This window comes from Burkholderia sp. AU33545 (assembly GCF_020419685.1).
GTDB lineage: Bacteria > Pseudomonadota > Gammaproteobacteria > Burkholderiales > Burkholderiaceae > Burkholderia > Burkholderia diffusa.
Genome location: NZ_JAIZRQ010000008.1, coordinates 286855 through 343699 on the forward strand (window position 1 = coordinate 286855; position 56845 = coordinate 343699).

At 65.2% G+C, this 56845-nt stretch carries 50 protein-coding genes and 2 pseudogenes (2 of these 52 running past the window's edge); 25 read left to right on the forward strand and 27 right to left on the reverse strand.

The window, feature by feature from the left end:
* From treS to LGM71_RS26435, 3 genes are all read right to left on the reverse strand, one after another.
* Nucleotides 1-1327: the beginning of a maltose alpha-D-glucosyltransferase gene (gene treS / locus LGM71_RS26425; protein ID WP_124901666.1), read on the reverse strand. It extends 2084 nt beyond the left edge of the window; 1327 of the gene's 3411 nt are visible here — the first part of the coding sequence; its start codon is at nucleotides 1325-1327; its stop codon lies beyond the left edge, outside the window.
* The gene (locus LGM71_RS26430) at nucleotides 1327-4719 is read right to left on the reverse strand and encodes an alpha-1,4-glucan--maltose-1-phosphate maltosyltransferase (RefSeq protein ID WP_226117388.1); all 3393 of its coding nucleotides are present in this window, start codon (nucleotides 4717-4719) and stop codon (nucleotides 1327-1329) included. The genes treS and LGM71_RS26430 overlap by 1 nt, the downstream gene beginning before the upstream one ends.
* A gap of 181 nt (nucleotides 4720-4900) precedes the next feature.
* Nucleotides 4901-5389, reverse strand: a complete 489-nt coding sequence (locus LGM71_RS26435; protein ID WP_059602449.1) for a phage protein NinX family protein — start codon at nucleotides 5387-5389, stop codon at nucleotides 4901-4903.
* A gap of 168 nt (nucleotides 5390-5557) precedes the next feature.
* On the opposite strand from LGM71_RS26435, the gene LGM71_RS26440 reads away from it, so the two are divergent.
* Nucleotides 5558-5800, forward strand: coding sequence for a DUF6566 family protein (locus LGM71_RS26440; RefSeq protein WP_151049235.1), 243 nt, complete (start codon nucleotides 5558-5560; stop codon nucleotides 5798-5800).
* Between the two features lie 103 nt (nucleotides 5801-5903).
* On the opposite strand, the gene LGM71_RS26445 is transcribed toward LGM71_RS26440, so the two are convergent.
* Nucleotides 5904-6578, reverse strand: a complete 675-nt coding sequence (locus LGM71_RS26445; protein ID WP_044843419.1) for an HAD family hydrolase — start codon at nucleotides 6576-6578, stop codon at nucleotides 5904-5906.
* Nucleotides 6579-6780: 202 nt separating this feature from the next.
* Here LGM71_RS26445 and LGM71_RS26450 point away from each other — a divergent pair, with 202 nt between their 5' ends.
* Nucleotides 6781-7965: a sugar transporter gene (locus tag LGM71_RS26450; RefSeq protein WP_124901591.1), complete on the forward strand. Its 1185-nt coding sequence runs from the start codon at nucleotides 6781-6783 to the stop codon at nucleotides 7963-7965.
* Nucleotides 7966-8208: 243 nt separating this feature from the next.
* On the opposite strand, the gene LGM71_RS26455 is transcribed toward LGM71_RS26450, so the two are convergent.
* Nucleotides 8209-8481 carry a hypothetical protein gene (locus LGM71_RS26455; RefSeq protein ID WP_226117389.1) on the reverse strand — a complete coding sequence of 91 codons (273 nt, stop codon included), beginning with the start codon at nucleotides 8479-8481 and terminating at the stop codon, nucleotides 8209-8211.
* A 25-nt stretch (nucleotides 8482-8506) separates the two neighbouring features.
* Between LGM71_RS26455 and LGM71_RS26460 the strand changes: the two genes are divergently transcribed.
* The 8 genes from LGM71_RS26460 to LGM71_RS26495 all read left to right on the forward strand — a co-directional run bounded on the left by LGM71_RS26460 (nucleotide 8507) and on the right by LGM71_RS26495 (nucleotide 15318).
* A complete protein-coding gene (locus LGM71_RS26460) occupies nucleotides 8507-9643 on the forward strand; it encodes a muconate/chloromuconate family cycloisomerase (RefSeq protein WP_226117390.1) in 1137 nt (378 codons plus the stop codon).
* A 65-nt stretch (nucleotides 9644-9708) separates the two neighbouring features.
* Nucleotides 9709-9999 carry a muconolactone Delta-isomerase gene (gene catC / locus LGM71_RS26465; RefSeq protein WP_059602461.1) on the forward strand — a complete coding sequence of 97 codons (291 nt, stop codon included), beginning with the start codon at nucleotides 9709-9711 and terminating at the stop codon, nucleotides 9997-9999.
* Nucleotides 10000-10072: 73 nt separating this feature from the next.
* On the forward strand, nucleotides 10073-11008 hold the full coding sequence (gene catA / locus LGM71_RS26470) for a catechol 1,2-dioxygenase (protein ID WP_226117391.1): 936 nt from the start codon (nucleotides 10073-10075) through the stop codon (nucleotides 11006-11008).
* Between the two features lie 116 nt (nucleotides 11009-11124).
* Nucleotides 11125-12483, forward strand: coding sequence for a Rieske 2Fe-2S domain-containing protein (locus tag LGM71_RS26475; protein WP_226117392.1), 1359 nt, complete (start codon nucleotides 11125-11127; stop codon nucleotides 12481-12483).
* Nucleotides 12480-12968: a benzoate 1,2-dioxygenase small subunit gene (benB, locus tag LGM71_RS26480; RefSeq protein ID WP_059602469.1), complete on the forward strand. Its 489-nt coding sequence runs from the start codon at nucleotides 12480-12482 to the stop codon at nucleotides 12966-12968. The genes LGM71_RS26475 and benB overlap by 4 nt, the downstream gene beginning before the upstream one ends.
* 39 nt (nucleotides 12969-13007) lie before the next feature.
* The gene (gene benC, locus LGM71_RS26485) at nucleotides 13008-14030 is read left to right on the forward strand and encodes a benzoate 1,2-dioxygenase electron transfer component BenC (protein WP_226117394.1); all 1023 of its coding nucleotides are present in this window, start codon (nucleotides 13008-13010) and stop codon (nucleotides 14028-14030) included.
* Nucleotides 14027-14803: a benzoate diol dehydrogenase BenD gene (gene benD / locus LGM71_RS26490; RefSeq protein ID WP_226117396.1), complete on the forward strand. Its 777-nt coding sequence runs from the start codon at nucleotides 14027-14029 to the stop codon at nucleotides 14801-14803. The genes benC and benD overlap by 4 nt, the downstream gene beginning before the upstream one ends.
* A gap of 116 nt (nucleotides 14804-14919) precedes the next feature.
* The gene (locus tag LGM71_RS26495; RefSeq protein WP_059602885.1) at nucleotides 14920-15318 is read left to right on the forward strand and encodes a RidA family protein; all 399 of its coding nucleotides are present in this window, start codon (nucleotides 14920-14922) and stop codon (nucleotides 15316-15318) included.
* 73 nt (nucleotides 15319-15391) lie between these two features.
* Here the strand turns inward: LGM71_RS26495 and LGM71_RS26500 are convergent.
* The 4 genes and pseudogenes from LGM71_RS26500 to LGM71_RS26515 all read right to left on the reverse strand — a co-directional run.
* A pseudogene (locus LGM71_RS26500) lies at nucleotides 15392-15601 on the reverse strand (hypothetical protein); the annotation flags it as partial.
* Nucleotides 15602-15925: 324 nt separating this feature from the next.
* Nucleotides 15926-16480, reverse strand: coding sequence for a GNAT family N-acetyltransferase (locus LGM71_RS26505; RefSeq protein ID WP_226117397.1), 555 nt, complete (start codon nucleotides 16478-16480; stop codon nucleotides 15926-15928).
* Between the two features lie 197 nt (nucleotides 16481-16677).
* Nucleotides 16678-16899, reverse strand: coding sequence for a hypothetical protein (locus LGM71_RS26510; RefSeq protein WP_059602484.1), 222 nt, complete (start codon nucleotides 16897-16899; stop codon nucleotides 16678-16680).
* Between the two features lie 65 nt (nucleotides 16900-16964).
* Nucleotides 16965-17228, reverse strand: a complete 264-nt coding sequence (locus tag LGM71_RS26515) for an HPr family phosphocarrier protein (RefSeq protein ID WP_185715837.1) — start codon at nucleotides 17226-17228, stop codon at nucleotides 16965-16967.
* Nucleotides 17229-17595: 367 nt separating this feature from the next.
* On the opposite strand from LGM71_RS26515, the gene LGM71_RS26520 reads away from it, so the two are divergent.
* Together LGM71_RS26520 and LGM71_RS26525 are read left to right on the forward strand one after the other, a co-directional pair.
* Complete coding sequence (locus tag LGM71_RS26520; protein WP_006752903.1) at nucleotides 17596-17940, forward strand: zinc ribbon domain-containing protein YjdM; 345 nt, start codon at nucleotides 17596-17598, stop codon at nucleotides 17938-17940.
* A 46-nt stretch (nucleotides 17941-17986) separates the two neighbouring features.
* A complete protein-coding gene (locus LGM71_RS26525) occupies nucleotides 17987-18823 on the forward strand; it encodes a spermidine synthase (RefSeq protein ID WP_151049254.1) in 837 nt (278 codons plus the stop codon).
* 23 nt (nucleotides 18824-18846) lie between these two features.
* Here the strand turns inward: LGM71_RS26525 and LGM71_RS26530 are convergent, their stop codons facing one another.
* Entirely contained in the window at nucleotides 18847-19044 is a 198-nt protein-coding gene (locus tag LGM71_RS26530; RefSeq protein ID WP_059602491.1) for a ribbon-helix-helix protein, CopG family, read from the reverse strand.
* Nucleotides 19045-19393: 349 nt separating this feature from the next.
* On the opposite strand from LGM71_RS26530, the gene LGM71_RS26535 reads away from it, so the two are divergent.
* Both LGM71_RS26535 and LGM71_RS26540 read left to right on the forward strand, forming a co-directional pair.
* Entirely contained in the window at nucleotides 19394-19744 is a 351-nt protein-coding gene (locus LGM71_RS26535) for a hypothetical protein (RefSeq protein WP_059602495.1), read from the forward strand.
* Nucleotides 19741-19953 (forward strand): DUF2909 domain-containing protein, encoded by a 213-nt coding sequence (locus LGM71_RS26540; protein ID WP_059511443.1) that lies wholly within the window; start codon nucleotides 19741-19743, stop codon nucleotides 19951-19953. Before LGM71_RS26535 ends, LGM71_RS26540 begins: the two co-directional genes overlap by 4 nt.
* A gap of 78 nt (nucleotides 19954-20031) precedes the next feature.
* Here LGM71_RS26540 and LGM71_RS26545 read toward each other — a convergent pair whose 3' ends face one another.
* From LGM71_RS26545 to hyfB, 6 genes are read right to left on the reverse strand one after another with little or no spacing between them, the layout of a single operon-like run.
* The gene (locus LGM71_RS26545; RefSeq protein ID WP_124625389.1) at nucleotides 20032-20541 is read right to left on the reverse strand and encodes an NADH-quinone oxidoreductase subunit B family protein; all 510 of its coding nucleotides are present in this window, start codon (nucleotides 20539-20541) and stop codon (nucleotides 20032-20034) included.
* Nucleotides 20541-22103, reverse strand: a complete 1563-nt coding sequence (locus LGM71_RS26550) for an NADH-quinone oxidoreductase subunit C (protein ID WP_226117398.1) — start codon at nucleotides 22101-22103, stop codon at nucleotides 20541-20543. The genes LGM71_RS26545 and LGM71_RS26550 overlap by 1 nt, the downstream gene beginning before the upstream one ends.
* A 3-nt stretch (nucleotides 22104-22106) precedes the next feature.
* Nucleotides 22107-23570 (reverse strand): hydrogenase 4 subunit F, encoded by a 1464-nt coding sequence (locus tag LGM71_RS26555; protein WP_226117399.1) that lies wholly within the window; start codon nucleotides 23568-23570, stop codon nucleotides 22107-22109.
* Complete coding sequence (locus tag LGM71_RS26560) at nucleotides 23563-24222, reverse strand: hypothetical protein (protein ID WP_059602509.1); 660 nt, start codon at nucleotides 24220-24222, stop codon at nucleotides 23563-23565. Before LGM71_RS26560 ends, LGM71_RS26555 begins: the two co-directional genes overlap by 8 nt.
* Nucleotides 24223-25173 carry a respiratory chain complex I subunit 1 family protein gene (locus LGM71_RS26565; RefSeq protein ID WP_226117404.1) on the reverse strand — a complete coding sequence of 317 codons (951 nt, stop codon included), beginning with the start codon at nucleotides 25171-25173 and terminating at the stop codon, nucleotides 24223-24225. It abuts the gene before it with no gap.
* On the reverse strand, nucleotides 25167-27173 hold the full coding sequence (hyfB, locus tag LGM71_RS26570) for a hydrogenase 4 subunit B (RefSeq protein WP_226117406.1): 2007 nt from the start codon (nucleotides 27171-27173) through the stop codon (nucleotides 25167-25169). Before hyfB ends, LGM71_RS26565 begins: the two co-directional genes overlap by 7 nt.
* A gap of 247 nt (nucleotides 27174-27420) precedes the next feature.
* On the opposite strand from hyfB, the gene LGM71_RS26575 reads away from it, so the two are divergent.
* On the forward strand, nucleotides 27421-28188 hold the full coding sequence (locus LGM71_RS26575) for a YoaK family protein (RefSeq protein WP_124625614.1): 768 nt from the start codon (nucleotides 27421-27423) through the stop codon (nucleotides 28186-28188).
* Between the two features lie 108 nt (nucleotides 28189-28296).
* Nucleotides 28297-28494 (forward strand): ribbon-helix-helix protein, CopG family, encoded by a 198-nt coding sequence (locus LGM71_RS26580; RefSeq protein WP_069228003.1) that lies wholly within the window; start codon nucleotides 28297-28299, stop codon nucleotides 28492-28494.
* Nucleotides 28495-28507: 13 nt separating this feature from the next.
* On the opposite strand, the gene LGM71_RS26585 is transcribed toward LGM71_RS26580, so the two are convergent.
* Nucleotides 28508-29344 (reverse strand): spermidine synthase, encoded by an 837-nt coding sequence (locus tag LGM71_RS26585; RefSeq protein WP_226117408.1) that lies wholly within the window; start codon nucleotides 29342-29344, stop codon nucleotides 28508-28510.
* A gap of 94 nt (nucleotides 29345-29438) precedes the next feature.
* Nucleotides 29439-29810: an alkylphosphonate utilization protein gene (locus LGM71_RS26590; protein WP_226117511.1), complete on the reverse strand. Its 372-nt coding sequence runs from the start codon at nucleotides 29808-29810 to the stop codon at nucleotides 29439-29441.
* A gap of 206 nt (nucleotides 29811-30016) precedes the next feature.
* On the opposite strand from LGM71_RS26590, the gene LGM71_RS26595 reads away from it, so the two are divergent.
* The 4 genes from LGM71_RS26595 to LGM71_RS26610 all read left to right on the forward strand — a co-directional run bounded on the left by LGM71_RS26595 (nucleotide 30017) and on the right by LGM71_RS26610 (nucleotide 32146).
* Nucleotides 30017-30463, forward strand: a complete 447-nt coding sequence (locus tag LGM71_RS26595; RefSeq protein ID WP_151049268.1) for a hypothetical protein — start codon at nucleotides 30017-30019, stop codon at nucleotides 30461-30463.
* A gap of 289 nt (nucleotides 30464-30752) precedes the next feature.
* Nucleotides 30753-30974: a hypothetical protein gene (locus LGM71_RS26600; protein ID WP_082728952.1), complete on the forward strand. Its 222-nt coding sequence runs from the start codon at nucleotides 30753-30755 to the stop codon at nucleotides 30972-30974.
* Between the two features lie 173 nt (nucleotides 30975-31147).
* Nucleotides 31148-31627, forward strand: a complete 480-nt coding sequence (locus LGM71_RS26605) for a hypothetical protein (RefSeq protein ID WP_226117411.1) — start codon at nucleotides 31148-31150, stop codon at nucleotides 31625-31627.
* A 96-nt stretch (nucleotides 31628-31723) separates the two neighbouring features.
* Nucleotides 31724-32146, forward strand: coding sequence for an ACT domain-containing protein (locus tag LGM71_RS26610; protein WP_226117412.1), 423 nt, complete (start codon nucleotides 31724-31726; stop codon nucleotides 32144-32146).
* A 510-nt stretch (nucleotides 32147-32656) separates the two neighbouring features.
* On the opposite strand, the gene LGM71_RS26615 is transcribed toward LGM71_RS26610, so the two are convergent.
* The 4 genes from LGM71_RS26615 to LGM71_RS26630 form a co-directional block, all read right to left on the reverse strand.
* The gene (locus LGM71_RS26615; protein ID WP_059602533.1) at nucleotides 32657-33025 is read right to left on the reverse strand and encodes a hypothetical protein; all 369 of its coding nucleotides are present in this window, start codon (nucleotides 33023-33025) and stop codon (nucleotides 32657-32659) included.
* Between the two features lie 133 nt (nucleotides 33026-33158).
* Nucleotides 33159-34895 carry a ShlB/FhaC/HecB family hemolysin secretion/activation protein gene (locus LGM71_RS26620; RefSeq protein ID WP_226117413.1) on the reverse strand — a complete coding sequence of 579 codons (1737 nt, stop codon included), beginning with the start codon at nucleotides 34893-34895 and terminating at the stop codon, nucleotides 33159-33161.
* A gap of 117 nt (nucleotides 34896-35012) precedes the next feature.
* Nucleotides 35013-35267 (reverse strand): hypothetical protein, encoded by a 255-nt coding sequence (locus LGM71_RS26625; protein WP_226117414.1) that lies wholly within the window; start codon nucleotides 35265-35267, stop codon nucleotides 35013-35015.
* A gap of 2 nt (nucleotides 35268-35269) precedes the next feature.
* The gene (locus LGM71_RS26630) at nucleotides 35270-44371 is read right to left on the reverse strand and encodes a hemagglutinin repeat-containing protein (protein ID WP_413226914.1); all 9102 of its coding nucleotides are present in this window, start codon (nucleotides 44369-44371) and stop codon (nucleotides 35270-35272) included.
* A 330-nt stretch (nucleotides 44372-44701) separates the two neighbouring features.
* On the opposite strand from LGM71_RS26630, the pseudogene LGM71_RS26635 reads away from it, so the two are divergent.
* Nucleotides 44702-45310, forward strand: a pseudogene (locus LGM71_RS26635) (Tn3 family transposase); the annotation flags it as partial.
* 160 nt (nucleotides 45311-45470) lie between these two features.
* On the opposite strand, the gene LGM71_RS26640 reads toward LGM71_RS26635, so the two are convergent.
* Both LGM71_RS26640 and LGM71_RS26645 read right to left on the reverse strand, forming a co-directional pair.
* Complete coding sequence (locus LGM71_RS26640; protein ID WP_226117415.1) at nucleotides 45471-46775, reverse strand: HipA domain-containing protein; 1305 nt, start codon at nucleotides 46773-46775, stop codon at nucleotides 45471-45473.
* A complete protein-coding gene (locus LGM71_RS26645; RefSeq protein ID WP_059602554.1) occupies nucleotides 46765-47049 on the reverse strand; it encodes a helix-turn-helix domain-containing protein in 285 nt (94 codons plus the stop codon). The genes LGM71_RS26640 and LGM71_RS26645 overlap by 11 nt, the downstream gene beginning before the upstream one ends.
* Before the next feature lie 404 nt (nucleotides 47050-47453).
* Between LGM71_RS26645 and LGM71_RS26650 the strand changes: the two genes are divergently transcribed.
* Entirely contained in the window at nucleotides 47454-48164 is a 711-nt protein-coding gene (locus LGM71_RS26650) for an MgtC/SapB family protein (RefSeq protein ID WP_226117416.1), read from the forward strand.
* Between the two features lie 58 nt (nucleotides 48165-48222).
* Here the strand turns inward: LGM71_RS26650 and LGM71_RS26655 are convergent, their stop codons facing one another.
* Both LGM71_RS26655 and LGM71_RS26660 read right to left on the reverse strand, forming a co-directional pair.
* Nucleotides 48223-50412 (reverse strand): ATP-binding protein, encoded by a 2190-nt coding sequence (locus LGM71_RS26655; RefSeq protein ID WP_151047985.1) that lies wholly within the window; start codon nucleotides 50410-50412, stop codon nucleotides 48223-48225.
* Between the two features lie 530 nt (nucleotides 50413-50942).
* Nucleotides 50943-51263: a hypothetical protein gene (locus LGM71_RS26660; RefSeq protein ID WP_124625365.1), complete on the reverse strand. Its 321-nt coding sequence runs from the start codon at nucleotides 51261-51263 to the stop codon at nucleotides 50943-50945.
* 579 nt (nucleotides 51264-51842) lie between these two features.
* Between LGM71_RS26660 and LGM71_RS26665 the strand changes: the two genes are divergently transcribed.
* From LGM71_RS26665 to LGM71_RS26675, 3 genes are all read left to right on the forward strand, one after another.
* Nucleotides 51843-52616: a class I SAM-dependent methyltransferase gene (locus LGM71_RS26665; RefSeq protein WP_059602566.1), complete on the forward strand. Its 774-nt coding sequence runs from the start codon at nucleotides 51843-51845 to the stop codon at nucleotides 52614-52616.
* A 341-nt stretch (nucleotides 52617-52957) separates the two neighbouring features.
* On the forward strand, nucleotides 52958-55369 hold the full coding sequence (ppsA, locus tag LGM71_RS26670) for a phosphoenolpyruvate synthase (protein WP_226117417.1): 2412 nt from the start codon (nucleotides 52958-52960) through the stop codon (nucleotides 55367-55369).
* Nucleotides 55370-55641: 272 nt separating this feature from the next.
* Nucleotides 55642-55809 carry a hypothetical protein gene (locus LGM71_RS26675; protein WP_226117418.1) on the forward strand — a complete coding sequence of 56 codons (168 nt, stop codon included), beginning with the start codon at nucleotides 55642-55644 and terminating at the stop codon, nucleotides 55807-55809.
* A 63-nt stretch (nucleotides 55810-55872) separates the two neighbouring features.
* Here LGM71_RS26675 and phaZ read toward each other — a convergent pair whose 3' ends face one another.
* Nucleotides 55873-56845 carry the 3' portion of a polyhydroxyalkanoate depolymerase gene (gene phaZ / locus LGM71_RS26680; RefSeq protein WP_226117420.1) on the reverse strand. 242 nt of this gene lie beyond the right edge of the window, so only the last 973 of its 1215 coding nucleotides appear in the window; its start codon lies off the right edge, out of view; its stop codon occupies nucleotides 55873-55875.

Here is a 56845-nt window from a genome sequence, read left to right on the forward strand (position 1 = left end):
AGCCGCCGTTGCGGTCCGACGACCATTGCATCGGCGTACGCACGCCGTCGCGGTCGCCGAGGTGGATGTTGTCGCCCATCCCGAGTTCGTCGCCGTAGTAGATGACCGGCGTGCCGGGCATCGACAGCAGCAGCGAGTTGATCAGCTCGATGCGGCGCCGGTCGCGCTCCATCAGCGGTGCGAGGCGGCGCCGGATGCCGAGGTTGAGCCGCGCGCGCCGGTCGGACGCATAGGTCTGCCACAGCAGGTCGCGCTCCGAGTCGGTCACCATCTCGAGCGTCAGCTCGTCGTGATTGCGCAGGAACACGGCCCACTGGTTGCTCGGCGCGAGCGCCGGCGTCTGCCGCATGATGTCGACGATCGGGAAGCGGTCCTCGCTCGCGATCGACATGTAGATGCGCGGCATCAGCGGGAAGTGGAATGCCATGTGGCATTCATCCTCGTGGCCGAAGTATTCCTGCACGTCTTCCGGCCACTGGTTCGCTTCCGCGAGCAACATCCGGTTCGGATACTCGGCGTCGATCGTCGCGCGAATGCGTTTCAGGATCGCATGCGTCTCCGGCAGGTTCTCGTTGTTGGTGCCTTCGCGCTCGACCAGGTACGGGACCGCGTCGAGCCGCAGTCCGTCGATGCCGAGATCGAGCCAGAAGCGCATTACCTGGAGCACCTCGCGCACGACGGCCGGATTGTCGAAGTTCAGGTCCGGCTGGTGCGAGTAGAAGCGGTGCCAGTAGTACTGGCCTGCAATCGGGTCGTGCGTCCAGTTCGACGTTTCGGTATCGAGGAAGATGATCCGCGTGCCGGTGTATTTCGTGTCGGTATCGGACCACACGTAGTAGTCGCGATGTATCGAGCCGGGCTTCGCGCGCCGCGCGCGCTGGAACCACGGATGCTGGTCCGATGTGTGGTTGATCACCAGTTCGGTGATCACGCGGATCCCGCGCGCGTGCGCTTCGCGGATGAAGCGCCGCACGTCGGCGAGCGTGCCGTAGTCGGGATGCACGTCGCGGTAATCGGCGATGTCGTAGCCGTCGTCGCGGCGCGGCGACGGGTAGAACGGCAGCAGCCAGATCGTGTCGACGCCGAGCTCGGCGATGTAGTCGAGCTTCATGATCAGGCCGGGGAAGTCGCCGATCCCGTCGTTGTTCGAGTCGTAGAACGACTTCACGTGCACCTGGTAGATGATCGCGTCCTTGTACCACAGCGGATCGTCCGCGCAGAGCGCGGGCGCGCGGCGCCTCGACCGGCGCCGGCGCGGCGTGCCGGCCGGTGCGAGCGAGGGGAACTGCGCGCGGCGCACGTCGTCGAGGGAGTCTTCGCGTTTCATCATGCGTGTGCTCCGGAAGGGTGTCGGGCGTCGCCCGGCTCGGGCGCCGCCGCTCGCGCGGCGCCGGCAGACGGCGCGAGCCGCCAGATCGCATACGGCCGCACGTGCGGGTCGAGCGATACGTACTGGCGATGCCCGCGCCACGTTTCGGCATGCGCGGCGTCCTGTTCGAACGCGTCGAGCGGTTCGCCGTCGACGAGCCCGAAGCCCCGCCACAGCGACGCGTCGAGCGTGAAGTTCGCGGCCTGCGGGTGCCACGGGTCGAGGCTGATCGCGACCGCGACGACGCTGTCGTGCGCGGGCGTCGCCTTCACGAACACGAGGACCTGGTCGTTGTCCGCGTCGGCGAACGTGAGGCCAAGGTGAGTTTGCAGCGCCGGATGCTCGCGCCGCGCGCGGTTCAGCCGCGCGACTTCGGCGCCGATGTGCGCGGCCTTGTTCCAGTCGCGCGCGCGCAGCTCGTATTTCTCCGCATCCGCGTATTCCTCGCTGTCGGGCAGCGGCGCCGATTCGCCGATCTCGAAGCCCGAATACAGGCCCCACGAGCCGGCGAGCGTCGCCGCGAGCGCCGCGCGGATCACGAACTGCGAGCGCGGCGCATTCTGCAGGTGGCGCGGATTGATGTCGGGCGTGTTCACGAAGAAGTTCGGCCGGAAAAACTCGCGCGGCGGGCCGGCCGTCAGCTCGGTCAGGTAATCGATGAACTCGCGCTTCGTCTCGCGCCACGTGAAATACGTGTACGACTGCGAGAAGCCGACCTTCGCGAGCCGGTACATCATGCCCGGCCGCGTGAACGCCTCCGACAGGAACACGACGTCCGGATGCTTGCCGCGCACGTCGGCGATCATCCACGCCCAGAACGGAAGCGGCTTCGTGTGCGGATTGTCGACGCGGAAAATCCGCACGCCCGCGTCGACCCAGAACAGCACCGCGTCGCGCAACGCGACCCACAAGTCGGGCAGCGCGTCCGGCGCGTAGAAGTCGGGATTCACGATGTCCTGGTAGCGCTTCGGCGGATTTTCCGCGAAGCGCAGCGAGCCGTCGGGCCGCCATGCGAACCAGCCCGGGTGCGCGGCGAGCCACGGATGGTCGGGCGAGCACTGGATCGCGAAGTCCAGCGCGATCTCGAGCCCTTGCGCGCGCGCCGCCTCGACCAGCGTCCGGAACGACGCGAGCGTGCCGAGCTGCGGATGCACGGCCGTGTGGCCGCCGTCGTGCGAGCCGATCGCGTACGGGCTGCCGACGTCGTCCGGGCCGGCCTTCAGCGTGTTGTTGCGGCCCTTGCGCGCGGTCGTGCCGATCGGGTGGATCGGCGGGAAATACAGCACGTCGAAACCCATGTCACGGATGCGCGGCAACTGCGCGATCACGTCGTCGAACGTGCCGTGCCGGTGCGCATCGTTGCTCGCCGAGCGCGGGAACATTTCGTACCAGCTCGAGAAGCGCGCGGCGCGGCGCTCGACGTCGACCGGATAAACCGTTTCGTCATGGGTGACGAACGGCCGGTAGCGCAGCGCCGCGAAGGCATCGGCGAGCGCGGGCGCGCCGATCAGCGCGAGGCGTTCGTCGGGCGACGCGTCCTTGAAGTCGGCGCTCAGCCGTTCCATCTGCCCGATCGCGCGCGGATCGGCCGGGTCGGCCTGCTTCAGCGCGGTCGCGAGCAGCAGTTGCGCTTCGCGCACCTCCAGCGTCACGTCCTGGCCGGCCGCACGCTTCTTCGCGATGTCGGTGACGAGCGATGCCCAGTCGTCGCGCCATGCGATCACGCGGAACGCGTGGCGGCCGAGCCGGTCGAGCGAGATGCGCGCGTGCCAGCGATCGTTCGGCTCGGCGACGAACGGCACTTCGCGCCAGTCGTCCTCGTCGTCCGCGCTCCATTGCAATGCTGCCGCGAGATGCGCATGCCCGTCCGAGAAAATAGATGCGTGCACAACCAGCGTTTCGCCGATCACGCGCTTAATCGCGAAGCGGCCGCCGTCCACGGCCGGCTCGACGCGTTCGATCGCGATCCGGTCGGCCGCGAGCGCGGCGGACAGCGCGGTGCGCTCGCTCGCGGCGTCGGCGCGCGGGATCGCCGGCGGCGCGCGCCAGGTTTCGCGCAGCGCATAGCCGCCGGGTTCGAGCGTGAACGCTTCCAGCGCGACCGGCGCGTGCTTGCGCGCGCCGTCCGGCGTCGCGATATGGGTGAAGCAGCCCGGCACGCCAGGCAGGATCGTGGCGGGATCGACCAGCGCTTCGGCATCGAGATCGGGATTCAGCGCGATCAGCAGTGCCGTGTCGTCGTGCTCGAGCGACGGGCCCGTGCCGCGCAACAGCGCGGTCGCGGCTGCGCCGGGCGCGCTCAGTTGCGCGATTTCGCCGCGCTGGGCCGCGAGCGGCGTCGCGCGGCGCCATGCATTCGCGTCGGCGATCGCGCCGGACAGGTCGAAGCGCGCGCCGTCGAACGCGGCGCGATAGCGCGTGGCATCCGCATCGCGTGCCATCAGCGGCAGCGTGACGCCGCGTTCGAAGCCCATCGGCACGAGCCAGCCTGTGCCGACCGCCGCCGCGGTCCACAACGCGCGGTGATACGCCCGGGCGACCGTCTCGTCCGGCGCGTCGCGCCAGTCGTCGGCGAGACGCGGACCGTCGTAGGCGTCGGGAAACGCGATCGGCGAGCCGATGCGCCGCAACAGACGGTGTTCGTCCGCGAACCACGGCGAACGTAGATCCCACCAGCGTACCGACGAGAACACCGCGTCGAAGCCGGCCGGCTCGAATTGCGCGAGCGCGTCGCGCGCATGGCCGGGTACGCCGGCCAGCACCGTGACGTCCGGGCGCGCGCGCCGCAGCGCCGCGCGCCAGCCGGGCCACCACGCGGCCGGCAGATGATGCGGCGCGTCGATCAGGAAGCCGGCCGCGCCGGCGTCCGCGAACGCAGCGAGATGCGCGCACCACCACGCGGCGAGTGCGTCGTGTGTCGAATCCTCGCCGACCTGTGCATGCGCGACGTCGAGTTCATGCGCGGCGCGGCGCGGATCGATCAGCGCGTCGTCGTGCGAGCGCTCGACGTACCAGTCCGGATGCTCGACGCGCAGCGGATTGTCGCGCGCGATGCGATCGGGCACGACTTCGAGCATCACGCGCAGCCCGTGGCCGTGCGCGAGCTGCGCGAGCCGCGAGAACGTCTCGAGCGCGCCGGCGCGCGTCGCGAACGTCGCGGCCGGCCGATGGAAGTCGGCGACGTGACGCGGAAAACCCGCGACGCTGGCGGCCCAGAAGCCGCCGATCAGCACGTGATCGAAGCCCATGCCCGCGATGTGTGCGAACGTGTCTGGCCACGCGTCGAGCGGACCGACGAGGCGGGCATCGCAGAAGTAGAGGTGTGGGGCGAAGGGGGGCGTGACGTTCATGGAATGGCGTGGGCGGGCGGCGGCGAACGGTAACGGCCGTGCGCCGCAACCCGCGTGCCTGCGGCGCTGCGCCCCGCGCGGCAACGTGCGTACGGGATGCCGCGTACTGAACCTCTGTCGTTTTTACATAAACGCTGTACGGTCGTTGCATCGTGCGCGGAGCGGGGCGCGTCCGGCGTCGTCACATGCGCGGAATCGAGCGGATGTCCGAACTGTCGCCGGCGGCCGGATCGTCGTCCGCTTCGGGAAGCGGCGCTCCGGGGTCGTAACGCACCGGCGCGCCGCGCTCGATCCGGTGCGCGAACGCCGGCGGGGTATCGACGTCGTCGCCGAAGCGCGCCCGCACGAACGCGCGCAGCAGCGCGGTGCGCGGGTCGGTCGCGCGCGCCGCGCAGGTCGATGGACCGTCGATGAAGCATGCGTCGCATTCGACGCCGTCGCCGCGCCGCGCGATCCGCAGGTCGCCGACGCGATCGAGCACCGCTCCCGCGTCGGCCCACGACGCCGACGGCGCGAAATGTGCATCGAGGCGCCGCAATGCATCGCACGCGGCGGTCACGATCAGTTGCGGCTCGACGGCCGTGAAGCACAGCGTGTCTTCGTCGTCCGCGCACAACGCGCGCGCGCACCAATAGTCGAGGGCCGTTCCGGCGAGTTCGTCGGTTCGCATGGGCAAGCTCCTTCAGGGTTTGTCAGCGCGGTGGGACGCGTGCGCAAGCTGCGTGCCGGGCTGCCGGATAGCGGGCACGGCGTGTGCTCACGGGGCCGACGGCGCGCGCGGCGATCATGCGGCGCGCATTTTTTGCATCGCCATCGCAGATAAGCAGAGGGGGCCAGCATGCAGCATCAACAGGACGCACAGGTGCGCGACCCGTATCGCGGCCACGAGATTCGCGTCTGGGCGCGGCGCAACGCGCGCGGCGCGTGGGATGACGAAGTGCAGGTGTATGTCGACGGCGCGCGCATCGAGCTCAGCGTGCCGGAGCCGGCCGGCCCGGAGTGGAAAACCGAGGACGAGGCGCTGCGCGCGGGTGTCGAGCGCGGGCGTTATCTGGTCGACAAGCGCGTCGATGACGATTGACCCGACCCGACCGGCGCGGCCGGAAGCTTGCACGCGGCGCGACAAACCGACGAAGGTGACGCCGGAGAGCCGGACGCCGCGGGTCAGGCGGACGATTCAGGCATCACGGCCGCGCCGCGATCTCGTCGAGGTGCCACAGCAGATCCGCCGGATCGTCATACACGCGTAGCGCGCCCGCGCGTTCCAGCTCGTCGCTGCCGTAACCGCCGGACAGCAACCCGACGCCCAGCGCGCGGCAGCGGCTCGCGGCGAGCATGTCCCAGATGCTGTCGCCAACCACCACCGTATGCTCGATCGGCACGTTCAGCTTCGCGGCGGCCGTCAGGAACAGATCGGGATCCGGCTTCGCATACTTGACCTGATCGCGCGTGACGACCACGTTCTTCGCCGGATCGACGCCCAGCGCCTCGAGGTTGATGGCCGCCGTTTCCATCCGGCCGCTGGTCGCGATCGCCCAGCGGATGCCCGCGTTCGACAGCGCGGCCAGCAGCTCGCGGGCGCCCGGCAGCGGCCGGACCTGCGCGCGCAGCCGCTGGTACGCGGCCGCGTGCAGCCGCGCGAGCCGTTCGACGCGCTCGGCGTCGATGTCGCCGGCCGTCTCGCGCAGCAGCTGGTTCAGGAACAGGCCGCCGCTCATCCCGATCTTGCGGTGGATGCGCCACACCGACAGCTCGATGCCCTCGGCATCGAGCGCTTCCTTCCACGCGAGCACGTGCTGGTAGACGCTGTCGACGAGCGTGCCGTCGAGATCGAACAGAAACGACGTTTCAATGCGCATGTTGAATCTCCTGGCCCGATGAGGTTCGGGCGAATCGTCCGCGAAAAGTCCTTCGACGCATTATCGGCGCGCGGCCGTGTCATCGCCATGTCCCGGCGCCGCGGCCGGCAGCGGCGTGTCGTTTGCCGCTGGTACAATCGCGCCGATGCGCCGGGCCGGCTGCCCGCGCCGCACGCGCCCCCAACCCTCGTCGAATTCCCGTATGGCAACTCCGGACGCCGTCAGTTCCGAACAGTCGTGGTGGGGCGTCCTGGCCCTGGCACTCACTGCCTTCATCTTTAACACCACCGAATTCGTGCCCGTCGCGCTGCTGAGCGCGATCGGCGACAGCCTGCGGATGCAGCCGACCGACGTCGGCCTGATGCTGACGATCTACGCGTGGGCCGTCGCGGTCGTGTCGCTGCCGCTGACGTTCGTCACGCGCCATGTCGAACGTCGCAAGCTGCTGAGCTGCGCGCTGCTGGTGTTCATCGGCAGCCATGTCGTCACCGGCGTCGCGTGGAATTTCACGGTGCTGATGATCGGCCGGCTCGGCATCGCGTGCGCGCATGCGGTATTCTGGTCGATTTCCGTCCCGCTGGCCGTGCGGCTCGCGCCGAGCGACCGGAAAAGCCGCGCGTTGAGCCTGCTCGCGATGGGCACGGCGATCGCGATGGTCGCCGGCATTCCGCTCGGGCGCGTGATCGGCGAGGCGCTCGGCTGGCGCGTGACGTTCCTCGTGATCGGCGGCGCTGCGGCCGTCGCGCTGCTGATGCTGCGCGCGACGCTGCCGACGCTGCCGAGCCAGGGCGCCGGATCGCTGTCCAGCATCGGCATGTTTCTCAGGAAGCCGGCGCTGGTATCGCTGTACGCGATCACCGTGCTGGTCGTGTCCGCGCATTTCACGTCGTACACGTACATCGAGCCGTTCGTGCAGAGCGTCAATCACGCGAGCAGCAGCCGGATTACCTACGTGCTGATCCTGTTCGGCGTCGCCGGCATGCCGGCCGCGGTCTGTTTCAACCGCGTGTTTCCGGAGCGGCCTGCCGATTTCCTGCTCGCGTCGATCATCGCGCTGTCGGCGTGCCTGCTGATCCTGTTCCCGAGCGCGCTGAACATCGTCACGCTGTCGGTTCACACGCTGGTGTGGGGCGGCGCGATCGTCTGCTTCGGGCTCGCGATGCAGGCCTGGGTGCTGAAGCTCGCGCCCGAGGCGACCGATCTCGCGGTGTCGATCTTTTCCGGGCTGTACAACGTCGGCATCGGTGCCGGCGCGCTGCTCGGCAACCATATCGCCGGGGATTTCGGCCTGCCGTGGATCGGCACGTTCGGCGGGGTGGTCGGGATCTTCTCCGCCGGGATCGCGTGGGCCGCGTTGCGGCTGCATGAGCGGCCGGCGGTGGCGTAGTCCGCCGTCGGTGCCATCGCACTGCATGCGGCATGCGGCATGCCGCATGCCACATGCCATGCCGGGCGCGGCCTTTGCTTGAGGCTTTCTGGTCGCTCGCGTGGCTGCAGATCATCAGACATTGAAGACACTGTGGAAGCGCTTCAGGCGCCTATCGCCACCGCAATGATCTGGCCACGGGGACGTGGCCGCATCGCGGTGCCTTCGTGCGGAATACGGGCGGCGGGCCACACCGCATTCCCATCAGGAAAACCCTGATCCGCCCGTACCGACCTCGATTTCCGTCGACGTCGCGAACCACCAGCCTGCCCGCATTTCACTGCTCGCCACGCGGTGCCCTGAAACCTGTCCCGCTCCTCCCAGCAAGCCTTCCAGCCACGCCAACCAGACAAAACGGGTATGGCGCAATGCAATATTCGGCGATCTAAAGCGCATTTCAATACCTGACAGGTATGAAAAAGCGAGGCCAAAAGTATTGGACGGTCCATTTCCCCGCCGCGTATAAATCCGTTCCATGAACTCACCACACGCAGCGTGCCCCATGTCTCCCGTCACCATCGAACGCATTGAAACCCGCCTCGTCGACCTGCCGACGATTCGTCCGCACAAGCTGTCGGTCGCCACGATGCACGGCCAGACGTTGATGCTGGTGAAGGTGACCTGCAGCGACGGCGTGACGGGCACAGGCGAAGGCACGACGATTGCCGGGATGGCCTATGGCCCTGAAAGCCCGGAAGCGATGAAGCTCGCGATCGACGCATACCTCGCGCCGGCGATCATCGGCAAGGATGCGACGCGCATCCAGGCGCTGATGGCGTTCCTCGGCAAGCTCGCGAAGGTCAATCATTTCGCGAAGAGCGCGCTCGAAACCGCGCTGCTCGACGCGCACGGCAAGCGCCTCGGCGTGCCGGTCAGCGAGTTGCTCGGCGGCCGCCGGCGCGATCGCCTGCCGGTCGCGTGGACGCTCGCATCGGGCAACACGGCGACCGATATCGCCGAAGCCGAGCGGATGCTCGACCTGCGCCGCCACAACGTGTTCAAGCTGAAGATCGGCGCGAAGGCGCTCGACGCGGACATCCGCCACGTGGCCGAGATCAAGCGGGCGGTGGGCGAGCGCGCATCGGTGCGCGTCGACGTGAACATGGCGTGGAGCGAAACGCAGGCCGCGCGTGCGATTCCGGCGCTCGCCGATGCCGGCTGCGAACTGGTCGAGCAGCCGGTTGCGTCGGCCGCGGCGCTCGCACGGCTGATGCGCCGCTTCCCGGTCGCGCTGATGGCCGACGAAATCCTGCAGGGCCCGGACAGCGCATTCGAGATCGCGAAGCATCACGGCGCGGACGTGTTCGCGATCAAGATCGAGCAGAGCGGTGGCCTCTTCGCGGCGCAGCGCGTCGCGGCGATCGCGGATGCGGCCGGCATCGAGCTGTACGGCGGCACGATGCTCGAAGGCGCGTTCAGCACGGTCGCGTCCGCGCATCTGTTCGCGAGCTTCGCGAACCTGCAGTGGGGCACCGAACTGTTCGGACCGCTACTGATTACCGAAGAGATTCTCACGACCCCGCTCGACTACAGCGATTTCGAACTGACCGTACCGAGCGGCCCGGGCCTCGGCATCGAGCTCGACGAAGCGAAGATCGCGCGCTTCACCCGCGACGGGCTGACGAAAGTCTCCCGCTGAATCGCGATCACGCGCGACAACCCGCGACAACCCGCGATAACACGATCACGCACCAGGACATCACGATGCTTTTCCACGTACGCATGGACGTCAACCTCCCAGCCGACATGCCGGCCGGCGTGGCCGACGAGATCAAGACCCGCGAGAAGGCGTATTCGCAGGACCTGCAGCGCAGCGGCAAGTGGCGCCACATCTGGCGCATCGCCGGTGAATACGCGAATTACAGCGTGTTCGACGTGTCCGGCAACGCCGAGCTGCACGAGATCCTGACCGGCCTGCCGCTGTTCCCGTACATGAAGATTTCGGTGACGCCGTTGTGTCGCCACCCGTCGTCGATACACGACGGCGACGTTTGAACCACGGAGCCGCCTCTTCCGCAACGGCGGACACCGGGTCACCTTTCCCCAAAATACACGTGGAGACACCATCATGAGCGTCAAAGTATTCGAAACCAAGGAAGTGCAGGATCTGCTGAAGGCCGCGTCGAACGCGGGCGCCAATGGCGGCAACGCGCGCACGCAGCAGGTCGTGCTGCGGCTGCTCGGCGACCTGTTCAAGGCGATCGACGACCTCGACCTTACGCCGGACGAAGTGTGGGCCGGTGTTAACTACCTGAACAAGCTCGGCCAGGACGGCGAGGCGGCGCTGCTCGCGGCCGGCCTCGGCCTCGAGAAGTATCTCGACATCCGGATGGACGCGGAGGACGAGGCGATCGGACTCGACGGCGGCACGCCGCGCACGATCGAAGGCCCGCTGTACGTCGGCGGCGCGCCGGTGCGCGACGGCGTCGCGAAGATCGACCTCGATGCGGATGAAGGCGCGGGCCCGCTGGTGATCCACGGCACGGTCACGGGGGTCGACGGCAAGCCGGTGGCCGGCGCGCTGGTCGAGTGCTGGCACGCGAACTCGCACGGCTTCTACTCGCATTTCGACCCGACCGGCGCACAGAGCGATTTCAACCTGCGCGGCGCGGTGAAGACGGGCGCGGATGGCAAGTACGAATTCCGCACGCTGATGCCGGTCGGCTACGGCTGCCCGCCGCAGGGCGCGACGCAGCAGCTGCTCGACCGCCTCGGCCGTCACGGCAACCGCCCGGCGCACGTGCACTTCTTCGTGACCAGCGACAGCCACCGCAAGTTGACGACGCAGTTCAACATCGACGGCGACCCGCTGATCTGGGACGACTTCGCGTATGCGACGCGCGAGGAGCTGATTCCGCCCGTCACCAGCAAGACCGGCGGCGCCGCGCTCGGGCTGAAGGCCGACGCATATCAGGACATCGAGTTCAACTTCGTCCTGACGCCACGCGTCGAGGGCAAGGACAACCAGATCGTCGAACGCCTGCGCGCTTCCGCCACGGCATAACCGCCCGACGGCACGGCGGCGCGCCTGCGCCGCCGCCGGCCGGGTCCCCGCGAGATTCAATCGATACCGATGCGAGCGTGCTTGCAGGACCCGGCACGCACACAGGAGGAACCAACATGTCCGCCACGATCGACCACACCACCGAACTGGACCACCTGCTCGCCACAGCCGTGCAGGACGACAAGGAAGCCGGCGTCTTCCGCTGCCGCCGCGACATCTTCACGAACGAGGCGCTCTACGAGCTCGAGATGAAGCACATCTTCGAGGGCAACTGGGTGTACCTCGCGCACGAGAGCCAGATCCCGAACAACAACGATTACTACACGACGTGGATCGGCCGCCAGCCGGTCGTCATCACGCGCGACAAGACAGGCGAGCTGCACGCGGTGATCAATGCGTGCGCGCACAAGGGCGCGATGCTGTGCCGCCGCAAGCACGGCAACAAGGGCAGCTTCACGTGCCCGTTCCACGGCTGGACCTTCTCGAACACCGGCAAGCTGCTGAAGGTGAAGGACGAGAAGACGACCGAGTATCCGGTGCAGTTCAACACGCACGGCTCGCACGACCTGAAGAAGGTCGCGCGATTCCAGAACTACCGCGGCTTCCTGTTCGGCAGCCTGACCGACGACGTGCTGCCGCTCGAGGAGTATCTCGGCGAGGCGCGCGTGATCATCGACCAGATCGTCGACCAGGCGCCGAACGGGCTCGAAGTGCTGCGCGGCAACTCCTCCTACATCTACGAAGGCAACTGGAAGATGCAGATGGAGAACGGTTGCGACGGCTATCACGTGAGCACCGTGCACTGGAACTACGCGGCGACGATGGGCCGCCGCAAGGAAGACGGCACCAAGGCCGTCGACGCGAACAGCTGGAGCAAGTCGGTCGCGGGCGTGTACGGCTTCGACAACGGCCACATCCTGTTGTGGACCAAGACGATGAACCCCGAAGTGCGGCCCGTGTACCAGCACCGCGACGAGATCAAGGCGCGCGTCGGCGACGTGCAGGCCGACTTCATCGTGAACCAGACGCGCAACCTGTGCGTGTACCCGAACGTGTTCCTGATGGACCAGTTCAGCACGCAGATCCGCGTGGTGCGCCCGCTCGGCGTCGACAAGACCGAAGTCAGCATCTTCTGTTTCGCGCCGAAGGGCGAGAGCGAAGCCGACCGCACGACGCGCATCCGCCAGTACGAGGACTTCTTCAACGTGACCGGAATGGGTACGGCCGACGACCTCGAGGAGTTCCGTGCATGCCAAGCCGGCTATGCAGGCATCACGGCGATGTGGAACGACCTGTCGCGCGGCGCGCCGCTATGGATCGACGGGCCGGACGAGAACGCGAAAAGGATGGGGCTGAACCCGCGCATCTCGGGCGAGCGCAGCGAGGACGAAGGGCTGTTCGTGTGCCAGCACGAACACTGGGTGCACGTGATGCGCGATGCACTGAAGAAGGAACGCGGGGAGGTGGAAGCATGAACATCGATTACCGGACCATCTGCGCGGCGCTGTATCGCGAAGCGCGCCTGCTCGACGACCGCGAGTGGGACGAGTGGCTGACCTGCTACACGGAAGACGTCACGTACTGGATGCCCGCGTGGGACGACGACGACCGGCCGACCGACGATCCGCACAGCCAGATCTCGCTGATGTATTACGCGGATCGCGGCGGCCTCGAGGATCGCGTGTTCCGGATCAAGACCGAGCGCAGCGGCGCGTCGACGCCCGAGCCGCGCACCAGCCACAACGTGACGAACGTCGAGGTGCTGGCCGAGCGCGACGGCGAGGTGGACGTGCGCTACAACTTCCACACGCTGAACCACCGCTACCGCGTGACCGATCACTTCTTCGGCACGATGTTCGTTACGTTGCGCCGCTCGGGCGACGCATGGCTGATCTCGAACAAGAAGATCGTGCTGAAGAACGACTACATCCGGCAGGTGCTCGACGTGTATCACGTCTGACGCCGATCGATTCGACAAGTAACACCGGGAGACAATGTCATGTCCACCTACAAGATTGCACTGAACTTCGAGGACGGGGTCACCCGCTTCATCGACTGCAAGGCCGGCGAGAAGGTGCTCGACGCTGCGTTCCGCGCGAAGATCAACCTGCCGATGGACTGTTCCGACGGCGTGTGCGGCACCTGCAAGTGCCGCGCGGAGAGCGGCAGCTACGATCTCGGCGACGATTACATCGACGACGCGCTCACCGAGGATGAAAAGAACGGCGGTCTCGTCCTGACGTGCCAGATGGTGCCGCAAAGCGATTGCGTGATCGCGGTGCCGAGCTCGTCGATCGCCTGCAAGACCGGCCACAGCGCGTTCGCCGCGACCGTGACGAAGGTCGAGCCGCACAACGATGCGGCGATCGTGCTCGAACTCGACGTCGATGCGGCCGCGCCGGTGTTCCTGCCCGGCCAGTACGTGAACATCGGCGTGCCGGGCAGCGGCCAGCACCGGTCGTATTCGTTCTCGTCCGCGCCGGGCGACACGAAGGTCGGATTCCTGATCAAGAAGATTCCCGGCGGCGTGATGAGCACGTGGCTCGAATCGGCCAGACCCGGCGATACGCTCGAACTGAACGGGCCGCTCGGCAGCTTCTACCTGCGCGATGCGGCGCGGCCGCTGCTGTTCCTTGCGGGCGGCACGGGCCTCGCGCCGTTCCTGTCGATGCTCGAGGTGCTCGCGCGCAGCGGCTCGCGGCAGAAGGTGCACCTGATCTACGGCGTGACGCGCGATCTCGACCTGGTGCTGGTCGACGCGATCGAAGCGTATGCGGAGAAGCTGCCGAACTTCAGCTTCTCGACCGTCGTTGCCGATGCGGCGTCGAGCCATCCGCGCAAGGGCTGGGTCACGCAGCACATTCCGGCCGATGCGCTGAACGACGGCGACGTGGACGTCTACCTGTGCGGGCCGCCGCCGATGGTCGACGCGGTGCGCCAGTACTTCGACGATGCAGGCGTGAAGCCCAACAGCTTCCACTACGAGAAGTTCACCCCGAACGTGACGGCAAAGGCGGCATGACCATGCAACGATTCTCTGGAAAGGTCGTTGTCGTCACCGGCGCGGCGCAGGGCATCGGCCGCGGCGTTGCGCTGCGCGCGGCGGCCGAGGGTGGCCGCGTGCTGTTCGTCGATCGCGCGGATTTCGTGGCGGAGGTGGCCGCCGAGGCGCCGGGCGGCAACACGGCCGGATTCGTCGCGGATCTCGAGACCTACGACGGCGCGCGCGCGGCGATGGCGTGCGCGGTCGCGACGTTCGGCCGGATCGACGTGCTGATCAACGGCGTCGGCGGTGCGATCCGGATGCGGCCGTTCGCCGAGTTCGAGCCCGAGCAGATCGACGCGGAAATCCGCCGCTCGCTGATGCCGACGCTCTACAGTTGCCACGCGGTGCTGCCGCACTTGCTGGCCGGGGGCGGCGGCACGATCGTCAACGTGTCGTCGAACGCGACGCGCGGCATTCGGCGCGTGCCATATTCGGCCGCGAAAGGCGGCGTCAATGCGCTGACGGCGGCGCTCGCGATGGAATATGCGGAGCACGGCATCCGCGTGGTCGCGACCGCGCCGGGCGGTACCACGGCGCCGCCGCGCCGCGTGCCGCGCAATGCGGCCGGGGACAATGCGCAGGAACAGGCGTGGATGGCCGAAGCGGTGCGGCAGGTGACCGATTCGACGTTCTTCAAGCGTTACGGCACGCTCGATGAACAGATCGCGCCGATCCTGTTCCTCGCGTCGGATGAAGCGAGTTACATCACCGGCACGGTGCTGCCGGTCGCGGGCGGCGATACGGGTTGAGCGGCCGGGTTGCCTGTTCCCCCGCTGCTTCAGCGAGGCGCGCGCCGCGGTCAGGCGTGCGCACGATGACCATCGAACAACCGGCCGACGCGGAACGTCCGGCCACGGAGACACTCATGCGCGAACGCGAAGCGATCATCCCCGCGGGAATGGAAGCCGTATACGAAAAAATCGGTTATGCGCCGGCGATCAAGGCGGGCGATACCGTGTACGTATCCGGCCAGATCGGCCGCGACGCGGCGATGCAACTGGTGGAAGAACGCGAGGCGCAGATCGTGCAGGCGTTCGAGAATCTCAGGCTGGTGCTCGAGGCGGCCGGCGCGTCGCTCGACGACGTGGTCGACCTGACGACCTTTCATACCGACATGCGCGACCTGCCGCTGTTCATGGCGGTGCGCGACCGCTATCTCCATGCGCATCCGCGGCCGGCGTGGACCGCGGTCGGCGCACACATGCTCGGCGGGGCGCCCGGTTATATCGTCGAAATCAAGGCGGTTGCCGTGCTGCGGGGATAGTCGCTGCCGCTGCTGGTGAGACGACGCGATCCCACCGCTTGCCGCACGCATCGGATGCAGACGTGCGGCCCGTCTACCGCCGGATCGCCGCTCGCAACCGCCTCACGTCCTGTTCTGACACCGGTGCGGCGTGATTTCCCCACGCGCCGCGCACATAGCTGACCACCGCGGCGATCTCGCTGCTCGTCAGCGCGCCGCGCATCGCCGGCATCCGCTGCACGGGGCCGTCCGTGCCGGGCGCAGGCCGCGCGCCTTCGACGACGATCCGGATCGCGCTGGCATGACCGGCGATGAACGCCGCAATTCGGCGGTCGAGACCTGGACGTGCGGTCTCACAAGTGCAACTAACGGTCAATCGCGGTCCCGCCCCCGACACGGATACGCACGCGACGCGGCAACGCGGTATCGCCCGACGCTGATGCAGAAACTGCGCTTGCAGGGGGGCGGCCGGATCCCGTACCGCGTCATTCCGGACACGTCAACGATGCACGCACCGGTTTTCACGCTCGGCGTCCCCGTTGCCGACGGCGTTCGCCGACCGCCGGCGCAGACGCAGACGGTCCACGCACCTTTGCCGCGACGAAGCGGCCGGTGCGCGACATCGCACTTACCGGCACGCGCGTGAAAACAGCAGCGAATCGGCGTCGTTGAAGCGAATCTGCACCGGATCTGCATACCCGGCCTTCTGCGCGACGCGGATCGACGCGATGTTGGTCGGTGCAATCAGGCATACGCTGCGCTCGAACCGGTGCTGCGCATCGAGCCAGCCGAGCGCATGCGACAGCGCCTCGGTCGCATAGCCCTTGCCGTGCGCCCAGCTCGAGAGCGCCCAGCCGGCTTCCGGCACGCTGCGAATCGACGGCTCGATCGCGCGATGGAAGTCGGCGAAGCCGAGATCGCCGACGTAGCGGCCCGACGACTTCTCGCGAATCGCCCAGTAGCCGTAGCCGAGCAGCGGCCACAGTCCGCGATACGCGAGCAGCCGCATCCACGAGTCACGCGGCGCCGACGGATTGCCGTTGAAGATGTGCGCGACGACGGTCGGCTCGGCCCACATCGCGGCGAGCGCGTCGAAGTCGCCGAGCGGGTGACCTTCGAGGATCAGGCGGGGCGTATCGAGAACCGGTGGGGACGTGACGGGCGGCAGGGCGCTGGGTGTCATCGGGCGTTCCATGAGGAAAGGAAGGCGGCGCAGTGCGCCGCGCTTGGGTCCCGTACGATACCGCGGAAACTGCGGCGCAGCCGCAAATCCCCGTCTGCGGCGGGGAATGCGGCCGCATCGTCCGGCTTGCCGTCGTCCGATGATTCCGGCACGGGCTGGCGACCGCGTGGCGGAATCGCGCCCGTGCCGGGCGGTTTCTACTTGCGACTTTTCAGGAAGCTGCGCCCGTGCGCGGTGATCGACGCACCGGATCGGCCGTTCGCGGAATGGCTGACGAAGCCCGCGCCGACGAGTTCCTGCTCGACCGACCAGCCGAGCGCCGGCGCATCGCGGCCGTAGCGCACATCGGCGAGACGCTCGAGCGCCCAGATCGCGGAGGCCGACAGGTTGGGGGTGTGGGACGTGACGTTGTCGTTCATCGCTTCCTCGAAGTGTAGTGATTCAGGGTGAACGGCACGAGGCCGTGGGATCGGGCGACGCAGCGTCAGCGTGCCTGCAGCAGGGGCAACAGCGCCTGGAGCGCTGCATCCTCGTCGGGGCCAGTGGCGAGCACCTGCGCGGACGTGCCGCCATGCATCTGTAGCGCCGCGATGGCCGTCGCGTCCTTCGCGCTGCCGCTGAGCCCGTTGGCGAGCAGCAGGATGTCGCTTTCGAAGCGGTGTGCCGCCGCGACGATCGCGTCACACGACGCGATCGCACGCCTGCGGCTCCAGGCGGGGCCGATTTCAACGTAGACGACGGTTGCCACGATGCGGATCAACCTCGGGGAAAGTCGCCGGAACGGCGTGGAGCGGCCGGCCGGCAGCACGGCGGGACCGCGCGGAGCGCGGTTTCCCGACGGGGCGCCGGGTGTTGTGCACCAGGCATCGGTGCATCATTCATCTCGAACATGTCGACATCCTCAGCGAAACCGCCATCAAGTCCGGCGAATGATCGAAAACTGACAATTATAATACAGCAACGTGTTTATGTGTATTGCATTATAATGCCGTGTGCGCGACATGCTGCCTGGCCGATTTGTCGACGGGGCAGTACGGCGCGCGGTCCGGCCACGTGCTTGCGTGTCCGGCATTTTTTTATCGATTGACGTGAACTCCCACCGAATGGAAGCTGCAATGAACGCCGCCCCCGCCTGCCCGCAATGCGCGATGGAAAACACCTACCCGGATGGCACGCTGACCGTGTGCGCGGACTGCGGCCATGAATGGTCGGCCGGAGCCGGCGCCGATGCGGGCGACGAACCGGCGGGCGACGTCGTCAAGGACGCGAATGGCAACGTGCTGTCGGACGGCGATTCGGTCGTGCTGATCAAGGACTTGCGCGTGAAGGGTTCGTCGATCACGCTGAAGATGGGCACCAAGGTCAAGAGCATCCGTCTCGTCGGCGGCGATCACGAAGTCGATTGCAAGACCGACATGGGCGGCTTCATGCTGAAGGCCTGCTACCTGAAGAAGGTATGACCGCACGCGGTACGAGCCATTCTCCGATCAACCGGGCCTGTCGAGCATGAGCGAGGATCGAATTTCCTATGACGCGTTCCTGCAGTTCCTGGCGGCGCCGTTGAACGACGGCCGTCCGTTCGTGCTCGAGACGAAGCATGCGGTGTCACTGCACTTCGACCACTTCGGCACGCAGAGCTTCATGTCGCTGAAGGATCCGGTCAGGCTCGAACTTGGCTATACGCGCGTGATGATGGGTTTCCTGCTGCTGCAGCCGGCGCCCGCGCGTATCTGCATGATCGGGCTCGGCGGTGGATCGCTGGCGAAGTACTGCTATCGGCACCTGCCCGACACGGCGATCGACGCTGTCGAGATCAATCCGGACGTGATCGCGCTGCGCGACGTGTTCAGGATTCCGCAAGACGACGCGCGCTTCGCGGTAGTCTGCGCGGACGGCGCAGACTACGTCGCGCGGCCGGACGTCCAGGCGGACGTGATCCTGCACGACGCGTTCGTCGCCGATGGCATGCCGGGCCGCTGCACGGGCACCGCGTTTCTCGACGCGTGCCGTGCGCGGCTGAGCGAAACGGGCGTGCTCGCGATCAACTTTATGGACGACGATCCCGCGTTGCCGCGGCATCTCGAGCAACTGCGTGCGGTGTTCGATGATTCGTGCGCGCTGGTGCCGTGCGGCGACGACAACAACTTCATTGCGTTCGCGTGGAAGAACGGCAACCCGCTGCCGTCGCTGCGCATCCTGCTCGAGCGCGCGCTGGGATTCGGCTCGGCGGGCGCGCTCAAGCTCTCGTCCACCGCTCGGCGCATGAAGGAAGGTGAGTGCATCGATCCCGCGCGGCTCGTCTGGCGCGCGCGCGAACATCCACGATGGGAAATTTGCGCCTGACGGCGCCGCGGGTTCGACTGCGCTTACTTCAGCCCTTGCTTCACGCGCTTGCCGAGCGGGCTCTTGGTCTTGTACGTGACGCCGTGTTTGTCGAGATACTCGCGGATCAACTGACGCACGACTTGCGACGGTGTGAGGTCCTGCTCCGCGCAGAGCATTTCGAATGCTTCTTTTTTGGCGGGATCGATCAGGACGGTCAGGCGGGCGGTTTTCGTTTCCATCGGGATGGCAGGGGTGGTCGATATGTTAATCAAATTATAATCGATCCGCTTTCGGTGCCAAATGTGTCATGCACGGTTCGTGCACCGGCACACCCGGGCCCGGGAGCCTCGGATTGCTCGAAGCATATGGAAAACATGATAACAAGATTATCATGCTCTGTTGGTTGTATTGGGCTTTAAGTACAATATCGACCGGGGCTGCCGGCTCCGGCTTGCCCGAGCGGCTCCGTCGTCCGCACGGCCGGTGACTCGGCTGCTTCCGTTTCCACGCGGCGTGCGTGCACCGTCACTGCGGCGCTGCCTGGTCGTCTCTTCGCGTTTACTACACAGCCACTTCGCTATCCGCCTCATGACCCCGATCAAGTTCGTTCTCCGCTACACGGCGATTCCTTTCGTAGCCATCGTGGCCGTCGTGGTGTGGGCAGTCGCGCCGTCGTCGAAAGAGGTCGACGCGCGGCAATATGCGGCGCTGTCGCGCGGATACGCGAGCTTTCCGCTACCGTTTCGACATGAAATCTCGGAAGCGATGGAGCAGGGCCGGATCAGCGACCGGCGTTACCAGACGCTCGTTCGCGATTCGCTGGGTAATGGTGTGGCGCTGGACTGGCCGGCGTCAGGTGTTGCCGACGTCGCTGCCGAGCGGCAAAGACTGGCCGAACTGCTGAAGGCCGATTCCGGCCTGGAGGAACATCAACAATGAAGATTGCGCTGGTTTCGGTGGCTTTCGTGATGATTATCGGAAGCCTGGTTTTCGCGCTGTATTTCATGAATCACGACCGGGGCGGCAGCAAGCGGATGGCGTGGTCGCTCGCGGCGCGGGTCGGGCTGTCGATCACGCTGTTCCTGTCGCTGCTGATCGCATACCGGCTCGGGTGGATCGAGCCGACGGGGCTGCCGATCGGGCGGTGAGGCGCGGCATTCGCCCTCGCCGCCGCAGCAAACGAGGTATTGCCCACGGAAGGATTGCCACGGGCATCCGTTTCAGTATCAGCGTGATCGGCAAGCTGTCAAAATGCCGCGCAGCAGATCGATCGGCGGCGGCGGACATCCAGGAATGGTCACATCGACGGGCAGGACCGACGAAACGGGGCCGCACACGGCGTAGCTGTCGGCAAAAATGCCGCCCGTGCACGCGCACTCGCCGGCTGCGACGACCAGCTTCGGCGCCGGCGTCGCCTCGTACGCGGCAAGCACGGCTGCCTTCATGTTCAGTGTGACGGGGCCGGTCACGAGCAGCAGGTCCGCATGGCGCGGGCTGGCGACGAATTTGATCCCGAGCCCTTCGATGTTGTAGTACGGGTTGCTCAGTGCGTGAATCTCCAGTTCGCAGCCGTTGCACGAACCCGCATCGATCTGCCGGATGCACAACGCGCGGCCGAGGAGGTCGAGAATGTCCTGACGAATCTGCTGCGCCTCGTGTCGCCAGGTGGCTTCGGCGGTCGGCACGGGCTCGTCGGGAAATTCAGTGCGCGCGAACTGACGGATGAGTTGCCACATCAGAGATCGTGCCCCGCGTAGTTCAGATTGAACGATTTGTTGATCAGTGGGAAATCGGGAACGATGTTGCCAATGATCGCGTGCTCGAGCGCCGGCCAGTTCTGCCATGACGGATCGTGGCAATGGCATCGCGCGATGGCATCGCCTGATGCCATCTCGAGCGCGACGAATACGTCGCCGCGCCAGCCCTCCACCCAGCCGATTCCCCTGGATGGCGCCGCCGCGGGCGTGACGCCGACGGCGATCGGCCCTTCCGGAAGATTCGCCAGCAGTTCGCCCATCAGACGCAGCGATTCGTCGATTTCGGCAAACCGCACGGCGACCCGCGCGGCGACGTCGCCGCGCGGGTCGCTTGCCGCCTTGACGGCCAGATCGCCGTAAGGGGCCGGCCGCAGGTTCGCGCGCACGTCGAATGTCTGGCCGCTGGCGCGGGCGGCCATGCCGCGCACGCCGAAATGCGCGACGACGTCGGCATTCAATCGGCCGGTGCCGAGAAACCGGTCTTGCAGCCCGGACTGCTCCTCGTAGATCTTCCGCATCACGTGTACTTCGCGCGCGATGCGTTCGCACTGTTCGGTGAGGGTCGCCGCGTCCTCGGGATGAATGTCGACGGCCAGCCCGCCCGGCACGATTCGATCCATCAGGTATCGATGCCCGAAGATTCCGCCGTTGGTCCGTACCCAGTTCTCCTTGAGCCGCGAGAACTGTGCGAGACCGAACGCGAATCCGGCGTCGTTGCCGAGTGCGCCGAGGTCGCCGAGGTGATTGGCAATGCGCTCGCGCTCGAGCAGGAGTGCGCGCAGAACCAGCGCACGCGCCGGCACGGCTGTGCCGCACGCCTGCTCGAGTGCCATGCAATAGGCCCACGAGAACGCAACGGTCGAATCGCCGGCGACCCGGCCCGCAACACGATGGCCGTTCGACGCGGCCGTCCGTTCGAACAGCCGTTCGACGCCGCGATGCACATAGCCGAGCCGCTCCTCGAGCCGCAGCACCTTCTCTCCGACGACCGAAAACCGGAAATGGCCCGGCTCGATGATGCCGGCGTGAATCGGCCCGACGGCAATCTCGTGCACGCCTTCGCCGACAACCTGCACGAACGGGTAATCCGCTTCGTTCGATTCGAATCGCTCGATTCCGGTTGCCCGCTTTTGCAGCGGAAAGTAGTCGCCGGGCCAGTTACCGTGATTGAGCCACGGGCGCGTGTCGCGCGTGTTGCGCTCGCGCAGGCCGGTCAGGTCGAAAATTGCGCGCTGCATGCGCGTTGCGGCGGGAAACACGCCCGCGAGATCGGGATAGTCGCCGTCGGCCCGCGGTTCCGGCCCTGTCGCGAGGCGCACCCACAGGACGCCGTCGTCGCATTCGTAAGCCGCGTTGACTGAAAATACGCGCTCGGGCGTTTCGGTGCCCCACATCGCAACGAGCCGGCTACGGTCCGTCCGCGCGGCATGCGCGATGTCGAGCCATCGCGCTTCGTCGACGTCAACCACGGTAGCCGGCACCTGGCCTGCTTCGTGCCCGAGGCGAGTCGAGCCGTCCGCCTGAATCAAGTCGAGTCGCATTGCTTATCCTGCCAGCATCGTTGCCGCCTGACGGTACCACATCGCCAGATAGGGCGGCACGTACAGACCCAGCATCAGGCCGAGCCCCAGATGCACGAACACCGGCAGCAGCGCCGGCCGGTGTTCGAGCGGCGTCGCCGTCGTCGTTTCGCCGAACACCATCCGCTGCACGCGCGCGAAGATCGCCGCGAACGCGACGGCGAGCCCGAGCAGCAGCAACGGCGCGGTCCACGGGAGCACGTTCATCGCCGTCGTCAGGATCAGGAATTCGCTTGCGAACACGCCGAACGGCGGCAGCCCGAGAATGGCAAGCGCGCCAAGCATCAATGCCCAGCCGACCGTCGGGCTGACCTGCAGCAGCCCGCGAATGCCGTCGATCGCCTGCGTGCCGGCCTTTTGCGCGGCATGACCGACCGCGAAGAAGATCGCCGACTTGACGAGGGAATGGACCGTCATGTGCAGCAATCCGGCGAACGTCGCGATCGGGCCGCCGAGCCCGAACGCGAACGTCATCAAGCCCATATGCTCGATCGACGAGTACGAGAACAGGCGCTTCACGTCCTTCTGCCGGAACAGCGAGAACGACGCGATCAGGACCGACGCGAGCCCGAACCCGACCAGCAATCGCCCCGGCAGGCCGTTGCCGAGCGCGCCGTCGGCCAGCACCTTGCAGCGCAGCACCGCATACAGCGCGACATTCAGCAGCAGGCCTGACAGCACCGCCGAAATCGGCGTCGGACCTTCGGCGTGCGCGTCCGGCAGCCAGCTATGCATCGGCACGAGGCCGACCTTGGTGCCGTAGCCGACCAGCAGAAACACGAAGGCGATCGACATGATCGTCGGATCGAGCTGCGTCCTGATCGCGGCCAGGCTCGTCCACAGCAGCGCGTCGCCGTCGGTCAGTTGCCGGCTCGCGGCAAGATACAGCAGGATCGTGCCGAACAGCGCCTGGGCGATGCCGACGCCGCACAGGATGAAGTATTTCCATGCGGCTTCGAGGCTCGCGGCGGTGCGGTAGACACTGACGAGCAACACGGTGGCGAGCGTTGCGGCCTCCATCGCGACCCACAGCACGCCGACGTTGTCGGTCAGCAGCGCGAGCAGCATCGCGAACATGAAGAGCTGATACATGCTGTGATAGAGCCGCATGCGCGCGGCGGTCATCCTGCCGCGGGCTTCCTCGACCTGCATGTAGGGCCGGGAAAACAGCGATGTCGTCCAGCCGACGAACGCCGTGAGCGCCACGAGATAGACATTGAACGGATCGACGAAAAACGCGCGTCCGAATGCGAACGACGGACCGTACTCGACGGTGCGCGCGGCAAGCACCAGCGTTGCTGCGAACGTCAGGAAGCTGAAGCCGATGTTCAGATGGCGCGCGACCCGGCTCGGCCGCACGCAGGCAAGGCACGCTGCTCCCGCGAGCGGCAGGCCGAGCACGGCGAGCACGACGTGGGCGTCATTCATCTTTGAGTTTCTCGAGGTGATGGATGTCCAGGCTGTCGAACTGCTCGCGAATCTGGAACATGAAGATGCCCAGGATCAGGATGCCGATCAGCACGTCGAGCCCGATGCCGAGCTCGACGATCATCGGCATGCCGTTGGTCGCGGCAGCCGCCGCGAAGAACAGCCCGTTTTCCATCGACAGGAAGCCGATCACCTGAGGAATGGCCTTCGCGCGCGTGATCATCGCCATGAACGACAGCAGCACGCATGCGAGCGCAATGCCGAGCGTGCCGCGTGCGACCGATGTCGCGAGCTGGCTGATCGGTGCCGCGACATTGAACGCGATGATGACGAGCACGATGCCGATCAGCAGCGTGGTCGGGATATTGATGAGCGGCTCGACGTCGGTCTTGACGTCGAGCCTGCGAACGAGCCGATACAGGAACCACGGGATCACGCCGACCTTCAGCACGAGCGTCAGGCCGGCCGACACGTAGAGGTGCACGTCGTCCGTGACGAAGCCGAGGATCAGGTTCGCCGACACGAGCGCGACACCCTGCAGCGTATAGAGATGGATCAGGGACAGGATCCTGCGCTGGCTCAGCATCGCGAACGAGAGCATCAGCAGCACGGCCGCGAGGAAATTGATCAGTTGTGTCGCGTAGGCGTGCATTCATGCTCCCAGCAGCAGATGGACGAGCATGCCGATCACGGCCAGCAGGAAGGCGGTCGCCAGGAATTCCGGTACCCGGAAGATGCGCATCTTCGCGTTGGCCGTTTCGACCACGGCGAGCGTGACGCCGCCTGCCGCCAGTTTGACGAAGAGCACTGGTACGGCCAGCAGCAGCGCAACCGGATCGCCCGCATTCGCGATGCCCCACGGCACGAACAACGCGAGACCGATGCACGAATACGCGAACAGCTTGAGGCTTGCCGCCCACTCCATCAAGGCAAGGTGCCGTCCCGAATATTCAAGGATCAGCGCCTCGTGGATCATCGTGAGCTCGAGGTGAGTGGTCGGATTGTCGACCGGCAGCCGCGCATTTTCGGCCAGCGCGACCAGTGTGAACGCGATGCCGGCGAACGCCAGGCTCGGATAGATCGTGAGCTCGCCACGGCCGAGTGTCGAGACGATGCTCGTCAGCAGTGTCGACTGCGTAATCAGCGAGGCCGACAGGAGCACCATCAGCAGTGCCGGCTCCGCGAGGAAGCCGATCAGCATTTCGCGGCGCGCGCCGAGCGTGCCGAACGCCGTGCCGACGTCCATCGCCGCGAGCGACAGCGTGACGCGCGCGAGCGCAAACAGGCCGACGAGCGCGATTGCATCGGCGGCGGGCGAGAGCGGCAACTCCGTCGACAGGGTTGGCACGATCGCGCACGCGAGCGTCATGGCGGCCCAGACGACATAGGGCGCGCCGCGGAACACGGCGCTTGCGCCGTGCGCGATGACCGATTCCTTGTTGAACAGCTTGTGGAGCATCCGGTACGGTTGCCAGATGGACGGCGCACGCCGGTTCTGAAGCCAGGCGCGGCATTGGTTGACCCAGCCCGTGAGCAACGGCGCGGCCGCGATCGCTATCACGATTTCGAGAGTCTGCGAGATGATGCCGGACAGGGTTACCATCGTCTCACCAGCATCAGAAGCACGATCAGCACGACGAAACTGTATGTCAGGTAAACCGCGATCTTGCCCGTCTGCAGGCGGCCCACCAAGTCGGCGGTGCGTTGCGTCAGTGCCGCGATGCGCAAGTAGAGCGCGGACCAGGTGCGATCGGTCACCGACACCCGGTAGGCCGGCTGTGCGTCGAATGGCGATGGCAATTGCCGCTCGATGTGCAGCAGCGGGGCGAAGATTTCGCGGATCGGCTGCCCGAATCCTTCCGCCGTATCCTGCATTCGCGCGGTCGTGAACGGGAAGCCGCAGCCCCACGGCGCCGCGCGTCGCAGCCGGCCGTGATAAAAACGCCGCACCAGCACCCACGCGAGTCCGCAGCATGCGATGAAGAACAACATGAAAGCCGCCGGCATGTAGCTCGCGCGAGCGGCCGACACGGGCGCGAACAGCAGCCAGCCGTGATTTTCCGCGCCGACGCCGGCGCCGACCAGCGTGTGCGTGACGCGATCCAGCAGCTTGACGAACTGCGCTGGCATCAGCCCGAGCAGCACGCTGGCGGTCGCGAACCAGCAGAACGCGAGCCGTTCCCACGTGTTCGCATCGCGGGCGCGGTTCAGCTTCGCTTCTCTCGGTTGCCCGAGGAACACGATGCCGAAGAACTTGACCATCGTGTAGCCGGCCAGTGCGGCCGACATGGCGATCAGCGCGGCGGCGATCGGCACCGTCATGGCGAGCACCGAATCCGGCAAGCCTGGCGCGAACAGGAAACTCTGCAGCAACAGCCATTCGGCCGCGAAACCGCTGAGCGGCGGCAAGCCCGCGCTCGCCGCGACACCCGCGAGCACCGCCCATGCGGTCCAGGGCATGAAGCGAATCAGTCCGCCGAGCTTGCCGAGGTTGCGCTCGCCGGTGGCGTGGAGGACGGCGCCCGTACCCAGGAACAGCAAGCTCTTGAATGCGGCATGCGCGACGATCTGGTAGAGCATCGCGGTCAGTGCGAGCGCGGACAGGCTCGGCATCCCGTATGCGCGAAACAGCACGGCAAGACCGAGTGCGACGATCATCAGGCCGACGTTGTCGATCGACGAATAGGCGAGCAGGCGCTTCATGTCGGTCTGGATGGTGCTGAACACCACCCCCAGCAACGCGGTGCTGATGCCCAGCACGAGGAGCAGCACGCCCCACCATGCGATCTGCACGTGCAACAGGTCGAACAGGGTGCGCAGCAGGCCATACAGGCCGACTTTCAGCACGAATCCGCTGAGGAGCGCCGAAACCGGCGACGGTGCCGCGGGATGTGCCTCCGGCAGCCACACGTGCAGCGGGAAGATCCCTGCCTTCGCGCCGAACCCGACAAGTGCGAACAGGAAGGCGAACGACGCGGAGAAGGTATCCAGCGACTGCGCGCGCAGGTTGGCGAAGGTATAGTCGCCGGTGCGCGCCTGCAGAATGCCGAAGCAGAGCAGCAGCGCGAGCGCGCCGACGTGCGAGATCAGAAAATAGAGATATCCCGCCCGGCGGATCTCGCCGATCCGGTGGTTGGTCATCACGAGAAACGTCGCGGATAGCGTCAGCGTCTCCCAGGCGACCATGAAAACGTATGCGTCGTCTGCGATCAACACCAGTGCGATGCTTGCGACGCAGACGTGGTATTCGAAGCAGATCAACCCGGGCGCGGATCCTTCACCCTTGCGGAAATAGCCGGCTGAAAAGGCGCCGATCCCCGTGCTGACGAGGCCGAGCACGAACAGGAAATAGCCGGACAAGCGATCGAGACGCAGATGAAAGGGCAGGCCGGGAAGCCCGATCGGCAGCACGGCCACAGACGGTTCGGCAAAGATGCCGGCGAGGCCCGCCGCGCCGGCGAGCAGTCCGACCAACGCGCCGAGCGGAAAGAGGCCGTGGGCCACCAGTCGCGTGCGACGCGGCGCCCCGAGCCCCAGCGTGCCGACCGCGAGCCACGCGGCCACGGCCAGCAGGACGAAATGGACGACCGGCATGGGTGCCATCCGGAATGTCTCCAGTACGCTCGGGTTGGACGACGTGGTTGGAATGGCCGCATCTCCCGCGACGTATTCCTGCCCGCATTATGACACCGAAAGGCCAATCTCGATAACAAGGTATGATAATGTCGTTATCATTAAAGTCTCATGAATCCTCGGATGGAACGGGCGCGTGTGGCGGTTTGTCGCGGCGCTCCGGGTTCCGCCCAGGGCGTCGTTGTCCCCCCGATCCGGGCGAATGAGGGAAGATCCTATGCCTGCGCAGTACTTCCGAGGCCTGACGGGAAAACACCGTAGCGCGGCCGCGAACCGCCAGCTCGGGTTTTCGCTTGCCTTTGTTGCCGGAGCAACCAATGCCGGCGGTTTCCTCGCGGTCAAGCAATACACGTCCCACATGAGCGGGATCGTGTCGGCGATTGCGGATCAGACGGCGCTTGGCGACATCCGGCTTGTGCTGGCCGGCGTTGGTTCGCTCGTGTCGTTTCTGGTTGGCGCCGGCTGCTCGGCGGTGCTCGTCAACTGGGGGCGCCGCCGCGGCCTGCAGAGTCAGTATGTACTGCCGTTGCTGGTGGAAGCCGCGCTGCTGCTCCTGTTCGGGCTGCTCGGCAGCCATCTCGCGCTGTGGGAGGCGTTCTTCATGCCGGTCACGGTCATCTTGCTGTGCTTCATCATGGGGCTGCAAAACGCGATGATCACAAAGCTGTCGGGGGCGGAAATCCGTACGACGCACATGACGGGCATCGTGACGGACCTCGGCATCGAGCTCGGCAAACTCTTTTACTGGAATCGCTCGAATGCAGACATGCACGCGCATGCGGTGATCGCAAACCGCGCGAAGCTCAGGATTCACGGAACGATGCTGGCGTCGTTTTTTGTTGGCGGGCTGGCCGGCGCGATCGGCTTCAAGCATGTCGGCTACGTGTCGACCGTGCCGCTTGCCGCAGCGCTCGTCACGCTGGCGATCGTGCCCGTTGTCGACGACGTGCTTGAATATCTCTATCGACTTGACCGCAGGTCGTGAGCCGGTCGCCGAGCCGGATCAACACGCGTGTGCCGCATGTTCTCCGGTGCTGTAGGCAGGGGCCGGTGCATTATAATTCGATTAGCATATTTGCCGACTCTATCTGCAATGGAAACGAAAACCGCACGCTTGACCATCCTGATCGATCCCGCCAAGAAAGAAGCGTTCGACATGCTCTGCGCGGAGCAGGACCTGACGCCGTCGCAAGTCGTGCGGCAGTTGATCCGCGAGTATCTCGAGCAACACGGCGTGAGCTACAGGACGAAGAGCGCGCTCGGCAAGCGGGTGAAGCGAAGCGCGGGCTGAGCTCGCAAGCCGTCTAGGCGTCGATTTCCCAGTGTGCATGCCCCTGCGCATGCCAGGTCAACCGCTTTGGATCGAGGCGTTCTCCCTCTTTCATGCGCCGAGCGGTTGACGACAGCTTGAGTTCGCCGGCAAACGCGAACGAGAGCGCGCGTTCGAACAGAACTTGCCTCGATGGCAAACGAAGCGACCCTTTCCAGGCGAAGGCGACGAAATTGCTGTCGTCGTCGCATCGGACAACCGCATACGAAGGGCCGAACACGGAGGCCAGGCGCTCGATGTGAGCGGGCAGCGACGGGTCGTCGTCCGCCAGATTGATCGCGAGCACTCCGGAATCGCTCAATCGCTCGCGACAGGCGGTAAAGAACGCGATATCCGCACACCGGCTCGGCATGCCGTCCGCGACGAAGGCATCCAGCAGGATCACGTCGGTGTGGACATCCTCCCGTGTCACGTACTCCGCGCCATCTGCACAGATCACCTTGAATCGAGCGTCGTCTGCCGGAATCCTGAACACGTCGCGTAGTGCGATCACTTCCGGATTGATTTCGACCGCGTCGATGGTCACGCAGGGCAGATGCCGATAGCAGTACTTTGCCAAGGAGCCGCCTCCGAGCCCGATCATGCACATATGTCCGGCGGCCGGGTGCAGCAGCAGACAACCCATCATGGTTCGCGTATAGCCGAGCGCCAGTTTGTCGGGCGTGCGCAGCGACATGAAGCTTTGGGTAGCCTGGTGATCGAAGTGCAGCGAGATTGCGTGCTGCGTCTCCAAAACATACGGCCGTCCGTCATGCAGCGGGGTCGACAGAAATTCGACGAACGCATCGTAGGATGTTCGGTCATGCTCCATGCTCGATCGATCCGGGTAGTCAAGTTGTAGGTGGGGGTGGCGCCTGCAGCGAACAGCAACGACAAGCGGGTTCGCCGTCGGCGGGCGTACGACGTCACATTTTCTTGAGACAGCACGCGTTGAGCAGTAAGCCGCCCATGTCGGTCTTGCAATCGACTTCGCGATCTCCGCCGACGAGGCGGATGCCCTTGTCCTCAGTGCCCGTCTCCAGCGTGATCGACGAACCCTTCACGCGCAAGTCCTTGATCAGCACGACCGAATCGTCGTCCGACGGCACGATGGCGTTCATGTCCTTGACCGCCAGCTCGACCGATTCGTCAGTGGATTCGGTGCCGGTGCCGGTGCCGGTGCCGGTGCCGGTGCCGCCGGCCGCCCATTCGTGACCGTAGTCCACGCACAGGGGTAGCGCGCCGTCCGGGTCTGTGTCCTGCATCGCGCGCTGCGGGCAGGCCGCGGCAGGGTTCATTGCGACTTTCATTTGGCAGATTCGGGCCGTCAGGGGAAAACGGGCGTTCACTTTCATCACCGAAGTTGCCATCGTGCCGTCGGCTCGCTCAGCGTAAAAAATGCACACGGCATTATAATGCCATACACATTTGCTTATTGCTGTCTTATAATCGAATCTTGCCGCCGATCGCCGGAGTTGGGGGCGGATTCGCGGAGGTAGTCGACATGTTCGATCTGGATGGGATGCTACTGCTGCCCGATCGGCGGTCCGTATTCCTGTCGGAGGTCGCGGGAAGCCGGGGGCTTATCGTTGTGGGCGTCGGACGTGGTGGCGAGCGAGGCTTCCAGATGGTCCACCGCTTCCATGAGGCGGCTGAACGGCTCGCGGCCGCCGGTATCCATCTGGCCTTCGTTTATCCCAGGGAATCGGCTCGGCACGTGATGGATCCGATCTCAGTGGCCAGTGCGCGGTTCCGGCACCACCCGAGTCTGCTTCTCGATGCAGATGGCTGCTGTTTTGCGCTGGGCGTGCCTCCTCGATTGCTCAATGCCGTGTATCTGAGCAGCGAGATGAAGCGTCTCGCCGGTTTCGAAACGGACGTGCGCGACGCGGCATGGGAAATCGAGTTGCAGGCGTTTCTGATGGCCTGCCAGGTCGCCCCCTCCCACTGAATACCAGGGCCTGTCGCACGGCACGCGCGAAGAACATGGAAACCGTCGTCTATTTTGCGTGCCACTTGTCGATCTCCCTTCATGCGTGCGGCTTCCTCGGTCGGGGGCGCCGCAAGACGTTCGTCGCGGAAACCGAGCACCTCGTCTCACTGGACTTTGGCGGTCGTGGCATGTCTCAGTACGCATCGAGGTCGGCGTCAGTTGCGACGGGCACGCCTGAGGGTGTGCCTTGCCATTCGAGTTCCAGACATACATCACCCTTGACCATGATCAAATCTTTGGAGACGCCATGAGCGATAAGGAAACTTCGACGGTTCCGACTCTTTCGACATCCGCGATCTGGGCGCTCGAGCGCCTTGCCGATATTCGTTATGGTCGCGACACGCCCGCGCTTGGCTGGTCCATTACCCGAGAGCTCATCGGCGCTGGATTCGTGCGCTATCCGACGAACGGTCGCGGAAGCGTTTCGATTACGGCAGCCGGGCAGACGTTCCTGAAAAATCGGAAGTAGTTCTTATCGATATCGCTCAGGAATCGCACGGTCGCGTTGATTCAAACATCGTTCATGTTGTGGGCGGTTGCGTCTGATATGAAAGGCGCCAACGCGGAAGTACGCGACTGCGGATTGCTGTCGCGCGCGAAGATGAAGAAACGTATCGCTGCGGACATGACAAAGGGCTGAGCGTGCTTTCCTTCCTGCGGTCCCTTTTTGCTCGGCGCAAATTTCGCCGGCTTCCCGTGGTTCGTTTTCAATCCAGGCCGATCGATCTCGGCATCGACGGGGCCCCGTATTCGGGCTGGGAAGTCGCGATCCTGGAGGCGTTCGGCGGTACCGTCGGCACGGCGACGTACAGTCTGGCACCTCGAATCGATCGGGTATTCGTCCATCGACTGGAAATTCTCGCGTCGATGAGACGCCGCGGCTATGGTCTCGCCTTCCTGTCGTATCTGCATCGAACGTATCAGTTGCCTATTACCGTGATCGACGAACTGCCGGATGGCCGACCGTTCTGGCTCGCCGCGAGAACCTTTCAATCCGGAACATTGCGGGTAACGTCCGGGAAATCATCCGATGAGTTCCGCGACGAACTGCTTCAATGGCGGCATCGGCAGGCGGTCATGCTCGGGCTGTGCCCCCAGTCGAAGAAAACATCGGATTCCTAGGAAAACCTGCATGCCGCCCCTCGCGTAAACGGACTTGCTTGCCGCTCATGCGCGACATAGATTGTCTTCATCGAGGTCCGATTTTCTGGAGGTGCCATGCAACTATTCGTCGAACGTGTCGACGTTTGGGCGGCCACCATCGAGGACAAGCCGGGCGGTCTTGCGCATGTGTTGAACGCGTTGCGGGATGCTGGCGCTGATTTGCAATTCGTTGTCGCCCGACGCACGCCGGAAGCACCAGGCAAGGGGGTCGTGTTTGTCGCGCCGCTACAGGGAGACAAGGAGATCCGTGCAGCCACGCAGGCGGGATTCAATGCCACCTCGGGCCTGTACTCCATCCGTGTGATGGGACTGGATCAAGCGGGGATCATCGCAGAGCTGACCCAGCAACTGTCGGACGGCGGGATCAATCTCCGCGGCGTATCCGCTGCCGTGCTTGGCTCGCAGTTCATTGCTTATCTCGCGCTCGACTCGCAGGCCGACGCCGATAGGGCGATGGACATTTTGCAAAGGGCTTGACCAGCCGTTGTTGTCCCGTGTCTTTGCGTGCCTTCGCGCTTCGTCGTGCCATGTGCGGCAAGTACGGTGCGAGGGCAGGTGGATTGAATAGCTCGACGGTAATCGTTCACAGTTGAGTTTGGATGAAAAATAGACGCGTTGTGATAAGAATACTTATCCCGACAACGTCGATGCGAATGAATGTCGCTGTTGAACTCGCCGCCTGGCAGAGGGTCGGCCGGGATTCGTGAAATTTTCGCCAAAAAATCCATAACCCAATGATTTGACGAATAAATTCTGAATTCATGCCAACCTGGGAGAGCAGCGTTTCACCCGACGAACTTACCCTTTGCGTGCTTCGAATGCCTGATCAAACTGCCGAGCCCGCTGTACTTCGTCGCTGTGAAGGTAGGTCGACGTCGTCGAGATCGAAGCATGCCGCAGGTTATCGGTCTAGTTCTGTCTGGCTTAACTTCGGAAAGGATTACCTCGATGACGGCTCCGCCATGCGTTGGCGTTGTGCGGCCTCCTTTACACGTCGCCGCGCGCCGCAGTCTCGCGGAAGCGGCCAAACGGATCGTGCAACGGCACCGATTGGTGCTGCATCGGGGTGGCGTCCCGGTAACGCAACAGCGCTGCCACTGCGCGCGCCGCAACCGAATACCCGAGTCCAAGCGCTCGTTCGGCCTCACGGTACGTCACGCCGTCCACCAGTACCGCGCGCGCCAGCACGAGGCCCCGCGCTGAAATCGGTCTGCCTCCGCGGCTGGGCCGTTGACGGGCAGCCACGGCCAAGGTGTCGAACTCGGCGGGCGTAAGCCGCGGCAAGTCCGCGTACGGCCGCTCGGTCGCGTCCTGAATCCCGCGCTGGTGATGTGGCTGCTGCCGCAGCGTGGGCAACGCGGACGCGGTTCGTGGCTTGCCGACAGGATGGTAGCGACCTGAGCGTTCAGGAACGCCGTCAGTTCCTTGTCCTCTCTCGTGTCGTCGGGGCGGCGAAGCACTGGACGGCTTGAACTTGAGTGCACTCTCATCAGAACTGGGCCGTCAGCTGAAACCCGAGAGTCACGCGAGCGGTCGGAAAGCCGGACGGCTTGTACACCGGCGTGCCGGCGAACAGGTCGTAGCCATAACCGCCGAAGCGTGTCGCGACGCTGCCCTTGACGCCTATCACCGCGCCGGCCAGTTGCGTGCCGACCAGCGCGACCGGCTGCCGGCCCCACACGCGCCCGTAGTCGAGGCCCGCGTAAGCCGCGAGCCCCGTCTGTCCGATCGGCGCCTGCAGCTCGTTGCGCCAGTAGAAGCCGCGTGCCGCGGCGAGCATCGTCTCGCCGTCGAAACCACGCACGGTGTAGCGGCTGCCGATCGTCAGGTCGTCGATGTAGTACAGCGTGTTGCCGGTGTACTGGCCGTGAAATGTCGTGACGTACCGAAACGGCTGCTGTGCGATCGCGAACGGCACCAACAGGTTCGCGTCGAACACCGCCATCTTGTAGCGGTAGGTCGGACCGCCATCGGCCGCTAGGCTGTCGTCCTGCGCGCCGAAGGCGCCGATCCCCTGCCGGTACGCGAGTGTGCCGTCGAACTGCGCGTTGCCGAAGTAGTGCCGATCGGTCAGGCCGAACTCGACGAACGTGTTGTTGCGGCGCTGCTGCGGGATTTCGGTGTCTTCGATGAAGCTCTGGCCGAAGCGGCGCGAGAGCCGGAACTGCGCGCCGAACACGTTGTTCTGGCTGCGCGACAGCACACGATTCAGCTTGAAATCGACGGTCTTCGAGTTGCCGCTTGCGATGAACGTCTGATTCACGCCGGCGATCTGCTGGTAATACGTGTTCGTGTACGCAGAAAGCGTCGCTGTCCAGTATCCCCAAGGGATCGAATAGAAGCCGTTCCAGCCGTGTGAGCCGAGCCGCTTGTCGCCGAATTCCAGATCCTGGCTCACGCCGATGTTGAAGATATCGTTCAGGCCCAAGGGATTGTCGATACCGAGCGACAGGTTGCCCTGCAGCCGGCCGGTCGCGCGCGTGCCCGAGTTATCGATCGACGCGACCACCGTCCAGGGCTTGCCGCGCTTCACGTCGAGCACGACGTCGCTCTCGCCCGGCACGTCGGCGGGGACGATCTGCATCGACACGTCCTGGCTCGAGACGCGTTTCATCTGCTCGAGGCCCTGCTCGAGGTCGCGCAGGTTCAACAGCTCGCCGTCGCGGGTCGGGAAGGCGGTTTTCCAGGTGCCGCGCAGCTTCTCGCCGGCGAAGCGCACGTGGCGAATCACGCCGGGGATCAGCGACAATTTCAGGGTGCCGGTCGACAGATCCTGTTCAGGCAGCAGCACGCGCGTCGTGACGTAGCCGCGCGCCAGGATAGCTTGCGACAGGCCCTTGACGAGCACGTCGAGGCCTTGTTTGCCGACGCACTGGCCGGCATAGTGATCGAGCCATTCGCGCGCGAAGGCGAAGCGGTCCATCGGCAATGCCGACGCACCTTGCGCTTTCACGGAAGCGGGCAGCGCGTCGGGCACGTCGAGCGAGAAATGATCGACGCGAAAGCAGGGCGACTCCGACGGCAGTGCCGGATACCCAGCACTCGCCGTCACGCCCGAACGCACCCCGGGCGCGGAGACCGCTCGTTCGCGCTCGCGCGCCTCTTCCTGCTGTCGGGTTTGCTGATCGTTGCCCGGAATGATCAAGCGGGGAGCTTCCTGCGCCGACACACTGGCCGCAATAAGCAGCAGTGCGGCGGCTGGATTCCCCCGGCGAATGGTTCTCATGTATTTTTATAAACTTGATTGTGAATGTCGACTACGTCACGCGCTTATTGGAATTTCAGGGTGTTACTTCCGCTTGACCTGATCTACACGCAGAACCCATCACCTCCGTTCTCCGTGCTACAACATTGCAAGAAGGTATGATCTCCCGAAGGTGAAGGCAGCAGCAAGGCCGACGCTCACTAACGCTCCAATAGTACTGAGTGCAGCCGGTTCGTTGTAAGCGAACCATGCAAACAGAAGTGGTGCCATGACCATCGTTGATTTTAACCAGTATAAAAATTTCGCTCTAAACGAATCCTCCAGATTTCTTCCAAAAAGAAAAAATGTAAATAGCAAGACTGCGAGAGCAATTATTATCGCGCCAACTTCCATGGTCATTTCCTCGGCCCCTTAATTTGATCCCAGGTATTTCTTATCCCCCACCAAGGGTTGGTGGATGGATCGAAAAATGGGTCCACCGATTGCGATAGTCCAGTCGCATTACCCAGCGGAACACCAATTTGTTTTCCAGCGGCAATCGTTCCCGTCTTGGTCACGAAAAGAACGGCAGACTGTATTAGCGAATTTGTGCCGCCCGCCCATGTACCCAAAGCTTGCCCGTATATTCCGCCCAGTGCTCCCCCATAAAATCCACCGATAGTTTCAGCGGTTGTCAAGGGCTTCCCTGACAAAAAACTCAACCCGAGCGTTGTTGCCAATCCAGAAGCTGCCGCTTTACAAGCAGCGCCTCCCGATACCAAACAGGCAGTGACAGCAATCGCCGCCTTTCCGGTGCGCTCGTAAGCGAGATTCTGATTACGTAATTCTGCATCGGTCAGTCCGGTTCCGAGCTGCTGCTGTCCGGCATTATACGTGTCCTGATTTTTCTTGATGTACTGGCTGTTGTAATCGTGATTTGTATACTGGGAATCGTTCTTGTAGCCGTCGCAATTCAGGTTCTGGCATCCTACGATGCTTCGAATTTCCCAATCGTGCTTTCCACCAGACGCCTCTGCTGTCTGCTCGTCGGAATTGCGCAGTATTTCAGCCACGATTCGCCCCTCGGCTTCCTGCACGCTTATCCCAAGCTTCTCTGCTACGATCTTCGCGTCCTTCTTTGCCCTCGCATATTCATCCGGATGCAACTGCCGATTGAACCGGTCAACGTTGTACCCCGAGAACGCCCCCGATTCACCGCCCACGACAGCGCCGGCCCCCGTCGCAAGCGCGTTCGCCACGATGTTGCCCAGCGCCTGATTCATATTGGCGTTGCCGGTCGGATCGCTGCCTGCGATCGCGCTGCTCAGCTCGTTCAGCTTGCCTGATGCGATCGACGCAATCGCCGCGCCGGCTGCGCCGCCAACCGCATTGCCGCCAGCCAGTCCCGTCACCAGCGCCGCGCCAGCACCTTGCATCAGCGCGCGGTTCGCTCCGCCTTCTTTCCACGCATCGACGCCTGCCTGGTCACCGTTGGCCGCCGCGTCCTTCATCATCTTGTCCGCGTAGTCCCCGATCCGGCGAGACACCGCCTCACCGGCCGCGCTCGCCGCTGCCATCATGTCCGCCTGTTTGGCCAGCAGATTCTGCATGTCGGGCAGTTTGGCAACCGTACCATTCGTGTTCGTCGTATCGCGGTTCAAGCTCGCCACATCCTGCTTCTGGTTCGCCGAATCCGTGATCGTGATCGTTCCGGCGCTGACGCCGCTCTTCGTCGTCGCAATGTCGCTGCCGCTGTCGTTCTGGCCGAGCATGGGCGCGGCACCACCGGCATTCTTGCCCGACGTGCTGCCGTGCGTGCTGTAGTTCATCCCGCCGTCGCCGGTCGTCGCGCCCGCGCTGAAGCCGCTCGAGCTCGCGTCGTAGTGCGACTGGTTCTGGATGTCGGAGTAGGAGAGGGAACCCGTCGTCAGCGAATTCTTCGACGCATCGGCGGCGCTCGCAATCAGCCCGCCTTTCAGGTCGGTATTGCCGGTGACGTTGATATTGAAGCCGCCGTCACCCGCCTGAATCCCGGCTTGTTCATTAACGCCCGCATAACTGCCCGACGCATTGCCCTTGCTCTGGCTGAAGCTCGCACTGGCGCCGCCCTGACTGATGCTGAAGCCGCCGCCAGAACTCGACTGTTGCGCCGCGCTCGACATCGTATCTTGCACACTCACGATGTTCAGATTCCCGCCCACATCGGCGTTCACCTGATTACCCTTCACGTTCGAGCCGATGATATTCGTATCGCCGCCCGAAATGATCGTCACGCCGTTTGCCGCGTTCACGTGACTGTTGTTCTGCGTGGCCAGATCGCTGTTGCCATCGCCGTTGGCCTTCGACATCGCCGCGGAAACACCAAACCCGCCCGTGCCGACCGACACACCCACGCTCGCGCTCTTCGACTCGTTCGTGCTGCGCGTCGAGTCGGTGTCCGTCGTATTGACGATATTGACCTGATTTTTTGCCGCCAGAATCACGTCGTTTGCGTTCACATTCGAGCCGGCGATCGTCACATTGCCGCTACCCGGCTGCCCGTTCCCCGTTGCCGCAAATGCCACCGTTCCGCCCGCATTCACGTTTGAGCCGCGATTCGTCACGCTGTTCTCGGTAAATGCACTCTTGCTATGGCTGCTGCCGACGCTGACCTCGACCTTGAACTGCGGCGTCTCGCCAGCCCCCAGCGATCTAACCAGATCGCCTGCGGCTACGTTTGCATCCCACGCCGCGCTGGCCGCGGCCATCCCGTGCAGCGCCGCTGCACGGCCATCCTGGCTATTACTGGACGCACGCGATTGACCCACCGCATTCGACACCGCGTCGATTACCGGCGCCTTCAGCGCCAGCGTCAGGCCGCTCTTCGACACTTCCTGCGTCTCGCCGCGGTGGTTCGTGTCCTGCGCGGCGTCGATCGTCACGTTTGCGCCAGTGCCGCTGAGATTCTTCGCTGCGATCAGGTCGCTTCCCGTCACGTGCAGGTCGTTTCCAGCGGTGATGCTGATGTTGCCCTTCAGCGAACCGATCGAACTGGCGTTGTTCGACACCTCGGTCGTCTGACTGGTCGTCTTCAGCGAACTGCTGCCGATCGACACAGACAGGCCACCGCCCGACATCAGCCCGGACTCCTTCTTGTCGTAGTAGCTCGACGACTGCAAGGTATCCTGCGACGTCGTAACCGTCACGTTACGCGCGGCCGTGAGTGCAACGTCGTTCGTTCCGACGATGGTACTGCCCTGAACATTGACGTCCTTCCCACTGACGATGTTCACACCGTCCGCTGATACGAGACTACCCTGATTCAGCGTCATCGTCTGGTCGATCCCGCTCGCGACCTTCACGCCGCTCACGACGTTGCTGTGGCTATGCGTCTCGTGTGAGTTCAGCTCATGCGTTTCGGTCGCCGCGCCGATATTCACGTTGCCGGCCGCCAGCAGGTTCGCGTTGCCCTTGTCGAGGCTAATCGCACTGCCGTTTACGGTAATGTCCTTGCCCGACACGATATTCACCGTGTCGCCGCCCTTGAGCGTCGTCCCGGTCAGTGCTTGATCCAACGTATGCAGCGTCTCCGCATAGCTGCCGTGACTGTCGCTGCCCGAGCTGTTGCTGTTCACGGTCGAGGTCGCGCTCGCCGCGCCGAGCGTGACGTTGCCCTTGGCTGCGATCGCCCCGCCTTGGCCGAGGTCGATCTGTGCGCCCTTGGCGGTAAGATCGCCGCCAACGCCGATCAGTGAAGCGCCGCCAACCTGCACCGAGCTGCCGGTCACTTTGTTGATGTCGGTATTCGACACGCCGTTCGCGCGCTGCACGATCTTGTGCTCGCCGGTCTGCACCGCGCCGAGATCCCAGTTGCCGCCAACATTCATGCCGAGATTGCCACCAACCGACAGGCTGCCCGCGTTCTGCTGGAAGTTGCCGCCGGTCACGATCGACGCATCGCCTGCGACGTCGAGTTTGGCGGTCGGCCCGAGCGTGGTCACCACGCTCGTCGCGCCGTCGCGGCTCACCCGCGTGTTCGTCTTCGTCGCCGTATCGAGAATCAGGTCTTTCCCGGCATCCAGCTGCAGGCTGCCGGCCTTCACATTGGCCGACGTCAGGTCGATGTTGTTCTCGGTCTTCAGCGACATCAGCCCGCCGCTTTGCAGCGCGCCGAATGCGTTGTCGATCTGCTTGCCCTGAATTGCCAGCGTGTTGTCCGCCTTGATCGTGCCGCTGTTCGTGAATGACTGTGCGTTCTGGAAATCGATGTTCGTCGCGCTAATCAACGGTCCGTCGATGTTCTGCTGGCTGGCCTTCGCGAGATACACGACGGGCACCAGCACCGACTGGCCGTCGACCACGCGCGTCTCCATCATGATCACGTTGCTGGTCAGCTTCGACACCTGTTCCGCCGACAGGCTCGCGCCGATCGGCAGATCAAGCGACTTCGACAGATCCGCGCCGGCCGCCATCAGCGACTGATACATGGTCTGCAGGTCTGCGTACGGCCCAAGCACCGCCTTGCCGGTCAGCGCGGTCACTTCGTTGCGCACAAGCTGCTGCTCGTAGAAGCCGTCGCCGAGGCGTTTCGGGATGTGCGTGAGGTCGACGCCGAGCTGACCGAAGAAGTAGTCGCTCGAGATGAAATTCTTCTGGTTCGTGAACGCCGGGTTCGTCTCGATCACGTAGCTCGCATTCGGCGCAGTCGTCGGCTTGAACAGGCCGCCCTGCGGAATGGTGAGGTTGTTCAGGACGTTCAGCGCCGTCGCGCTGGCGATGATCGGGTCGACCGGCGCCGACGGACCGCCATGCACTGCCGACGCCCCCGATTTCGCACCGCTCGCGCTACCGCTCAGGTTGCCAGGCGTCAGGCCGGGCACCGACTGCCCGGGCAGCAGACCGAGTGACGGAATCGATGCATTACCCGCCGTGTTGTTGACACTGACGCCCGTTCCCGAAATCGTGCCGTTCGAACTCAACGTCGAGTCGTAGCCCGGCAGCTTGTAATCCTTGATCGACGCCGGTGCCGCCTGCGTATAGCCGCCCGGGCGACTGCCGACGAACGGCGCGTTGCCGAACGGCAGTTGCCAGTCGTGCTCGGAATTGTCGTAGTTGTTGTAGTGATACTGCCCCGAGTAGGAGACTGTCACGCCCGGCAGTTTTTGCCCGGACGCCGCCCAACCGTCCGCGTCGTAGTGCGACGGAATCTTGATGTCGCCGACTGCCGCGATATTGCTCCAGTAATTCTGCAGCGTGCCGACCGACGACGCGTCGATGTTCCCGCCCGACACGATCTGGCCGGCCGCACTGATGCCTGTCACGGTCGTCGCCGTCGCGCTGTCCGCGTAGTAGGTCGTGAACTGATACGTGCTGTTCCACTGACCGCCGTGGGGCGGCTCTGTGTAGACGCCGCCGATGCTGTCCGGATCCTTCACGCCGATCTGGCCCGTGCGGCCGCTGATCGGAATCCCGAACTGCCCGAGCAGCGATGGATCGATCGAACTGGTTGAGGTCGTCATCACGCGGCGCGTGTTCGTGATCTTGTCGGCGTGCAGCTCCATGTTACCGCCCGACTGGATCAGCGCCGACGCGTTGTTCACCAGCGCCGCGTTCCTGTAGTTACCGCTCGAGTCCTTGCCGCCCGCCAGCACGACCTTGCCCATGCCGAAGATGGCGGTCGTGGCCATCGTATCGGCCGCGCTCGTGTCGTCGCGGTTCTCGATGTCGTGCGCGAGGAGCTCGAGCGTGCCGTTGCTGTCCGATGCGCCAATCAGCGCGGTCGGTCCGAGGTTCGAGATCGTACCCGTTGCGTTGAGTGACGCGCTGGCACCCACGAGTGCACCCGTATTGGTCAGGTTGGCCGATTGCGTGTGCAGCAGGCCGCCAGCCGTCAAGGCACCGACGTTCACGATATTGCCCGCATTGACACTCAGGTCGTTGACAGACTGCAGGTTCGCATTGTTCGTGAAGGTGCCGGGCAGCGTGAAGGCGAGATCGTGCCTGACGTTGAACTGCGTGTCGGCCGCCGCCGTGTAATCGCCCTGCAGGTTCACGTTCGCGTCATGCGCGGCGCTGTAGGTGCCACCGCCTTGCAGCGTCGCCGCCGTCACCGTCAGGTCGTGCGTCGAGCTGATTTGCCCGCTCGCGTTGGTGATCGCGCCGCTCGTCGTCACGTCGACATTGCCGCTCGAGTTCGCGACATTGCCAATGGTGCCGCCGCTGTTGTCGAGGGTATTGCCCTGGACATGCAGCGCAGCGCCGCTGAGCTGGCCGCCCTGCGTGTTGCTGATCGACGCCGCGCTGACCGTCACGTCGCCGTTGCCGGTGATGGCGCCCATGCCCGATACGCCGCCGGCGTGGCTGTTCGTGATCTGGCTGCCGCCCTGTACGGTCATCTTGCCGGCGCCAAGGTCGACAATGGCGCCGTCCGCATTGTTGATCGAGGCCGATTGAATGTTGAGCGTACTGGCATCGCCCGCGGTCGATTGCCCGGCCTGAATGTGGCCGCTGCGGTTCGACAGAGCGCCGCCGCTCGTCAGCGAGAACGAGGTATCCGACCGCAGCAGTCCCTGCGCGTTGTTCACGTCGCCCGAAATCGTGGCGTTGATGCCGCGTTGCGCCGCCAGGATGCCGCTCGCATTGTTCCAGCTGCTGGCGTTGACGACGGCTTGCCCCTTCGTCACGATGGTTCCCGACGCGTTGTTCAGCGCGCTGGCTCCGTTGCCCGGTGCGATTGTCAGCGTGCCCGCGCCGGCATGCGTAATGGTGCCGCCCGCGTTGTTCAGCTCGGCCGGCGTGAGCGTCAGGTCCGTACTGTTGGTCTGGATGACGCCGGCGGCCGAGTTGTCGAGCGTGCCGATGACGTTCATGCCCATCGCCGACGAACCGTACTGCGTGATGGTGCCGCCGCGGTTCGCGAGGGTCGCGGCTGTCAGCGTGAGCTGGTTCGCTTCGAGTTTGCCGCTGCTGTTGTCGAGCGTCGAATCGGCCGTGACCGACAGGTTCGGCGCGACGATCGAGCCACTCTGGTTCGTCATCGAACCCGTGTGGATCGTCGCGTTCGTGCTGGCGCCGATCTGACCGCTGTCATTCGCCAGCGTACCGCTGGTGACGCTCACGTCCGTGTTCGACAACAGCTTGCCGCCTGCATTGTTCAGCGTGCCGGCGACGGTTGCCGCCAATCCGTTCTGCGCGCTGATCGAGCCCGACGCGTTGTTCAGCGTGCCGGTTTGCGCGACGACTCGGCCGTTACTCGCGATCGAGCCGCCGACGTTTGATAGCGAGCCGGATTGGCTGCCGAGCGTCAGCGCGCCGGTGCCGGCATGGGTGATGGTGCCGCCGTCGTTCTTCAGCACTGCTGGCGCGAGCGTCAGGTCGGTGCTATTGGTCTGCAGCGTGCCGCGGCTGGAATTGTCGAACGTGCCCGACACGTTGACGGCCATTGCGCCGGCGCCGGTCTGCGTGATGGTGCCGCCGTGGTTCACGACATCGGTTGCGTTCAACGAGACCTGATCGGCCTGCACGGTGCCGGCGCTGTTGTCGAGCGTCGTTCCGCTGAGCGTCGCCGTCTGGCCGACAATCGAACCACCGCTGTTCGCCAGGTGCGCGCCGGCATCGACCACGACGTTCTGGGCGGCCTGCAGGGTGCCGCTACCGTTGTCGACCGACTGGCCCGCAACACGCAGATTCGTATTGGACGTGATCGCGCCGCGGTTGACAACGTTTGCGCCCTGGACCGACACGTCTCCGTTGCCGCCGATGACGCCGCCTTGCGCACCGTTTGCCGTCGTACCCGCCGCGTTCGTCAGTTGACCGGTTGCGCTCAGCGTCAGCCCGTCACCGTTCAGCGAAGTGATTCGGCCCGCCGTGTTGTCGATCGTGATCCCGTCGACCGACGCGTGCCCGGCGCTCTGGATGGTGCCTTGATTGTTCGCGATGGCGCCACCGCGCACGTCCGCCGTGCTTTCGGAGACCAGTTCGCCGGACTGGTTGGCAACCTGGCCGGCCACGTTGACCGACAGCGGGCCTTGCGACGAGACCTTGCCGCCCTGGTTCGAGAGGCTGCCGCCGGAAAGCGTGGTGCTGCCGCCGCTCGACAGGCTGCCGTGATCGTTGATCACCGTGCCCGACGCGTTCGCCGAGACAGCCCCTTGGGCGCTCGTCGTCGCGTTTGCGAGATTCACATCGCCGGCTGTCGCGCTCAGCGACAGATTGCCGTTCGCCGCGGTCTGGCTACCGGAGAGATTCACGTTGCCGCCGGTCAGCGACGCATTGCCGCCCGCGACGTTCTGGCCGGTCGCGCTCAGCTGGCCCGACGCCGTCACGTTCAGATCGCCGCCGCGTCCGACGGAGCCGTCGTTGTTCACGCCCGCGCCGAGCGTGCCCGTCGAGTTGACGCTGCCCGCGTTCACGGTCGTATTCTGTTGCGCGGCGAGTGTCCCGGTGTTCGTCAGATCGGCGGCGGTATTCACCGACGCCGACTGTTGCGCGTATGTCGTGCCGCTGTTCTGGATGCCACCGGCAGCCGACAGTGCGAGGTTGCCGCTCGCCGTGGTCTTGCCCGTCTGCACGAGCCGGCCGTTCGACTGCAGCGTCAGGTCACCGGCCTGTGCGGCGATCGTGCCGGCGTTGGCCACCCCCACACCGAACTCGTTCGACGCGAGGAAGATCCGATCACTATACATACCGCCCAACTGGCTCACGTCGATCGCGACCGACGGGGCGGGGCCGTCGCCGGCGATCGGCGTCGCGGCGAGCGTGTCGTGGTTGACCTGGGCCGCGCCGGCAATCACGTTCAGGTTCTTCGCGTAGACAGCGGCGTTCACCTGCACCGCGCGCGCAATCAGATCGACCCCGTCGATGTTCGACGCGTTCAGGCCAGCGCCGGCGACCGTCACGAGCCCCCGGTTGACGTTGTAGCCGGCAAGTGAGCCGTCGGCACCGTAGTACGGCACGCCCGTGGTCAGGGTCGCGCGACTGGTATTGATAAAGGACGCCCCATCGAGAAAAATGCCCGAAGGATTCGCTAGGACAAGCTCCGCTCGAGCGCCTGCGATCTCCAAAGCGCCGCGAATTTGGGAAGGGTTCGGGCTGTTGACCTGGTTGACGATGATCCGTGCGGCCTGGCCCGCGCCATAATTCGGGTTGCCGTTGATCCAGCCCGCCTGCTGGGTCTGGACCATCGTGGCCGAGTTGTTCAGAATCGCGCCGGCGCGCGAGACGTCGAACTGGTTGTAGGTGTTGACCGAAACGCCGGCGCCCGACGGCGCTGCCACGTTGACCTGAGGCAAGCCGTTCGGCGTCTGGATCACGTGCGTGGGGGTGCCCGGCGTTGGGACGATTTGCGCATCGGACAGCGTAGGCAGCATGCCGAGCGCGGTGATACCCGCGACTGCGGCGAGTGCGCCCGACGTGGATGAGCGCCGGCGAGCGCGCGCCTCGCCAGTAGCCGATTTGCCCTCGGTGGTCGCCGTCTCCGCGACGGCCACCACCATACCCCGAAGCCTGGAATACACCAGGCGATGCGTATTTTTGTTCATTCTTGCCGACGCGGCCCGCGCCTATTCGTTGGATTATTGTGCGCGAGCTTACTAAATCCCCTAAAGACGACTGTCAACAATTGCCAAGCCGTTGACGGAAAAAGACAAATTCCGGTTTTCAGACGCGTCCGATTGACGAGGCACGTTGCTGGCGTGCAGCGGAAAGCCGAACGAAAAAAAGCCGACGCAAACGCGTCGGCTTGAAAATGTTCCAGCAGGTCGGGGAACCCGGCCAGAACCTGAGAGGCCGGCATCATCCCATACGCGGCAACCCGATGTCTCCGGCGTTGCCTTCGGCGTCATTCAGCAGCAACGCCGCCGCGCTACTAGCCCGATCGCCGCCGACGCTACAAACACATCGAGTCACTGTTTCGCGCCAGCATCGATTGGTCCTTGATCGAGCGGCATGTCCCGGACATGCTCCGCGTCGCGATCTCGATCAAGGCCGGCCGAATGACGCCCTCGACGATCCTGCGACGGCTCGGCTCAGGGAGTGTGAAGAACAAGCTGTACTTCGCGTTTCGCGAGCTCGGTCGCGTGATCCGGACGATGTTCCTGCTGCGCTACATCAACGACCCGGAGATGCGCCAAACGATTCACGCGGCGACCAACAAGAGCGAGCAGTTCAACGACTTCTCGAAATGGCTGATGTTCGGCGGCGAAGTCATTGCGGAAAATCTCCGGCACGAGCAGCGCAAGGTCATCAAATACAACCAGCTTGTCGCGAACATGGTGATCCTCTACAACGTGCAATGGATGTCGAGGACGCTGAAAGCGCTGCAGGAGAAGGGGCATCCCGTCGACGCCGACGTACTGCAGGCGCTGTCGCCGTATCGCCGCGACCACATCAATCGGCTCGGGTCATATCTGCTGGACCTTCATCGCAAAGCTCCGCCGCTCGACCCGTCAATATATTTTTCGTTTAAATCAGCCGCTTAAGTACTTTTTGGCGAAAATTTCGCGAATCCCGGTCGACCCTCTGGCATGTTCGGTCGGAAGGGGCGGCGCTGCGGTAGCGAGGTGCGTGACGCGCGCGCGTCGAAGTCCCGGACGAGATCGGAGCATGATGCAGGGCAGGACGCCGCCTGCGCATCCCTGCTCAATCGCGCGTCCGCCGAAGCGCGCGCCCCATCTCGGCGATCGGCATCGCCGCGATCGAATTCAGCAACCGCGTCTCGCCGGCGTCCGGGCGCGCGATTGCCCGCACGTCATCGAGCGTCTGCGCCACGTGGCGATCGAGCGGTTCGAGAAAGCGCCTCAGCTCGCTCGCCGCCGCCTTGTCCCTGAGCCCGATTGCCTGTCCGAACGCGATCAGCGCATCCACATCGATATCGACAAATCGCGTCGCGGTGCCGAGCGGCATCGTCAGTTCGCAGTGCGGCCAATGATCGCCACGATGGTCGGGCCGGTGCGTCGGCGTGTGATACACGACCGTGCTGACGATGTCATAGAACGGCGCAAGCCGGTAACCGCGCGCGTCGACGAAGAACGACAGGTTCTTCAGGTGCGCGTCGGCATTGCCGACCACCACGTTGAACACGGTCCAGCGGAATACCGACAGGCGTGCCAGCGCGCGCGTGCTGGTGCGGTCGATCGCGCGGGCAAGCTCCTGCGCATTCGCGCGCTGGTACTTGAAGCCGCGGTCGTAGTTGAGCAACTGCATCGCGTCGATCGTATGCACGCGCCCGGCCGGCGCCGACGCGACGTCGCGGTCGAACCGGTCGATCACGTAGCACGCGGATGGCGCGCGCAGGAAGTGCACGTCGGGCACGTCGAGCCCCATCCGCTTCGCGAGCTTCATGCAGAAGAATTCGTTGATCGCCGAGTGCGGGTAGCCGGCCGCGCGCATGTCCGGCTTGAGCAGGTGCATCGACGGCTCGCTGCCGACCGGCTCGTACAGCGTGTAGTCGGATGCGTTGCCGCGCAGCACCACCAGCAGCTTCTGCTGCGCGCCGGCCGCCGACATGCGCTTGGGTGCGGTGGCCGTCAGCGCGCGCTCGGGCATTGCCTGGATTCGGCGTTCGAGCTCGTCGAGCGGCAGTGGCTGCAGGCTGCCGGGCGCTTCCTGTTCGCCGTCGGCCAGCAGCGTCAGCGCGCCGGCCGATTCGCGCCCGAAGTACGCGAGCAGGCCCCACGCGTCGGCGGCATCGACCTTCGCCTCGCGCGCGAGCGACGTGCGCATGCCTTCCTCCGGCAGCAGGTTGTCGAAGAACCACTGGACCGGGCGATCGGTAGACGTATCGGTGAAGGTGCCGGCGCGCAGCGCGAACGCCGGCGACAGCGGATAGGCGGTCGGGGACGCGAGCCATTGCGGGTCGTACGCGAACGACCAGATGCCTTTGTCGTCGGTCAGCGTGCCCATGCGCTCGCCGTTGGCGGAGGCGATCAGCTTTCTAGCCGCCATGGCTGCTCCTGCGGCGTTGCGCGGCCTTCAGCGCAGTGGCTTCCGAAATCTCGACCGACGACTCGGCGTACAGGCGCACGCCCAGCTCGCCGAGCAGCATCATGACCTTGCCGATTTGCGCGGTCGGCTTGCCGGCTTCCACCTGGCTGATGAATTTCGGCGACAGCCCGGTCGCGTTCGCGAGTTCGTCGCGCGTGAACCCCTGCTGGAGCCGCGCCGCGCGGATGAGATGGGCGAGCGCGCCGATCGTGTCGACGGACTGGGACTCCGACATGACGTTCTCCGTACTTCGTATCTGATCGGGAACAGTATTGCACAACTCGACGGCCCGAGCATCATTTCGTATCCGTACAGGAACGAAAGTCCAGTAAAAGGACTCGGAACATCGTTTCGTACCCGAACGGGAACAAAAGCTCGTAGAGCTGTATGTTGAAACCGCCTTCGTATCCAATCGAATACGAAAAAGTGTCGAGCCGGCCAGGCCGGCGAGGATGCATGGCGCCGACGGTTATCCGCCGGCGGCGATCACGGTCAGTGGGCCAACGTCGTCGTCGACGGCCCGCGCGGCGCGCGTCCGTCATTCCACAAACAGGTCGGGCCCGAACCTTGCGCCCCGCAAGCGCCGCCCGCGGCGGCACCGCGACGTGTCACACATGACGGATTGGGAGGGAGGCGCGCATGGAGCCGATGCCGGTCGTACTTCAGTGGGATGCGGTCCTCGTCAGGATCGCCCTCGCGCTGGTCGCGGGCGGACTGATCGGCCTCGATCGCAGCGAATCCGGCAAGACGGCCGGGCTGCGCACGACGATCCTCGTCTGCCTTGCCGCGTGCCTGTCGATGCTTCAGGTCAATGCGTTGCTGCTGCAGGCCGGCAAGCCGCAGGGCGCGTTCTCGGTGCTCGACCTGATGCGCCTGCCGCTCGGCATCCTGACCGGGATGGGCTTTATCGGCGGCGGCGCGATCCTGCATCGCGACGGCCTCGTATCCGGCGTGACGACAGCCGCGACGCTGTGGTTCGTGACCGTGGTCGGTCTGTGCATCGGCGGCGGCCAGTTGTCGCTCGGCGCGTTCGGGCTCGTGCTCGGACTCCTCGTCGTGTGGCCGCTGCGGCTGGTCGAGCAGCGCGTGCGGCGCGTCAGGACGGCACTGATCACGATCGAGTACGAATTCGGCTCGCCGGCGCGCGAGCGTCTGACGACCGGGCTGCGCGACGCTGGCTTCGCGTGCCGCACGCGCGGTTTTCGCGAAACGGCCGCGCGTGCGGCGCGCGAAGAGGAACTGTTCGTAGCGTGGCGCGAACCGGCCAACGCCGATGCGATGCTGCCTCAACTGATCCGGATCGCCGAATTGGCTGGCCTGACTTCGATCCGTTGTTCCGCGGAGAACTGAGCCGCACGACGCTTTCCGAGCGTAGGTTGGCTGCGTGCCCCGGTGTTCCGTGCCCCGTTCAGCGTCCGGCTTCCGCTCCGGCACCGTCGTGCGAATCGCCGTTCGGGTTGGGCGGGCTCATCGCGAGATGAAGTGCGGCCGGGTCGACCGGTTTCACGAAATGCTCCAGAAACCCGGTCGCGAGACAGCGTTCGCGATCCGCGTTGCGGCCATAGCCGGTCAGCGCGAGAAAGATGCACGGCGTGACTTCGTTGATCGCCTTCAGCCGCCTCAGCAGTTCATAGCCGTCCATCACCGGCAGCCCGATGTCGAGGATCGCGACGTCGGGACGGTAAGCGCGGTACGCGGCCAGCGCGGTCACCGGGTCGTGCACGACGGCGACTTCGTGACCGGCCTCGCGCAGCCATTGCGCGAGTGTCGACGCGGCATCCTCGTTGTCGTCGACCAGCATCACGCGCCGGCCGGTGCGGCCCGGCGCCATGTCGCGGATGCCGTGCGGCGGCTGCGGCGCGGCCATTGCCACGGCTTTCGGCCGGTACTCGGGCAGTGAGATCGTAAACGTGCTGCCGCAGCCGGGTCCGGCGCTGTCCGCGCGCACCGTGCCGCCGTGCAGGGTGACGAGACTGCGCACGAGCGCGAGGCCGATACCGAGGCCGCCGTGCGCCTGCTTCGCGTCGCCGTCGAGCCGGTAGAACGGCTCGAAGATGCTGTCGAGGCGGTCGCGCGGAATGCCGGCGCCGTTGTCGCTTACCTCGACGAGCGCGGTGCCGTCGGCGCCGCGGGCCGCGCGCACCGTGATGTCGCCGCCCGGCAGCGTGTATTTCGCCGCGTTGGTCAGCAGGTTCGCGACGACCTGCGACAGCCGCACCGAGTCGCCGTGGCAGCGCGCGTCCGGATCGGTGTCGACATGCAGGCGGTGACGGCGCTGCTCGAACAGCGGACTCGCGACCTCGACCGCGCGGTCGACGATGTCCGCGAGCTGCACGGGTTCCTTCTTCAGCGTGATCTTGCCGCGCGTGATGCGCGACACGTCGAGCAGATCGTCGATCAGCCGGACCATGTGATCGAGCTGCCGCTGGATGATCGCGATCTCGTTCGGCGTCGCCTGGCCGTCGCGATGGCGGATCAGCTCCAGCGCGAGCGAGATCGGCGTCAGCGGATTACGCAGCTCATGGCCGAGCACCGCGAGAAACTGATCCTTCGCCTGATTCGCGTCACGAAGTTCGCCGAGCAGCCGGTCGCGCTCGGCATTCGCGGCGACGAGCTTCTCGCGCGCGGCGACGTGCTCGGTCACCTCGACCGCGCTGACGATCACGCCGAGCCCGTCCGCGAGCGGCTGCGGATTGAAGTGCAGCCGGTACACGCGGGCGTCGTCCGGCTCGGGCCGGTCGCGGTGCTCGCTGATCGTCGTCGAGCGGCCCAGCGTGCGGGCGGTTTCCAGCGCGCGCACGATCGCCGGCGTATCGCCGCCGGGTAGCACCGACGTCAGCCGCTGGTCGACGATGTCGGTCCGGCCGCACAGCTCCGAGAAACGGTGATTCGCGAGCACGATCCGGTGTGCGGCGCCCGACAGCAGCGCGATCGGCAACGGCGCGTGCATCAGGACGCCATTGCGTTGCTGCTCGGCGTCCTCGCGACGGCGGATCTCGTCGCTCAGCGCGCGCGAGCGCTGCTGCGACAGCGCCAGCGTCAGGTGCAGCTCGTTTTCGTCGTTGCGCAGCGATGCATCGGGCAGGATGCGGCGATGCAGCGCGCATACATGGCGGAACGTCTCCGATTGCTCGGCGCTTGGAAACACGTCGCCCGGATAGCCGCAGTAAAGCGAGAAGCGATGTTGCTCGATCAGCTCGTTCCATAGCGCTTCGAGCCGCAGCGCACCGGCGTACCGCTCCTGCGCGCACAGCAGCGCGACCATTTCGCCGAACACATGCACGGGTCGGCCGGCGCGGACCGCCGCTTCGACGATCGTGCCGATCGAGCGGCGAAAGCGCGCGGGGTCAGGGAGGTCGCCGTCCATGAAGCTGTCGAGCAGCGTCTGCGCGCTCGACATGAAGATGCGCTCGCGGGCCGCGTGGCCGATCGGTGCGCCGAGCGTGCGCAGGCGTTCGTGCACCGCCGCGAGGCAGTCGGGTCGCGCGATCACGATCGCGCTGCCGCCCGCGCGCAGCGCATCGGCCGCGAACAGTGCGACTTCCGACACGAGCTGCGCATCGGACTCGTAGAACTGGACGAAGTGATCGGCCCGCATCGGTGCCGATTCCAGCAGGGGAGATGCAGTTTTCATCGCTCACGACCAGACAATGCCGTTGGCGGCCGGCGATTCCGTGCCGCAGCCATATCCGGGCCGACACGAGCAAGCCGCGTGCCGCGCGCGCGCCCAGGCCCGAGGGCCGTGCGGCATGAGCCCGGCATGCGCGGGCGGTGCCGGGTGACGCTGCGTTTGTAAATTCTGCCGCGGATCGCAGGACGGATGCGCGATCAGGGTGGCGCGGTAGAGGCGGCTCGCCGGTCCGTCCCGAGCCGGAGTAGTCGCCGGTCAGTGGCAAGACCGGACGAACCTGCGGCGCGTCGGGTGGCGCGGCGCAATCCCGGCGCCCGACGGCGAATGCTCAGAACTTTACGCACAGCCCGTGCGACGCGCGGCGACCGGTGCTCGCGGTCATATCGATCGATGGAATCGTCCGATGGACGCGAGCCGGGTCACGGGGGGAGGGATCTTCTTATGCAACGGGGTGCCGTGCTGCGCGAGGCCGATGTGCTACGCGCGAACGCCTGTCATCAGGAAAACGTCGTCGCGACCATGATGCCGAACACCAGGCCGAGCGCGATGCCGGTCAGCCGGCCGTAGATGGATGCGCGCACATTGTCGTCCAGCTCGAACGGCGAGCGCTTGTGCTTCCATACCGTGCTGAATGCCACCGGACGGGTCAGCAGCACGGTGCATGCGATCAACACGGGTGTCGCGACGAGCATCGCGATGCGCGGCCCGTTCCAGTCGACGCCATGCATCATCAGCGAAACGAGCACGGCGAGCGGCACCTCGACGCACAGGCCGAGCAGCGATCCGCCGACGAAGGAGTCTCCCGGTGATTGGAGCATGGTCGTCCGTCCGTTCGAATGAAAGCCGCACCCGTTTGCGAGCGGCTGAAAGGGCGACCGCGGCCCTTGTCGGAGGCCATGGTCGATCGTGTGGCCGGATGTTAAGGCAAATTGTCGACCGGTTGTCGGCTATTCAAGCTATTTAACAAATGTTCGATGGAAACCGGGTATCGTGCGCCGCACGGGACGAGCGCGCCGTGGTACAAGTCGGGTTTTGCGCGCTTCGTGCGTGGTGCGGCGCGGTACGCCGGCGACGCGCGTCGGGCGGCCTGAGCGGCAGCGATCAGCGAACGACAAGGACTCGACCGCACACCGCTCAGGCCCGAAAACCCGATCTGAACGCGATTCGACAGCGCGCGTGCAGTCGCAAAGCATTGCCGATCAATTTCCCGGCCGGTGCGCTGAACGAGTCGGCATGGATCCCGTCGCGATTCGACGGCTGCTGGCGCTGGTTCGCGGATCGGGACGATTCGCCGTGGTATCCGTCGGCCCGGATGTTCCGGCGCACGGAGCCTGGGCGCCGGGACGACGTGATCGAGCGGTGGCGCGTGCACTTGAAACCAACCAGGGGACTGCAACATGATCGAACATCTGACCAATCATCCGGCGACGATCGCCTGCAAGGTGTGCGGTGCCGACGCGGACATCTGCGGCGTGGTCGATTTCTCGCGTTGCGGCGCGGACATGATCGCCGGGAAAAAAGTCGATCCGTTCGTCGGCGTGGCGATCTACTACTACGCGTGCAGACAATGCGGGTTCACCTGCACGCCGGCCTTCGACCACTGGACGCACGATGATTTCGCGCGTCACGTGTACAACGACGACTACGCGCGCCACGATCCGGAGTATCTCGAGCATCGTCCGCAGCAGCATGCCGACCTGATCTGCACGAGCTTTCCGTCGATGCGGGAGAACCGCATTCTCGATTTCGGCTCGGGGCTCGGGCTGCTGGAAAAGAAGTTGTCCGCGCGCGGGTTCGCGGATGTGACCTCGTACGATCCGTTCAGCCATCCCGTCGCGCCGCAGGGGCAATTCGATGCGATCCTGTCGTTCGAAGTCTTCGAGCATCATCCGGATCCCCGCAGCCTGTTCGCCGACATCATCCGGTACAGGGGGCCCGCCGGCGCACTGTTGTTTCAGACGTCCCTGATCACGCCGGAGATCCTTGCGCGTGGGATCGAGCAATGGTGGTACTGCGTGCCGCGCAACGGGCATATTTCGTTCTATACGAGCCAGGCGCTGACGCTGCTGGCGACGCAGCATGGGCTCGAATTCGGCTCGTTCAGCCCGGAATTGCACGTGGTTTTCGATCGTGCGTCGGCGCCGGGGTGGCTTTCGAAGTTCTTTCAGTGAAATGGGGGGCTCAGTCAGCCGCGACATCGGTTGCCAGGAATCCGAGACGCCATTGTTCAGGAGGCGATCCATCATCCCGAGCCGGATATCCACACCACGCACGTCGCCCCGCAGGCGTGAGATCGGCCTCATTCGCGGCTTTCACCGTCGATGCCGCCCGGCCACGGAGATGAAGCCTCGCGCGAGGCAGCGCCGTTCGCGCGTCGGCCGCCGTTCTTGATGCAGGTCACGTGAGACGCCGAAGCGTCGGATCAGGATGAACGTGTTCGGCCGACAGCGCCGGCCAATGCCGGCCCGCGCGTGTCGCTCGCGGCTCGGCCGCGGCCATCGGAGGGCTCGTCATGGATCACGGGAATGCACACGTCGTCTGGTTCGACGACCTGCGGCGCGGCGACGTGGCGCGCGTCGGCGGCAAGAATGCGTCGCTGGGCGAATTGATCGGCAACCTGTCCGCACAGGGTGTGAGCGTGCCACCCGGGTTTGCGTCGACAGCGGACGCTTACTGGCGATTCATCGATGCAAACGGATTGAGGCAAGCCATCGGCAGCACGCTCGAGGCATTCGGCGCACGCAAGATGGCGCTCGCCGAGGCCGGTGCATCGATCCGGCAGGCGATCCTCCGCGGAGACTGGCCCGACGACATCGCCGACGCGATCCGGGACGCGTATCGGCAACTGTGCCGACAGGCCGGCGGAGACGACGTCGATGTCGCCGTGCGCTCGAGCGCGACCGCCGAGGATCTTCCCGACGCGAGCTTCGCGGGCCAGCAGGAAACCTATCTGAACGTGCGCGGTGAGCATGCGCTGCTCGCGGCGTGCCGCCGATGCTATGCGTCGCTGTTCACCGACCGCGCGATCTCCTACCGCGAAGAAAAGGGCTTCGATCACTTGCGCGTCGCGCTGTCGATCGGCGTGCAGCGGATGGTGCGTTCGGACCTCGGCGCGGCTGGCGTGATGTTTTCGCTCGACACGGAAACAGGATTCGACAAGGTGGTGCTGATCAGCGCGGCATGGGGGCTTGGCGAGAATGTCGTGCAGGGCACCGTGGACCCCGACGAATACGAGGTCTTCAAGCCCTTGCTCGGCGATCCGGCGTGCACACCGGTCATCGGCAAGACGCTCGGCGGCAAGGCATGCAAGCTGATCTATGCGCGCGACGAGAATGCACCGACCCGCAACGTGCCGACCTCGAAAGCCGAGCGTGCCACCTTCGTGCTGGCGGACCGCGACATCCTGGCGCTTGCGAAGTGGGCCTGCGCGATCGAGGCGCACTATGGCCAGCCGATGGATATCGAGTGGGCAAAGGACGGCGTAAGCGGAGAACTGTTCGTCGTGCAGGCACGTCCCGAAACGGTGCAGTCCCGGCGCGAATCTTCCGCCATCAAGACCTACCGACTTGGTCAGACCGGCCGCAAGCTGCTCACCGGCGTCAGTGTCGGCGAGGCGATCGCGGCCGGCAGCGTGTGCGTGATCGAGAGTCCGCACGACATGGGGCGATTCGTCGACGGCGCGGTACTGGTGACGCACACGACCGATCCCGACTGGCTGCCGGTGATGCGTCGCGCCGCGGCGATCGTCACCGATCATGGCGGCCGCACGTCGCATGCCGCGATCGTGAGCCGCGAGCTGGGATTGCCGGCCATCGTCGGCACCGGCAACGCGACCCGCATGCTGCACGATCAGCAGGAAGTGACGGTGTCGTGCGCGGAGGGCGAGGCCGGGTTCGTGTACGAAGGCATCGCGCAATACCACGTGGAGGCGATCGACCTGACCGACCTGCCGGCCACCCGTACGCAGGTCATGCTGAATCTCGCGAATCCGGCCGCGGCGTTCAGGTGGTGGCGACTGCCCGCCGATGGAATCGGGCTCGCGCGCATGGAGTTCGTGATCAGCAACCATATCAAGGCCCACCCGATGGCGCTGGCCCACTACGACGCGCTGACGGACGCGCATGCGAAGCGCGAGATCGCCGCCCTGACGTCGGGGTACGACGACCCGTCGAACTATTTCGTCGACCGGCTGGCGCACGGCCTCGCACGTATCGCGGCGGTCTGTCATCCCGCGCCGGTGATCGTCCGCATGAGCGACTTCAAGACGAATGAGTACGCGCATCTGGTCGGCGGCGCGCAGTTCGAACCGCTGGAAGAAAATCCGATGCTCGGATTTCGCGGCGCGTCACGCTACTATTCGCCGCGCTACCGTGACGGATTCGCGCTCGAATGCCGAGCCATCGCGCGGCTGCGAAACGGCATGGGATTCAGGAACGTGGTCGTGATGATCCCGTTCTGCCGGACGCTCGACGAGGCGGACCGCGTGCTCGAGGTCCTGGCCGCCAACGGACTGAAGCGCGGCGAAGACGGATTGCAGATCTATGTGATGTGCGAAATCCCGTCGAACGTCATCCTGGCGAGCCAGTTTGCGCAGCGCTTCGACGGCTTCTCGATCGGAAGCAACGATCTGACCCAACTGACGCTCGGCGTAGACCGCGACTCGGCGGAATTGGCCGGGTTGTTCGACGAACAGAACGAAGCCGTGAAGTGGATGATCGCCCGCGTGATCGAGTCCGCCCGCAACGCGGGGGCGAAGGTCGGCTTGTGCGGCCAGGCGCCGAGCGATCACCCGGCATTCGTCGATTTTCTCGTGGCGTGCGGCATCGACTCGGTTTCCGTCAGCCCTGACAGCTTCATCGCGGTCAAGCGGCGCGTGGCCGTCGCGGAAAGCGCTGCGCCCGGTGAGCGTGCGTCGCCGGAGTGAGCCACATCCAGTCGGCCTCGCCGCCAATTGTCGCGACCTGCTCGCGTATCGAAAAGAGCGTCGACGAGCGTTCGCCGCTGACGAACGCGTCGTCGGTCTGACGAAGCCGCCGGATTTCAGCAAATGCACGGAAATGCGCGAAACCGGCACGCGCAGCCGCGCGTACTCGAGCGCTTCCCGTGCGATCAGATAGAGAACGGAGGCTGCCGCGGCGTCCACGCCGGTCCAATCTTCACGCCATATCGCGAGAACAAATCCTGCGCGAGCACTTCGTGAAGCTCGGAAGCGAGACGGGTTCGTTCGGCCTCGCGGGTACGCTGCAATGTGCGCGCCAGTTCGCGCAGCGCGTGTCGCGATTCACGCCATTTCCGCTCGGTCGCATTGCGCCGCCTGACGTCCTGGAAGGTCAGCAGAACCGACGCGCGGGAGGATTCGGCTGAACCGACCGATTCCCGAGCGTGGCGGCGCGCACACGACCGCACCGGATCGGAATGAACGCAGGGTCACGCCATGCCCGTGCGCGGTCGGCCATCTTCCGAGCGAGCGAATGCCGCCTGCAGTACAGGATGCACGTCGGTGAGCCAATGATCGCCGGTAAAGAGTCCGTAGTGGTCGCAATCGTCGATGTCGACGCGTTGCCGCGCATTCGCTGCGAGACCGCTGCACATGGCCAGCGCGGCATGGGTCTGGCCGGCACCGGTGACGGCATCGCATTTGCCTTCAACGGTCATCAACGCGATCGAGCGCAGCGCGGCGGGATCGACCAACTGGCCGTGAACGTGCCAAGTCCGGTTTGCCAGGCATGCCCGCTGGAAAACGATGTCGACCGTATCGAGGAAGTACTCGGCGGGCATGTCGAGGAGCGTCAGGTATTCCCGCAGCGCGCGGCGTGCGGTTGCGAGTGCGTTGGCGTCGCCGCTCGACACCGCTCGTCGATAGCGATCGACCAGCGCCACGTAGTGTTGCGGATAGGCGAGCGCGATCTCGGCACGCTGCAGATAGGCCGGAAATACCTGTCGTCCGTATCCGGCGAAGCCGTGCGGCACCGTCTCGATCAGCGTGGCGCGACACCAGTCGAGCGAATGCGAGCGGGCCGCGATCCCGAGCGCACTCGGATTGATGCGGGCATCGAGGGGGCCACCGATCAACGTCAGGCTCGCCGGCAGCGCGGCACCGCGTTGTGCGCGCAGCGCGATGGCGCCGAGCGACGGAAACGTCGCCTGACAGACCGCGACGACGTGCACCGGGCGCGCGTCCGCAAGCAGGGTATCGATGAAACCGTCGAGCATCGACACGTATTCGTCGAGGCCGAATCGGCCCGCGTCGCGTGGCACATCGCGCGCATCGATCCAGTCGGTGATGCAGACGTCGCCGTCGGCCAGCAGGGTCTCGACCGTCTCCCGCATCATCACGGCCACATGGCCGGCCAGCGGCACGCAGAGCAGGATCACGCGTTGCGCACCCGCGTGCGAGAAG

Bases quoted from the DNA above. Each gene is read 5' to 3' on its own strand.
- LGM71_RS26430 (WP_226117388.1), bottom strand. From the start codon at position 4,719: ATGAACGTCACGCCCCCCTTCGCCCCACACCTCTACTTCTGCGATGCC.
- LGM71_RS26435 (WP_059602449.1), bottom strand. From the start codon at position 5,389: ATGCGAACCGACGAACTCGCCGGAACGGCCCTCGACTATTGGTGCGCG.
- LGM71_RS26440 (WP_151049235.1), top strand. From the start codon at position 5,558: ATGCAGCATCAACAGGACGCACAGGTGCGCGACCCGTATCGCGGCCAC.
- LGM71_RS26445 (WP_044843419.1), bottom strand. From the start codon at position 6,578: ATGCGCATTGAAACGTCGTTTCTGTTCGATCTCGACGGCACGCTCGTC.
- LGM71_RS26450 (WP_124901591.1), top strand. From the start codon at position 6,781: ATGGCAACTCCGGACGCCGTCAGTTCCGAACAGTCGTGGTGGGGCGTC.
- LGM71_RS26455 (WP_226117389.1), bottom strand. From the start codon at position 8,481: ATGGAACGGATTTATACGCGGCGGGGAAATGGACCGTCCAATACTTTT.
- LGM71_RS26460 (WP_226117390.1), top strand. From the start codon at position 8,507: ATGTCTCCCGTCACCATCGAACGCATTGAAACCCGCCTCGTCGACCTG.
- catC (WP_059602461.1), top strand. From the start codon at position 9,709: ATGCTTTTCCACGTACGCATGGACGTCAACCTCCCAGCCGACATGCCG.
- catA (WP_226117391.1), top strand. From the start codon at position 10,073: ATGAGCGTCAAAGTATTCGAAACCAAGGAAGTGCAGGATCTGCTGAAG.
- LGM71_RS26475 (WP_226117392.1), top strand. From the start codon at position 11,125: ATGTCCGCCACGATCGACCACACCACCGAACTGGACCACCTGCTCGCC.
- benB (WP_059602469.1), top strand. From the start codon at position 12,480: ATGAACATCGATTACCGGACCATCTGCGCGGCGCTGTATCGCGAAGCG.
- benC (WP_226117394.1), top strand. From the start codon at position 13,008: ATGTCCACCTACAAGATTGCACTGAACTTCGAGGACGGGGTCACCCGC.
- benD (WP_226117396.1), top strand. From the start codon at position 14,027: ATGACCATGCAACGATTCTCTGGAAAGGTCGTTGTCGTCACCGGCGCG.
- LGM71_RS26495 (WP_059602885.1), top strand. From the start codon at position 14,920: ATGCGCGAACGCGAAGCGATCATCCCCGCGGGAATGGAAGCCGTATAC.
- LGM71_RS26505 (WP_226117397.1), bottom strand. From the start codon at position 16,480: ATGACACCCAGCGCCCTGCCGCCCGTCACGTCCCCACCGGTTCTCGAT.
- LGM71_RS26510 (WP_059602484.1), bottom strand. From the start codon at position 16,899: ATGAACGACAACGTCACGTCCCACACCCCCAACCTGTCGGCCTCCGCG.
- LGM71_RS26520 (WP_006752903.1), top strand. From the start codon at position 17,596: ATGAACGCCGCCCCCGCCTGCCCGCAATGCGCGATGGAAAACACCTAC.
- LGM71_RS26525 (WP_151049254.1), top strand. From the start codon at position 17,987: ATGAGCGAGGATCGAATTTCCTATGACGCGTTCCTGCAGTTCCTGGCG.
- LGM71_RS26530 (WP_059602491.1), bottom strand. From the start codon at position 19,044: ATGGAAACGAAAACCGCCCGCCTGACCGTCCTGATCGATCCCGCCAAA.
- LGM71_RS26535 (WP_059602495.1), top strand. From the start codon at position 19,394: ATGACCCCGATCAAGTTCGTTCTCCGCTACACGGCGATTCCTTTCGTA.
- LGM71_RS26540 (WP_059511443.1), top strand. From the start codon at position 19,741: ATGAAGATTGCGCTGGTTTCGGTGGCTTTCGTGATGATTATCGGAAGC.
- LGM71_RS26545 (WP_124625389.1), bottom strand. From the start codon at position 20,541: ATGTGGCAACTCATCCGTCAGTTCGCGCGCACTGAATTTCCCGACGAG.
- LGM71_RS26550 (WP_226117398.1), bottom strand. From the start codon at position 22,103: ATGCGACTCGACTTGATTCAGGCGGACGGCTCGACTCGCCTCGGGCAC.
- LGM71_RS26555 (WP_226117399.1), bottom strand. From the start codon at position 23,570: ATGAATGACGCCCACGTCGTGCTCGCCGTGCTCGGCCTGCCGCTCGCG.
- LGM71_RS26560 (WP_059602509.1), bottom strand. From the start codon at position 24,222: ATGCACGCCTACGCGACACAACTGATCAATTTCCTCGCGGCCGTGCTG.
- LGM71_RS26565 (WP_226117404.1), bottom strand. From the start codon at position 25,173: ATGGTAACCCTGTCCGGCATCATCTCGCAGACTCTCGAAATCGTGATA.
- hyfB (WP_226117406.1), bottom strand. From the start codon at position 27,173: ATGGCACCCATGCCGGTCGTCCATTTCGTCCTGCTGGCCGTGGCCGCG.
- LGM71_RS26575 (WP_124625614.1), top strand. From the start codon at position 27,421: ATGCCTGCGCAGTACTTCCGAGGCCTGACGGGAAAACACCGTAGCGCG.
- LGM71_RS26580 (WP_069228003.1), top strand. From the start codon at position 28,297: ATGGAAACGAAAACCGCACGCTTGACCATCCTGATCGATCCCGCCAAG.
- LGM71_RS26585 (WP_226117408.1), bottom strand. From the start codon at position 29,344: ATGGAGCATGACCGAACATCCTACGATGCGTTCGTCGAATTTCTGTCG.
- LGM71_RS26590 (WP_226117511.1), bottom strand. From the start codon at position 29,810: ATGAACCCTGCCGCGGCCTGCCCGCAGCGCGCGATGCAGGACACAGAC.
- LGM71_RS26595 (WP_151049268.1), top strand. From the start codon at position 30,017: ATGTTCGATCTGGATGGGATGCTACTGCTGCCCGATCGGCGGTCCGTA.
- LGM71_RS26600 (WP_082728952.1), top strand. From the start codon at position 30,753: ATGAGCGATAAGGAAACTTCGACGGTTCCGACTCTTTCGACATCCGCG.
- LGM71_RS26610 (WP_226117412.1), top strand. From the start codon at position 31,724: ATGCAACTATTCGTCGAACGTGTCGACGTTTGGGCGGCCACCATCGAG.
- LGM71_RS26620 (WP_226117413.1), bottom strand. From the start codon at position 34,895: ATGAGAACCATTCGCCGGGGGAATCCAGCCGCCGCACTGCTGCTTATT.
- LGM71_RS26625 (WP_226117414.1), bottom strand. From the start codon at position 35,267: ATGGAAGTTGGCGCGATAATAATTGCTCTCGCAGTCTTGCTATTTACA.
- LGM71_RS26630 (WP_413226914.1), bottom strand. From the start codon at position 44,371: ATGAACAAAAATACGCATCGCCTGGTGTATTCCAGGCTTCGGGGTATG.
- LGM71_RS26640 (WP_226117415.1), bottom strand. From the start codon at position 46,775: ATGGCGGCTAGAAAGCTGATCGCCTCCGCCAACGGCGAGCGCATGGGC.
- LGM71_RS26645 (WP_059602554.1), bottom strand. From the start codon at position 47,049: ATGTCGGAGTCCCAGTCCGTCGACACGATCGGCGCGCTCGCCCATCTC.
- LGM71_RS26650 (WP_226117416.1), top strand. From the start codon at position 47,454: ATGGAGCCGATGCCGGTCGTACTTCAGTGGGATGCGGTCCTCGTCAGG.
- LGM71_RS26655 (WP_151047985.1), bottom strand. From the start codon at position 50,412: ATGCGGGCCGATCACTTCGTCCAGTTCTACGAGTCCGATGCGCAGCTC.
- LGM71_RS26660 (WP_124625365.1), bottom strand. From the start codon at position 51,263: ATGCTCCAATCACCGGGAGACTCCTTCGTCGGCGGATCGCTGCTCGGC.
- LGM71_RS26665 (WP_059602566.1), top strand. From the start codon at position 51,843: ATGATCGAACATCTGACCAATCATCCGGCGACGATCGCCTGCAAGGTG.
- ppsA (WP_226117417.1), top strand. From the start codon at position 52,958: ATGGATCACGGGAATGCACACGTCGTCTGGTTCGACGACCTGCGGCGC.